This window comes from Streptomyces sp. NPDC059850, from assembly GCF_042731515.1.
Lineage (GTDB): Bacteria > Actinomycetota > Actinomycetes > Streptomycetales > Streptomycetaceae > Streptomyces.
This window is the reverse complement of the sequence record NZ_JBHWJI010000013.1, coordinates 126,554-184,224: the sequence shown is the minus strand read 5'-3', so window position 1 is coordinate 184,224 and position 57,671 is coordinate 126,554. Positions and strand designations below refer to the sequence as shown.

Sequence of the window (57,671 nt, the reverse complement as noted above, 5' to 3'; positions counted from 1 at the left end):
CGCCCGCCACCAGCGCGGCGGGGGCGGTCCGGCCTTCCGGGCCCGCCGCCGTCCACAGGGTCGTGCGGGAGGCGAGCGATACGGCGCGGATCCGGCCGTCGCGGGTAGTGAGGTAGACGGCCCGGTCGTCGGCGGCGAGCAGGGCCCGCGCGTTCGCCCGCGCGGCCTTCCACCGTTCCTTGCCGTCCGCTGCGCGCAACGCCCGTACCCCGCCTCGCGTGTCGGCGGCGAGAACGGTGCCTTCCGTGTCTTCGGTGTCGCCGGAGACCGCGAGGGCGCGTCCGGTCAGCCCGGTGACCTTCGAGGTCCAGCGCGGCTTTCCGTCGCGTACGCCATGGGCGCGCAGTCGGCCGCCCTTAGCCGGGACGACCACGAGGTCATCGACGGGGAGCGGCGCGGGCACGTCCTGATCGGCGCGGTCCAGGGGACCGATGTCGACGGGTCCCCACAGGGGCGAGGGCGCGACACCCTCTTCGTACTTCGCCAGCGGCTTCGCGTCCCACGGATGCGTACCGTCCGCCGCGTCCCCGTCGTCGCGCAGCAGCCACCACGCCCCGGCGCCGCCGCCCGCCGCGAGCACCGTGCCGCCCGCGGCGAGGGCGGTGATCAGCCTGCGCCGGGTGGGGCGGGCGGGCTCGTCGCCGGGCATGGTGGCCATCCGGCGGGCGTCCGCCTCGCGCCGCGCGATGTCCTCCGCGAGCGGTCCGGTACGCCAGATCCGGTGGGCGCCGCGAGGCGGCGCCAGTTGCCCGGCGAGCGCGTCGAGGGCGGGCCGGTCCGCGGCCTCTTTGGCGAGGCAGGGCCCGGCCAGGGCCCGTATGTCCTCCGGGACGGCGCCGAGTTCCGGCTCGCCGTGCACCACCTGGTACTGCACGGCGGCCACGTGCCCGCCCTCGTAGACCGGCCGCCCGCCCGCCGCGTACGCCAGGACCACGCCCAGCGAGAAGACGTCCCCCGCGGGCCCGGTCCGCCGCCCCAGGACCTGTTCGGGCGCGGCGTAGCCGGGGGTGGCGGGCGACTGTCCGGTGGTGGTGAGGGTGAGTCCGTGCTCGGGGCGGGCGATACCGAAGTCGATGATCCTGGGGCCGCGCGAGGTGAGCACGATGTTCGACGGCTTGAGGTCGCGGTGCACAAGACCGGCGCCGTGGATCTCCCGCAGTGTCGTCACGAGCGCCGCGCCCAGCGCCCTGACGGCGGGTTCGCCGAGCGCCCCGTACCGCTCGACGGCCTGGTCGAGCGTGGGCCCCACCAGGAACTCGGTGGCGATCCACGGCCGTCCGCCCTCGGTCTGCGCCGCCAGCACCCGCGCCACCCCGCCGCTGCGCACGGCCTGTGCCGCGTACGCCTCGCGGAGGAAGCGGCGGGCCATCTCCGGATCGTGCGCCAGCTCGGGCCGCAGCACCTTGACGGCCGCGGTCCGGCCCTGCGTGTCCCGCCCGAGGTACACCTGGCCCATTCCGCCCGCCCCGAGCACGCCGGTGAGGCGGTACGGGCCGAGGCGGAGGGGATCGCCGGTGCCGAGGGGGTTCATGAAGCTCCTGAACGGGGGTGGGGATGGTCGATGAGCCGGTGTCCCGCCGCTACTCGTCGAGCGGAAGGGCGCATACGGCGGGGCCGCGCACGACGATGAGCCGTTTGGCCTTGGGGAGGGCCATGATCGTCGGGATGACACTGCCCTTGTCGCCGAAGGGGCTCTGGAAGGTCCAGGCGACCCGGCGCGTCCGCAGGTCGATCGCCGCGATCCACTGGGCGTCGTTCTCCGGCGAGGCATAGAAGTACCTGCCGTTCACGGTGGAGGTGGCGGAGAAGGAGAGGGGCGTCGCGGTGGACTCGTCCTGCTCCCACAGCAGATGGCCGTTCCGTGCGTCCAGGGCGATGAGGCGGTTGTCGCGCTCCGTCGTATAGACGACGTCGTCCTTGAAGACCGGCGGGCCGTAATGCTGGGCCTGCGGGTCGTAGTGGTCGCCGAACTTCCGGCCCTTGCCGAAGCTCCACGTGGTCTTGCCGTCGGAGAGCCGCAGCGCGAGCAGTTCCCGGCTGCCGAGGAACAGGTGGTCCGAGGCGACGGCATGAGTCGTCCCCAGCTCCGAGTGCTTCTGGGGGACCCGCACCGACCAGCGGGTCGCCCCGGTGCGGGCGTCGATCAGGGAGACCGACTCCCCCTGCGTACGGACGTACGACGACCCCACGGGGGTCGCGACCGGATCGAGGTAGGTGTCGGCCGGGGTGGGCATCGGCCGCCGCCATCTCCGCTCGCCGGTACGCGAGTCAATGGCGATCCGTACCCAGCCCTTGCGGGTCTCCCCTTCGAGGACCAGGGAGCGGCCGACCATGGCCACCAGGCGCGTCTGCAGCGGGTCGAGACCGTCCAACTCGGCGAGCGGCGCGCGAAAGCTGCCCGTGGCGGGGTCGACGGGGGCCAGACGGAGCTGGCTGAGGCCACCGTCCAGCGCGAACAGCCGCTCACCGTCCGACAGTACGGTCTTCGCGCCCCCGATCAGCTGACTCTCCGCGCGCCGCTTGCCGGTCCGCGCGTCGATGTGGAGCAGCGCGCTGTCCGAGGCCAGGGCCAGGTCGTCCCCGACCGGGAGCGCGACGGCGTCGCCGGTCACCTCCCCCGCCGTGGCCTTCCACGCCATGCGCGGCGCTCCTCCCGGAGTGCTCCGGGAGCGCTTCTCGCGCGCGGTGCCCGCCGTATCGTCATCGGGGGCGAGCAGGCCCCAGGCGCCCGCCGCGCCGCCCGCGGCGAGCACGCCGCCGCCGATGGTGAGGAGCCTGCGACGGGTGACGCGGGGCCGCCTGGACGCGGACGTCAGGGTGGGGGATTCCTCCTCATCCGGTACGGGCAGCCGGGAGGGCTGGATCTCCCATACGGCCGCACTGCGCTGGGCGATGTCCGCGAGCACGGCGTCCGGGAGGTGGTCCACGATGTCGCCGGTCGCGTCGTGGAGGAGCGCTCCGAGGTCCGCCGTGCCCGGGCGCTGCGCCGGGTCCTTGGCGAGGCACCGCTCCAGTGCCGGGCGCAGCCCGTCCGGCACACCGCTCAGGTCCGGCTCCTCGTACCGGACCCGGTAGAGCAGGTCCGCGGGCTGTCCGCTGCCGAAGGGCGGGCGGCCGGTCGCCGCGAAGACCAGCACCCCGGCGAGGGCGAAGATGTCGCCCGCCGGGGTGTGTTCGCCGCCGACCGCCTGCTCGGGCGACATATGGGCGGGCGTTCCGGCCGTCGCGCCCGTACGGGTCAGCCGGTCGTCGCCCGCCGCCCGGGCGATGCCGAAGTCGATGACCTTGGGGCCGCGGGCGGTCAGCAGGATGTTGGACGGCTTCAGGTCGCGGTGCACGACATCGGACCGGTGCAGCTGCGCGAGCGCGTCGCACAGGGCGGCGCCGAGCGCCCGTACGGCCGGTTCGGGCAGCGCGCCGCAGAGGGCCACCGCCTCGTCGAGCGGCGGGCCGAGGACGTATTCGGTGGCGAGCCAGGGCGTCGGGGCGAGCGGATCGGCGTCGACGACCTGGGCGCCGTACTGTCCACCGATGACGCGGGCCGCGTCGATCTCCAGCCGGAAGCGGGTGCGGAACACCGTCTGCGCGGCGAACTGCCGGTGCATGGTCTTCAGCGCGACCGTACGCCCGCCGGGCGAGCGGCCGAGATACACGGTGCCCATGCCGCCGCTGCCGAGGCGGGCGACGAGGGCGTACGCGCCGAGCCGCCGCGGGTCGTCGTGGGTGAGGGGTTGGGCCATGGGCGAATCAGTCCACCGGCAGTGCGTAGAGGGAACGTCCGTTCATGACCAGGACCATGCCGGGCACACTGCCCGCGAAGCCGTCGAAGCCACCGGCACCCTGGCCACGGCCGACGGGTGCGAAGCGCCAGCGCCTCGATCCGTCGGCAGCGTTCAGCGCCTCGATCTCGGAGGCGTTGACCTGGAACACGGTCCGGCCCGCGTCACTGATCACGTTATAGCTGTAGGGCATCCCGACTCCCGGCTCGAAGGCGGCTTCGCGCCGCCACCGCGGACGACCGGTGCGGGTGTCGACGGCGTAGGTGACGCTGTGCTCGTCGGTGGCGTACAGCATGCGGCCCCGGACGGCGGGTTCGGTGTACAGGTATCCCTTGGCCGTGAACCGCCAGCGCTGTGTGCCGCTGGTGAGGTCGTGGGCGTGCGCGGTTCTGCCGTCACAGGCGATCAGCAGGCCTCCGGGGGCGATACCCCGGTAGGCCTGTGAGCTGGAGGGCACAACGCCCTTGTAGGAGCGCGTCCACAGTTTCCGGCCGTCCCGCTGCCGGAGTGCCACGTACGACCAGGTCTTGGTCCCGGGCAGGCCGTCGGACGACGCGCCGTTGTTCTCGATGATGAGGGCCCCGTCGCGCAGCACCCCGGGGCGTTGGTCCACACCGCCCGAGCCCGCGTCAGGAAGCGGGGTGCGCCACAGTTCCTCACGCTTCCTGGCGTCGTAGGCGATCACCATCGGCTTCTCGCGGTCCGCGTCCCCTCCCCCGGCCTCCGCCGCCATGAACCAAATGGTGTTGCCGCGGGTGGCCAAGGGGCCCTGGAACGCGGGGCGTTTGCTCCCGTCATAGGCGCGCTCGGTCCACACGACTCTTCCGGTGCGCATCGAGATGGCCGCGAACTCGGGCTCGAGCCAGGATTGACTGGCTTTCAGGAAGAGCCCTCCCCCGAGCGGCCTGAGCGCCTGCGCGGACCACATGTTCTCGCGGGTCCAGAGCTTCTTGCCGTCGCGCAGCCGCACCGCCGTTATCGCGCTCGCACTCGTGCTCGCGAACAGCATGAATTCCCCGCCCAAGATCACGGGCGGGGTCTCCTCCTCGATGTCGATGTCGATGTCGCGCCGCCACAGCGGAGCGGGGGCGGTCCCGCGTACGGACAGCGGTGCCGGTCGGGCGGGCCCGTCGTCCGCCACCGCGCGGAACGCGGCCACCCCTCCTGTCCCCAGGACGAGTCCGGCCGCTCCGGCCAGGCCGCCGAGGGTCAGCGAACGCCGGGACGGTCCGTCTTCGTGGTCACGGCCGACGGGCTCCGTCGCGTCCGGCACCGCCTCCGCCGGGTGCCGGGCGGCCTGTTCGGCGAGGGCTGTCGCGATGGGTTGGGGCAGGCCGCCGCCGAAGCCCGCAGGCGTACGGAGCGCCTGGAGCAGGGCGGCGGGCCGGGGCCGGTGTGCGGGGTCGGGAGACAGGCAGGCGATGACCACCGCCCGGAGCCCTTCCGGGAGCGCATCGGCCCGGCCCGGTGTCCGGCCTGTCGCGGCGTAGGCCAGCACCGCGCCGAGCGCGTAGACGTCACCGTGGGGCTGCGGCCGTTCGCCCGCCCGCTGTTCCGGCGGCAGCGCGGCGGGGTCCACGCCGCGCAGTCCCGTGCGCTCGATCCGGTCCAGGGCCGCGGCCCGGACCAGCCCGTAGCCGGTCAGCCGGGGGCCGTCGGCGGTGAGCAGCACCGCGCCGGGCGATATCCCGGCGAACACCAGACCGTTGGCGTGCGCCCCCGCCAGCGTCTCGGCGAGGGCCGCGCCCAGCGCGCGGACGACCGGCTCCGGGAGCGGGCCGCCGTGTGCGGCCAGCGCGGCGGGCAGGGTGAGGGCGGGGAAGCAGTCGTGGGCCACCCAGGGGAGCCGGGCATCGGCTGGAGCGATATCGGCGACGGGCGCCGCCCACCGCCCGGTCATACGGCGCGAGTTCTCGGCCTCCGCCCGGAACCGCACCCGGTAGGCCGGGTCGTCGGCCAGCGCCGGGTGCGGCAGCGTCAGGACGACGGCGCGGCCCGAGCGGTCGTCGCGCGCGAGGCAGCGGCGCGCGTCCTCGGCCGACCCGTCCCCTGGGGTGACGACGCGGTACGGGCCGATCCGCGGCGTACCGTCGTCGGTCGCACCGGCCCAGCCGTCCACGTACGGCACGTACGGCGGTTCCATAGGTCCTTCCCTAGTCCAGCGGCAGCGCGTACACGCTCTTGCGGCCGATCACGACGACCCGGTCATCCGTGACCGCCACCTTGCGGCGTGCCGATTCCGTCCCCTTGCCCGCGTCGCCGCCGGTATCGGCGAAGCGCCACAGCAACGCGCCGTCCTCGGCGTCGAACGCGTCCACTTCCAGGTCCCCGGCGGTCAACACCCGGTGTCCCGCCGGGCTGACGACGGTGTCAGGGGTGCGCGGCGCGGAGATGTCCTTCATCACGAATCCGTAGCCGCGCTGCCAGCGGATCCGGCCGGTGGCCGCGTCGATCGCGTGGAGGGCGTAGCCGCCGTCCGCGGCGTACGCGGTCTTCCCGTGCACATGAGGCAGGCCGAAGTCGGAGCGATGGCCTTTGCCGTCCTTTCCGAGGGCCTCGACGGACCACAGCCCCTTGCCGCCCCGGGCCGCGTCGTACCCCCGCAGGGTGCTGTCGACGGCGGCGATCAGCGTGCGGTCGGCGTCGGTGGTGACCATCCCTTCTGCGCTCACGCCCGGATAAACCCGTTGCCACAGCTTCTTTCCGGCGTCTCGGCTGAAGGCCACGGCCTCCTTGGTCTTCGCCCCCTGGCCGCCACGGTTCATCACCACGAGCGCGCCCTTGAGGAGACGCCCGTCGGTGAAACCGTCCGGCAGGGGGCCGCGCCACATCTCGTCGCGCCGGCCGACGTCGTAGGCGACTACGACGCGGCCGCTCCCCTCCCGCGACGCGGCCGTGAACCACACCGTGGCCCCGTCGACCGCGAGCAGCGTCGCGAAGGGTGTGGACGCGCCCCGCCGGAACTCCTTGGACCGCCACTGGATACGACCGGTGCGCGGCTCCAGCGCCGCGATGCCGTCCCCCGGCACGAACAGCGCGTCCTCGCCGCCCGCCCAGGGCTGCCCCTTCGGCCGGAGTCCGTCCTGCGTCCAGAGCCGCTTACCGGTCCGCAGATCGATCCCCGCGACGGACCGCTCCCCGGTGATGACCGCGACCGCGTCACGCCAGATGAGCGGCGCGTACGCCGGGGCCGCGCCCTCGATGCCGTAACGCCACATGGGCGTGGGCGGCGCGCCCTCCACACGCCGCCGCGAAGGGCGGGCAGCGGCGAGGCGCTGGGCCGGAGTCGGCGGCGCGGGCCGGTCCGGCTCCGTCGCCACCCAGGTGACGCCGCCGCCCAGCGCCAGCCCCGCCGCGCCCCCGGCGGAGCCCACGAGGAGAGCGCGCCGGGAGGGGCGGGTGGTCTTCCGGGCGGCAGTGGTCCCGCCGGGGCCCGGGGTCGCTTGCGCGGTCTCGTCCTGCGTCACGGTGGCGGTCGCGGTCTCGGGCACCGTGGCGGCCTCGGGCACCGCGTCGATCTCCGCCGCCAGTACCGCCGACGACTGCTCGGACAGCGCGATGATCAACCGCCCGGGCAGCCAACCCGGGCCCAGCAGACCCGCGGCCCGGCTGATCCCGGCGTCCAGGGCGGTCGACCCCGGCCCGCCGCCCGGGGCGGGCAGGCCGCCGGAGGCGCCGTCGACGACCGTGGGCAGCGGCCCCGCAGGTGCCCCTGGGGGAGCGCTCGCGGCGGGCAGCGGGGAGCGTACGCCGCGCAGCAGCTCGTCCAGCAGCGTCCGCGCCGTCGGCCGGTCCGCCGGGTCCGGGGCGAGGCACGAGCGGAGCGTGTCCCGCAACTCCTCCGGGAGCGCGTCGGCTTCGGGCCGCGGCCGCCCCGTCGCCGCGTACGCCAGCACCGAGCCCAGCGCGAAGACGTCCCCCAGGGGGCGCGGCCGTCCGCCCGTGAGCTGCTCCGGGGGCAGGGCTTCGGCGTCCAGCCCCGGCAGTCCGGTCCGCGCGGCACCGTCAGGCCCGGCGGCCCGTACCGCGCCGAACCCGGCCAGCCGGGGGCCGTCGCCCGCCAGGAACACCGTGCCCGGCGCTATCCCGGCATGCGTGAACCCCGCCGTGTGCACCTCGTCCAACGCCTCGGCCAGCGCCGCGCCGACCGCCCGTACGGTACGCACCGGCAGCGGTCCGCCGTACGACTCCAGCGCGGCGGGCAGCGGCAGCACCGGGAGGTACGGGGACGCGCTCCACGGCGGCTCCGTACCGCCGCCGGAAGGCGAGCCGTCGCGCGGGGGCGTACTGCCGACCGAATGGCTGCTGACGCCCGGAGGCGTACCGACGGCCGAGATCTCCACGACGGGGACGGTCCACCGGCTCCGCGCGGCACCGGCCAGCAGCCGCGCGTTCTCCGCCTCCGCCCGGAACCGCTCCCGGTACCCGGCGTCGTCCGCCGACGCCACCGGTGGCGCGCTGATGAGGACCGTACGATCGCCACCGGCGCCGCGCGCGATGAAGCACCGCGCCATCGCGGCGGCGTCCCCCGCGCCAGGATCCAACCGCGCGATGAGGTGATACGGACCGATCCGCCACGGGTCGTCCCGGCTCAGCGGCTCCATGCGCGCCTCCCGCCGCCAGCGGGAATGTGCACCACGTCAGCCACCGTTCAGGCTCCGCCCGCGCGGCTTCCGGGAAGGGCGACGGTGACTCCGCCGAACCGGGTCGTGGCGAACGTACTCACGTGCAAGGCCCCCTCGTCGTACCGCTTGCCGCTCGTGTCATGCGCGCGGCAGTCACCCTACCCGGCGGCTTGTGGCGGCCTCCTTCCGGTATGGACCGACCGTGTTCGATTGCCGCCGTGCGCGCCGGTGGATGAGACTGTCCGTCAAGGGCCGTGCGGGTTTGTTCCCGCGGTAATGCGAAGGGATTCTCCACCGATGGCTGACGCCAAGGAAAAGGCCGAGCTGTACGCCCTCGACATCTCCGGTGTCGAGTGGCTCAGCGCGCCGGGCAGCACCACCGAAGAACGCGTGGAGATCGCCTATCTGCCGAACGGGGCCGTGGCCATGCGCAACTCGGCCGACCCCGAGACGGTGCTGCGCTACACGGAAGCGGAGTGGCGCGCCTTTGTGCTCGGCGCGCGGGACGGGGAATTCGACGTGAGCTGAGGAGACGCAGCGCGATGCGTGCCGAGGGGGCGTACACCGGCCGGTGTACGCCCCCTCGGCACGTGCGGCGCCCCTCGGCACGTGCGGCGCCCCTCGGACGCGGTGACGGGGCGTATCGATAGGCTCACAGGATTCGGGGGATGACGTCACCGTGCTATCGACGTGACGTGGAACGAATCTCGCTCTGTCCAGGGAAGCTGAAATAGGGGGACTGACCGCCCGGTGAGCCAGATTGTCGTCAAGCGTCCGCCCCGGGCGCTGCCGCCCGACGTGCCCACGGACGAACTCCAGCTCACCGCGCCGCCGGAGCTGTCGCGCGAGGAGCAAGGCGGTCTGCTGACGCAGTTTCTGCCCCTGCTCGGCATGGGCGGGTCGGTGGTCTACTTCTTCAACTCGGGCGCAGGCCCCTTCATGCGCGTCATGGGCTGGATGATGCTGGCGTCGACCCTCGCCACCGTCGCCGCCCAGATCGTGCGCTTCCGGCGCGGCACCGAGGGCCGGACGGCGGGGGCGCGCCGGGACTACCTGACGTACCTCGCGCACACCCGCCGCGGGGTGCGCCGTACCGCCCGTACCCAGCTCGAAGTGCTGCTGTATCTGCACCCCGCGCCCGACCAGCTCTGGGCGATGGTCGCCGACGGCGGCAGGGTGTGGGAACGCAGGCTCGGCGACGAGGACTTCGGCCAGGTCCGGGTCGGCGTCGGCCCGCAGCAGCTGTCGACGCCGCTGGTGGCCCCGGAGACGGCGCCGGTCGACGAGCTGGAGCCGCTCGCGGCGGGTGCGATGCAGTCGTTCCTGATGCGGCACGGGGCGGTGGAGGGACTGCCGGTGGCGGTGTCGCTGCGCCGCTTCTACCACCTCACGGTGGCCGGGGACGCGCAAACCGCGCAGGGCACGGCGCGCGCCCTCGTGGGCCAGCTCGCCACGTTCCACTCCCCGGAGGACCTGGCCGTGGCCGTCCTGGCGGGCGGCCAGGACGCCGTCGCGCGCTGGGACTGGACGAAGTGGCTGCCGCACACCCAGGTCCCCGGCGCGCTGGACGGGGCGGGCACACGGCGGCTGTTCTGCCGGGACGCGGACGAGCTGGAGGCGCTGCTGTCCGGGAACGGCCCGGACGGCGCCGGGGACTCAGATGGTGCTGGCGGTTCGGACGGGCCGCTCGCCGGGCGGCCCCGGTTCAACCCGGACGGCCCGCCGCTCCTCGGTGCGCGCCATGTGGTCGTCGTCCTGGACGGCGGCACGGTCTCGTCCGACGCGCTGCTGGCGCACGCGGAGGGCATACAGGGCGTCACGGTCATCGAGGTGGTGCCGGGCGAGCTGGACGAGCCGCGCGGCAGCCTGTCGATCGACGTACGCCCCGGACGGCTCCTGCTCCACTCCGCCGCCGGGCTCGTCTACGAGGGCGAGCCGGACACGCTCCCGCTGGAGACGGCGGAGGCACTGGCCCGCCAGCTCGCCCCGCTCCGCGTCGGCGCGGGCGACCAGGACGAACCGCTGCTGTCCGAGCTGGACTTCACCGACCTGCTGGACCTCGGCGACGCGGACTCCGTAGACGTCACCCGGACCTGGCGGCCCCGTACGACGGCCGAGCGGCTGCGGGTACCCATCGGCGCCGGGGAGGACGGCGAGCCGGTGATGCTCGACCTCAAGGAGGCCGCACAGGGCGGCATGGGCCCGCACGGGCTGTGTGTGGGCGCCACCGGTTCGGGCAAGTCGGAGCTGCTGCGCACGCTGGTCCTGGCGCTCACGGTCACCCACTCCTCCGAACACCTCAACCTCGTCCTGGCGGACTTCAAGGGCGGCGCGACCTTCACGGGCATGGCGGAGCTGCCGCACGTCGCGGCGGTCATCACCAACCTCGCGGACGACCTGACGCTCGTGGACCGCATGGAGGACTCCATCCGGGGCGAACTGCGACGCCGCCAGGAGCTGCTGCGCGGCGCGGGCAACTACGCCAACGTCCACGACTACGAGCGCGCGCGGGCCGCGGGCGCCCCGCTGGAGCCGCTGCCCACCCTCCTCCTGATCATCGACGAGTTCAGCGAACTGCTCAGCGCCAAGCCGGACTTCATCGAGATGTTCATCCAGATCGGGCGCATCGGCCGCTCGCTCGGGGTCCATCTGCTGCTGGCCTCCCAGCGCTTGGAGGAGGGGCGGCTGCGCGGCCTGGACACGTACCTGTCGTACCGCATCGGCCTGCGCACCTTCTCCGCCACGGAGTCGCGGGCCGCGCTGGGCGTGGCGGACGCGTACCACCTGCCGACGCTGCCCGGCTCCGGCTACCTGAAGTTCGGTACGGACGAGATGACGCGCTTCAAGGCGGCGTACGTCTCCGGTGCGTACCGCACGTACGACCCGGCGGCGGACGGCCACGACGGCGCGCCCCCGCTCGACCGGCGGCCCGCGCTGTTCACCGCGACGTCCGTTCCGGCCGCGTACGCCTCCCCCGCGCCTTCCCGGGGCGCGGCCCCGCCGGACGCCCTGTCGGACACGGTGCTGGACGTCATCGTGCGGCGGCTGGAGGGGCAGGGCCCGGCCGCGCACGAGGTGTGGCAGCCACCGCTCGACGTATCCCCCGCGCTCGACGAACTGCTCCCGCCGCTGGCCACCTCCCCGGACCGTGGTCTGCACGCGCCGGACTACGCGCGCCCGGGCGACCTGATCGCCCCGGTCGGGCTGGTCGACAAGCCCTTCGAGCAGCGGCGCGAGGACATAGTTGGTCGCGCCGTTGAACCCCACCGGCTCGCACTCGAAGTCCCCTAAGGTCGATCGCTTGATCTTCTCCATTCGCGTCAGGTGATCGTCGGCGAACACTTTGTGCCGGAACTTTGTCACGAAGGCCACGTGCGCATGCATCATGAAAGCGCAGTGCCGTCCAGTTCTGGTCTCCTGCGTCTCTCTCATCGCCCAGGTCCGTATGGTGGCTTTCATGCGGCTTCGGTACAGCTTTCGCCTGTACCCGGATCACGCCCAACGCAGCGCGTTGGCACGGGCGTTCGGGTGCGCCCGCGTGGTGTTCAACGACGCCGTGCGCGCCCGCGAGGACGCCAGAGCGGCCGGAGGCCCGTTCCCCAAAGCCGGGGAGCTGTCCGCGCGCCTGATCACCCAGGCCAAGCAGACTGAGGCCCGCTCCTGGCTGGGTGAGGTCTCCGCAGTGGTGCTCCAGCAGTCCCTGCGCGATGCCGAGACGGCCTACAAGAACTTCTTCGCCTCCCTCAAAGGCGAGCGCAAGGGGCCCAGGCTGGGGGCTCCGAGGTTCAAGTCACGCAAGGATGCCCGGCAGTCGATCCGGTTCACCGCCAACGCCCGCTGGTCGGTCACCGGCAGCGGACGGCTGAGCCTGCCGAAGATCGGGGCCGTCAAGGTGAAGTGGTCGCGCACCCTGCCCGCCACCCCCGCCTCCGTCACCGTGATCAAGGACGCGGCCGGGAGGTACTTCGCTTCCTTCGTCATCGACACCGACCCGGATGCCGACGCTGCCCGGATGCCCGAGAGTGTCCAGACCGTCGGTATCGACCTGGGGCTGACACACTTCGCGATCCTGGATGACGGCACGAAGATCGACTTTCCGCGGTTTCTGCGCCGCGCCGAGAAGAAGCTGAAGAAAGCCCAGCGGGAGCTGTCCCGCAAGCAGAAGGGATCCACCAACCGGGAGAAGGCCCGCCTGAAGGCCGCCCGCGCGCATGCCCACGTCGCCGACGCGCGCCGTGAATTCCACCACCAGCTCTCCACGAAGCTGATCCGCGAGACCCAAGCCATCGCAGTGGAGGACCTGGCGGTGCACGCACTGGCACGCACCGGGCTGGCCAAGAGTGTGCACGACGCGGGCTGGTCACAGTTCGTGGCCATGCTCGTCTACAAGGCCGACCGGTACGGACGCACCCTGATCAAGGTCGGCCGGTTCGTGCCGACCAGTCGAACCTGCTCGTACTGCGGCCACGTGGATGGCCCCAAGCCTCTCCACGTCCGAGAATGGACCTGCCCCGTTTGCGGAGCCCTCCTCGACCGGGACGTCAACTCCGCACGCAACGTGAAAAAGGCCGCCGGACTGGCGGTATCAGCCTGTGGAGCGCCGATAAGACCAGAATCCGTTCTGGCACAGCGCAACGAAGCAGGAAGCCACGGATTCCCTCCCGAAGCCCGTACCGCGTAGCGGCACAGACTTCGGGAGAGAAGGCCAGAATCCTCGGGCTTCAGCCCGAGGAGCAAGTCACTTGCTGACCAGGCCGCGCGCCGTGGCGTAGACGTCCAGGACGGCCAGTGCGAGCGGCGTGATCGCCAGCAGCATGGCGCCTTCCACCAGGTCGCCGAAGCGCCCCCAGAAGGGCGTCACGCTCTTCTTCGGCACGATCAGCGCGATGGCGATGAGCAGCAGGGAGCCGAAGGCGACGGAGGCGGTCAGCCAGACCGTACGGATGTCGAGCGGGCCGCTGTCGCCGCTGAGCAGCTCCGTCACGGCGCTCGCCGGGGGGTTGAGCGCGAGGCCCAGGACGAGCAGGGCGAGCGAGACGATGCCGGACACCAGGACGCACGCGACCTGCCAGGTGTACCGGAAGAGGCGGGCGCGCAGCAGCATGGCGACACCGGCGGCGAGCGCGAGGATCTGGGCCCAGGCGTTGTCGGAGAAGCCGAGCACCGCGGCGGAGCCGACGACGACCGCCGCGCAGCCGCCGACGAGGCCGAGCAGGAGTTCGTGGCCACGCCTGACCTGAGTCGCGATGCGCTCGCTGTCGATCGGGGTGGAGGCGGCCGTGGAGGTGTCCGGGTCGGCGCCACCGAAGTCGTTGCGCGCGGAGTCGCGGGGGGCCACGTAACCGATGGGCAGACGGGCGGCGCGCGCGGACAGGCCGGGCAGGAAGGCGATGGCGGCGATGGCGACGGCCGCGCAGACGGCCGCGGTGCCCGAGGCGTCGGTCTCCGCGAGGATCTGGCAGAAGGTGGCCACCGTGCCGAAGCCCGAGAGCACGACGGCGGCGACGAAGGGCGCGTCACCGGAGGGCATGGCGGCGACCAGCGCGACCGAGACGACCAGTACGGCGACGCAGCCGAGCAGGAATTGCAGCCGCCCGATGCCCTCGCCGCGATCGAGGGCGAGCACCCCGGATCCGCCGATCATGACGTGCGGGAGTGCGGCGAGGCCGAGGGCGATGGCGGAGCCCCGGTCGTCGTACACCCGGGCCCGTACGCCCGCGTAGACCGCGAGCAGCAGGCCGACGGCACCGGCGATGATGCCGGGCAGGCTGTGCATGTCGTGCCGGAGCGGGTCGGCGAACCAGAGCACGAAGCCCATGAAGACCAGCAGCAGCGCCCCGCCGAAGAGGCCGCTGACGCGCAGGTAGGCGGCGTTCCACAGGGTGCGGTCGCCGGAGACCGCGGAGGCGATGGCGTCGGAGACGTCGTCGCGCACCACGGGCGGGAGGGACTGGGCGAAGGGGCGCATGGACAGCACGTCGCCGTCGAGTACGCGCTGGGCCGCGAGGGAGCGGGCGCCGTCCAGGACGGTGCCGTCGCGGCGTACGAAGTGATAGCCGACTGGTGCGCCGGAGGGCTGTGTCTGGCCGGTCAGTCGGAGTATTTCCGGATACAGGTCGGCAAGGGCGATGTCGTCAGGCAAAGCGACATCTATGCGGCTGTCGGGTGCGACGACCGTCACTCGGCAGAAACCGGTCGCTGTGGTCGAACTCACCTGCGGAACCCTCTCATTCCCCGTGTCTCCGCTTCTTTCGCGGACGCGTTCGCGGACGCGATTGTGGCTGCGCGTGCGGAACGTCACCCTACCCGGCGCCGTTTGTCGTTCGTACACGTAGGATCAGCACATTGCCGGGCAGGCGCCGCCATGACGCGCCCTGAAGCGTGGGTGCCGGCCTCGACCGGCCGTCAATCGTTCAGCCCGCACCGGGGGATAGATAGGCCGATGAGCCACATCATCGTGAAACGCCCGCCTCGGGTGACACCGCCCGAGATGTCCGCGGATGAGCTCCGGCTCGAATCCCCTCCTGAATTGCCTCGCGGCGAGCAGGAGGGGATGGCGATGCAATTGCTGCCGATGCTGGGCATGGGCTCGTCGGTGGTCTTCTTCTTCATGCCGAATTCCGCACCGTTCATGAAGATCATGGGCGTGATGATGCTGCTGTCGACGGTCGCGATGGCCATCGCCCAGCTGATCCGGTACCGGAAGGGGGCGCAGGGCGAGGCCATCGAGGGCCGCCGCGACTACCTCAAGTACCTCACCAAGACCCGGCGCCAGGTGCAGCGCACCGCGCGCAAGCAGCGGGACGCGCAGTTCTATCTGCACCCCTCCCCCGAGCAGCTGTGGTCGCTGGTGGCCGAGGGCAGCCGGCTGTGGGAACGGCGCATCACCGACGACGACTTCGTACAGGTGCGGATCGGGCTCGGCCCGCAGGAGCTGTGGACCCCGCTGGTGGCGCCGGAGACGGCCCCGGTGGAGGAGCTGGAACCGCTGTCGGCGGGCGCCATGCAGCAGTTCATGTCGGCCCACCAGACGCTCGAGGGCATGCCGATGGCGGTCAGCCTGCGCGCCTTCTACCACATGACGGTCTCCGGGGAGCCCGGGACGACGCTGGGCACCGCGCGGTCGCTGGTGGCGAGCCTGGCCGCGCTGCACTCGCCGGAGGACCTGGTGATCGCGGTGGTGGCCGCACCGGGCACCACGGAGGAGTGGGACTGGGTCAAGTGGCTGCCGCATACGCAGGCGCCGGGAACGGTGGACGGAGCCGGTACCAAGCGGCTGTTCGGCGACAGCCTGGCCGAGGTCGAGGAGCTGCTGAAGAGCCATCTGGAGGGCCGCTCGCGGTTCAACCGGGAGGGGCAGCCGCTGCTGGACCAGCCGCATGTGGTGGTCATCCTGGACGGCGGTTTCGTACCGCCCGACTCGCTGCTGGCCGCCCAGGAGGGCCTGCAGGGCGTGACGGTGCTGGAGGTCATCCGCGGCGAACTGGACGAGCTGCGCGGCGGGCTGTCGCTCATCGTGCGGCCGGGTCTGCTGCAGGTCGAGTCGCAGTCGGCGGTGTACGAGGGCGTGCCGGACGCGCTGCCGCTGCCCGCGGCCGAGGCGCTGAGCCGGCAGCTCTCCCCGATGCGGGTGTCCAGCGGCGGAGGGGACGACGAGCCGCTGCTGACCAACCTGGAGTTCACCGATCTGCTCGGGCTCGGCGACGCGGCGGCCGTCGACACCGCGGTCACCTGGCGGACCCGCTCGACGGCGGAGCGGCTCCGGGTGCCGATCGGGGTCGGCGAGAGCGGCGCCCCGGTCATGCTCGACCTCAAGGAAGCGGCGCAGGAGGGCATGGGCCCGCACGGGCTGTGCGTCGGAGCCACCGGTTCCGGCAAGTCGGAGCTGCTGCGGACGCTGGTGCTGGGCCTGGCGGTCACGCATTCGTCCGAGACGCTCAACTTCGTGCTCGCCGACTTCAAGGGCGGCGCGACCTTCTCCGGCATGGCCGAGCTGCCGCACGTCGCGGCGGTCATCACCAACCTCGCGGACGATCTGACGCTGGTCGACCGCATGCGCGACTCGATCACCGGTGAGCTGCAGCGCCGCCAGGAGCTGCTGCGCTCCGCGGGCAACTACGCCAACATGCACGACTACGAGAAGGCGCGCGCGGCCGGCAGTCCGCTGGAGCCGCTGGCCTCCCTCGTGCTGGTCATCGACGAGTTCAGCGAGCTACTGACGGCCAAGCCCGACTTCATCGACATGTTCATCCAGATCGGCCGCATCGGCCGGTCCCTGGGTGTGCACCTGCTGCTGGCCTCGCAGCGGCTGGAGGAGGGGCGGCTGCGCGGTCTGGACACGTATCTGTCGTACCGCGTCGGTCTGCGGACGTTCTCCGCGGCGGAGTCCCGTACGGCCCTGGGCGTACCGGACGCGTACCACCTGCCGTCCGTGCCCGGTTCCGGCTATCTCAAGTTCGGCACCGAGGAGATGGTCCGCTTCAAGGCGGCGTACGTGTCCGGGGTCTACCGGTCCACGACGACGACCATCGCGGGCAGCGGACCGCTGCCGACCGACCGCCGGCCGGTGCTGTTCACCGCCTCCCCGGTACCGGTCCGGTTCGCCGAGCCGGACCCGGAATACACGTACGCCCCGGAGGGCGACCGCACCGACGACGCGCTCGCGGACACGGTGCTGGACGTCATCGTGCGCGGTCTGGAGGGACGCGGCCCGGCGGCGCACCAGGTGTGGCTGCCGCCGCTCACCGACGCCTCTCCGCTGGACCAGCTGGTGCCGCAGCTGGCCGTCTCCTCCGAACGCGGGCTGCACGCGAGCGGCTACGCCCGCAGCGGCGGTCTGTGCGTGCCGCTCGGCATGGTCGACAAGCCGATCGAGCAGCGCCGGGAGATCCTGTACCACGACTTCTCGGGCGCGCAGGGCCACATGCTGGTCATCGGCGGTCCGCGCTCCGGAAAGTCGACCCTGCTGCGCACCCTGATGGGTGCCTTCGCCCTCACCCACACGCCACACGAGGTGCAGATCTACGGCCTGGACTTCGGCGGCGGCGGCATGGTCGCGGTGCAGGGGCTGCCGCACGTCGGCGGCGTCGCCTCGCGGCTGGACCCGGAGAAGATCCGCCGGACGATCGCCGAGGTGACCGGCGTGCTGAACCGGCGCGAGGAGTTCTTCCGGGACAACAGCATCGACTCGATCGGCACCTACCGGCAGATGCGCGCCGCCGGGCAGCTGCCGGGCGAGGCCTGGGGCGACATCTTCCTGGTCATCGACGGCTGGCAGTCCTTCAAGACGGACTACGAGATGCTCGAACCGGTCGTCGCCGACATCGCCACCCGCGGTCTCGGTCTCGGTGTGCACCTGGTCGTCTCCGTCACCCGCTACATGGAGATGCGAGCGGCGCTCAAGGACCAGCTGCTCGCCCGGCTGGAGCTGCGGCTCGGCGACCCGATGGACTCCGAGCTGAACCGCAAGATCGCCGCCAATGTGCCGGTGGGCAACCCCGGCCGCGGCCTCACCCCCGACAAGCTGCACTTCCTCAGCAGCCTGCCGCGCATCGACGGCATCACCGGCGGCGCCGAAGACCTGTCGGAGGCGACGTCCGAGTTCGTCAAGGCGTCGGTGGACAACTGGCCGGGCCCGCACGCACCGCAGGTGCGCATGCTGCCCCGGACGCTGTCGGTACGGGAGATCCCGGGCGGGCACGAACAACCGCAGCGGGGCGTCGCGATCGGCATCGACGAGATCAACCTCGCACCGGTCTTCGTCGACTTCGACAGCGACCCCTTCTTCGCCATCTACGGCGAGACGGAGTCCGGGAAGACGGCGCTGCTGCGCCTGCTCATCAAGCAGATCACCGAGCGGTACACCCCGGAAGAGGCGCTCATCGTCGTCGGCGACTACCGGCGCAGCCTGCTGGAGGTCGCGCCGCAGTCCCATCTGGTCGGCTACGGCACGACGCAGGACGCGTTCGAGAAGTACATCGCCGACATGAGCACCCTCATCGGCCAGCGCATCCCGGGGACGGACGTCACCCCGCAGCAGCTGCGCAACCGCAGCTGGTGGTCGGGGCCGCGGGCCTTCATCGTGGTGGACGACTACGACCTGGTCGCCACGTCGTCCGGGAACCCGATGTCCGAGCTGGTGGACAACCTGCCCTACGCGCGGGACGCGGGCGTCAACATCATCGTCGCGCGGACGACGGCGGGTGCCGGGCGGTCCTCGTACGAGCCGTTCATGCAGCGGTTCAAGGAGCTGGGCGCGCAGGGCGTCGTGCTGTCGGGTGCGCCCGGTGAGGGCGAGCTGCTGGGGCAGGTCAAGGCGCGGCCGCTGCCACCGGGACGGGGCGTGTTCGTCTCGCGGCGCGGCGGGGCGTCGCTGATCCAGACGGCGTGGCTGCCGGAGGCGGACGGCTGAAGTCCGATACAGCGGTAGGGGCTCGTCGATGATTCGACGAGCCCCTACCGCTGTGCGGTGGTGGTCAGCGGCTGTCGCGCTGCTGCCGCCGTTTCGTGAACACCTCGCCGATCGCCGGGCACGCCACGACCAGCACGCAGAGGATCACCCCCACCGGCTTGGACGGTACGACCGTCCAGTCGGTGAGGACCGGCATCAGCAGCCACAGCAACGCCAGTACGGCGATGCTCACTCCGGCGATACGAGGTCCGTACACAGGTTTCACCCCAAAAGTGGTCCGGTCAGGCGGTGCCGATGGGCCAGTGGCCGTTCGGGAACGCGCTGTTGTCGCCGGCCTGACCCTTCATCTCGGCGAGGGTCTTGGCCTGGTCGCCGAGCACGGTCACCAGAGCGACCGAGGCGGTGGTGAGAAGCACCCACCCGGCGGTTCCTTCCCCGATGGCGGCGATCGCGGCGGGGATCAGACCGACGCCGGTCGCACCGGCGGCGGCCGCGGCGCCCAGGGCGGGGATGAACTGCACCAGGAAGAGGCCGATGGCTCCGTAGAACGCGAGTCCCGCGGCGGCGGCGACGAGGAGGCTGGAGGCGACCGAGTCGGCGCTGGTGCTCACCTGGCCGGCGGCGGTGGACTGGGTCCAGATGGCCCCCGTATAGGCGTCGGCTCCTTCGCCCTTCCACTCCTTCGGGGCCTGGAGGTTGCCCTTCGCCGTGGTGGAGGAGGCGGTGCTCGCCTTGCCGCGGACACTCGTGCCCTGCCAGTCGAGGGAGTCCAGGAAGAGCATCACCGGGGCGATGACGCCCTTGAGGAATTCGCCGATCTTCTCAAGGACCCAGTTGACGAATTCGACGAGCTTGTTCGCCGCGGCGATGACCGGCTTCGCCACCGCATCGGGTATATACCATTTATCCGCGAAGCCGTTGACTCCGTCGACCATCTTGTCCAGCAGCTCACCGGCCTTCTTCAACTTCTCATTGATCTTGTCGATGAGGTCGTCGAACGCCGATTGACTGAATGCCATTGCTCTCCCCGTTCCCCGAGCACCGTTCGGTACTAGTAGGCTTCTTCCACAGACTTCTTGGTGTCGGCTTCGTGGTTGTCGTACGCCTTCGCGTTCTTGACCAAGGCGTCGGCGATGTCCGTCATCCGCGTATCTCCCTCGGCGCAACGGGCCGAGAGGTGATCGATGACGTCCTGATAGGCGCCGACGAATATCTGATACATGCCGTACTCGAGCCGGCTGGGCCGCATGCCCTTGATCGTGGTGCCGACGTCACCGATCGCCTTGGCCTGCTTGTCCCACATGCCGGCCTCGGACCGAATGGCGTCCGTGATGACCTTGAGACGGTCCTTCGCCATAGCGCCTCAGTTCCTTTCCGAACCAGTGAGCAGCAGCGGAGCGTCAGCGCAGCCGCTGCGTGTCGTTGAGTATGGCCAGGAACTCGTTCATGAGGCCCTGTGGGTTCAGGTCCGCGATCTGGGCCGCGGCGAGGCTCTGGACGTCCTCCAGCTTGGCCCGGGCATGGCTCAGCGCCTCGTTGAGCGCCTGGCTCAACCGGATGGACGACTGCTGGGCGGCCCACTGCGGATCCACGTCGCAGGAGACCAGGGAGTGTGCGGTGAGGCCGATGACGACCCGGCGGGCGGCCGCCTCTCCCGTGACCTCGGGGGCCCGGAAGGAGTCCGCGTCCAGCCCGTCCAGGGCGTCGAGCCCGGACAGGGTGTCCTCGACCACGTCCTCCATGGGCCTCGGACGGACCGGGTCCCGGTCCTGCCGGGGTGCCACCGGAGGCGCGGCGGACCCGGCTCCCGAGCCGGGGACCTGGAGCATGCCGTCGAGTTCCGCGGCGCGCTCCTCCCAGCCCGACTGCTCGAGGGTGCGCGACCAGCCGTCCATCTGCTCGCTCATGGCGGAGCCGTACGCGTCGACGACGGCCGGGCCGAGGTTCTCGGCAGGCTGCCGACGCTGCCAGTCGGACGCGACCCTGATGGACTCGGGCAGCCGGTCGGGCCCCAGCGTCACGCTGACGGCGCCTTGGGCGTCCTCGCCCGTGGCGTGCTGCGGAACCTTGTCCTGCATATCCGTCATGAGCTGCTGGAGTTTCTCCGCATATTGCTGGAACTCCTGCATTCCTCGAAAGATCTCGTCAGTCACGCTTCCCCCTATCTGACCGTTTACGAGGCGTTTGCAGAGCGCGTGGCTCAAACGTGTCGTGCACGCTAGCACGCCTACGGTTCAGGGAACTCGCCCGTGCCGAATTCAGCACGCTGCCGCATTATTTGAGGAACAGTCAGAATCGCTGAGTGCCACGGCGGCGGAGGAAGACGAAGATCCCACCGCCGACGACGACCACGGCACCGGCCGCACCCAGGATCCAGGGCATCGCGCTGCCGCCGTCCTTGGTGTCTTCGGCAGCGTTGGAGGCCTCGGCACCGCCGCCCTTCGGGGCGGAGGAGGGGGCGTCTCCGCCCTTGGAAGGGGCGGGGGAATCGGGCTTCTTGGCGGCCACGAGGGGATTGACGTCGGCCGGTCCCGGGTCGCCCTTGTTCTCCAGGACGTTGTAGCGCGGGCGGATCGTGCCGTAGCCGACGTAGCGGCTGGGAAGCTTGCCCTCGGGTTTACCGGCGGTCTCGATCATGACCCGGAGTACCTGGTTTCCGGTCCACTTGGGGTGTTTGGCCCAGATGAGGGCGGCGGCGCCGGAGGTGATGGCGGTGGCCTGGCTGGTGCCCCCGCTACGGCAGTACCCGGGCTTTTCGATGCAATTGATCGGAATGTCCTGCCCCGGTGTAGCCAGCGCTACTTGAGACCCAAAATTCGAGAACTTCACATGCGTCGAACTCTTGTCGACAGCGCCGACGCCGGCCACGCCGTCGCTGGCCGCTGGGTAGGTGAGGTCGTTCGAGGTGTCTCCGTCATTCCCCGACCCCGCCAGCAGCAACTTGCCGCGCCCGATCGCGTAGTCGACCGCCTTCTGGAGCTCCTGTGGCTCGTTCTTTTCGAGCGAGTAGTCCTGGAAGGCGAGAGACATGTTGATGATCTGTGCATCGCTGTCGGCCGCGTAACGAATGGCCTTGACTAGGGCCGGAACGCTGCTACGTGCGACCTGCTTGCTGGTGCCGAAAACAGTGAGCGGCAGAATGCGCGCATCGGGGGCGAGTCCCTTAACGCCCTGACCTCCGACTCCGTTTCCGGCGATGAGCGCCGCCATGGCCGTGCCGTGTCCATCCAGATCGGTACGGGCGTCCTTACCGGGCTCGACGAAGTTTTTCCCCGGCAGAACCCTCCCCCGAAGTTCCGGTGTGGAGGCGTTGACCCCGCTGTCGAGCACCGCGACGGTCACACCTTCGCCGGAGCTGACCTTCCACATACTGTCCGCCTGCATGGCGTCCAGATACCACTGGCGCTCCCGCACGCCCTCCGCCAGCGCGGAGGGCGCGACGAGCCCCATGATGACGAGCAAGGGCGCCAGCAGCGCGAGGACTGCCGATACCCGACTCCGGACCTGAGTGAGCGTTTCTTTCATCGTGCCTGTACGTCCTGTGCTCGTCATCAAAGGCTTGGGGGGCTGGCCGGTCTTACTCGATCACGGGAGGCACGTTCCGGCGTTCTCCGCCGGTCCATGTCTCCTCGTCCTCGGTCAGGTAGTCGGGGGTCTCTCCGCCGTCCCGCTTCTTGGACCGGCGCGGATCGTTCGTCGACGGCACACCGGACACTCCGGCGGAGCCCCGGACGAGACCGCTTCCTCCCTGGGTGAACTCCCCATTGACCCTGAGTTCGCTCGCGGAACGCGCCACCCTGCCCGGGCGGGGCGAAGACACCGAGCCGCGGGACGGGACGCCCGTGACGGGCCGTCCGCCCACGACACCCTGCCCCGTGGTCGTCGGCATTCCTGTGCGGCCGGTGGCGGTGGTGCGGGCCTGCTCGCCCCCGATGACCGGGCCGCGGGCGGTCCGGGCATCGCCGGTCGCCGGTGTCTGCCGGGGAGGCATACCGCCGACGACGTCCCTGCCCGTGCGCGCGGGGTCGGTAGGCCGGGCGTTGATGGACTCGAGCCCCTTGCCGCCTCCCAGCCTGGGTCCGCCCGACCGCCCGACCGGACTCACGGGCGGACCGGACCTACCCGTCCCCGGAGAGGGGGAGATGGGCGGAGTAATCGGCAGGCCCGTGATCTCGCGGCCGGGGCCTTGCTGGCCGGTGGGCGTGGGCGAGGGCACGGTGGGAGCCGGTGAGGGATCCGTACGCGGCAGTTCCTTCACACCGTCGATGTTGGTGTGGGTCGCGTCCGGAGTGGTGACGTGGCCTCCGCCTCCCGGAGCATTGGCATGCCCCGGGGAGAACGTCGAGTCCTGGACGGCATGCTGGACGCTGGGCGCCCCACCCGCCGCCGAGGAAACAGTGCCCGCGGAGCCCGCAGAGCCGCCGGAGGAACCGTAACTCTGCTCCCAATCACCCACGCTGTGAGGCATCACCGAAGCCGGCAGCGGCTTGAAGACCGGCTCGTCGTTCTCCCGCAAGGTGTTCATCGCACCTGCGGACGTCTGGTAGTAGGACGCCAGCTTCAGCATCTGCTTGAGCACGGCGGGCTGCTGCTCCTTCAGCGCGTCAACCTTCTCGAGGCGCTCCTTTTCCTTGTCCTGATCCGCGTAGCACACATCAATGCCCTCCGGACGCTTCGGCACGGCCTTCTTGACCTCGCTCAGCGCCTGGCCCGAGGATTCCATCGCGCTGCCAACTTCGCCGACATATTTCGCGAGCTTCAGCGCCTGCTTGGCGAAGTCGTCGCCCCACTCGCGGAAGGCATCGCCGCCCTCGCCGTCCCAGGTAACTCGGCCGACGCGCCTCTTGAGCTCGTCGCCAATCGCCTCGAGCTCGTCCTTCGCGCCCGTCAAAGCGTTGCCCTTACGGATGATCTCTTGCTCATCCGTGTTGGCGATCATGAGGAGCATCTCCTCACAGGACGCATCGTCGAAGGTGTCGATGACATGGCACTGTTCATCCGTCTTCTTTGTGGACTCGCCCATGCCCTACTCCCCCGTTCCCGATCACAAGCCGCCGCCCTGCTTACCATCGCCGGTCTCAACACCGCTGCCGGGCTTCTCGTGGCCCATGTGGCCGTGCTTCTCCTGGTACTGCTCGTAGTACTTACTAGTGCGCGCCTGAATCGCCTTCAAGCGCTGCGCCTGCTCGTGGTCCATCTCCTGGTAGTCGCCGTCGGCCGCGCTGACCGTGATACCTAGCGCCTCCAACTGCTCGCCCAGGGTGCGGGAGAGCAGTGCCAGGCGCCCGTGCACCTTGTCGTAGGCATTGGCAATCGCCGTCGCCTGCTCGAATGTGCCATAGGCAGTGGGCTTCACCGATTGTTCGCCCAGCTTGCCGTGCGCGGCGGTCGACTTGTCCAGTTCTGTCAGAAGTCTGTCGACGCGCTTCTTGAACTCCTGCAGGGATTCGCTGGGCGCGTCGAGTTTCGGCGACGAAGGAGACTTAGCAGAGCTCCCCCCGTCCGGTGCCGACTCAGCCATGTAACACCTCCTCCGAGTACCGGTACCGAAATGCGGCAGTCGTAGGTGCGGGACACGTGGCCGTGGCCACAATGTCCCGCACCCACGACGCGACCGCGGTGTGTGTGCCGCGTCTCTTAGCCCTGGGCGAAGCGCTGGCCCTGACGGTGGTCATTGGCCTTGTAGCCCTCCGTCGCCTCCAGCAGCTTCTTCGAGATGGTGAGAAGCGTGGTGTGCAGGTGGTCCACGCGCGTGTTCCACTCGTGCTGACGCTCGTTGAACGCGCGCTGCGCCTCACCGGTCCACGACTCGGAGACGGTCTTGCACTGCCGCATGATGGTGTCGAGGTCGGTCTTGAGCTTGTCGGCCTCGCTCCTGACCGTGTTCGAGGCTCCTACGACAACTTCGTACGTGATTTCCATCGAGATCTAACTCCTGATGCGAAGCGGATGGGTCGAGAAGGATCAAGAAGCGTGGAAGGAGCCCAGGATGCCGCTCTGGCCACCGGCGCCGCCGCCACCAACGCTGTTGATGTTCTTGAGCTGATCCATCTCTTCCTGGTCGAAGCCGTCCCGGCTCGCCTTCACCAGCTCACGAGTGAAGCTCAGCAGCTGGTTGACCCGGCGGACGTCGTTGTTGACCTCCGTCTGGAGGTTGTTGTACGCGCCGGCCGCGATGCCCTTCCAGTGCCCTTCGATGTTGTCGATCACACCGTTGAGCTTGCCGATCCGCTCGGTCAGCTGGCCCTCCATCCAGTCGATGGCGCTTTCCAGCGTCTTGAAATCATGGCCTTCTACGCGGAGCTTTTCCGCCATGGCACACCTTCCCCCATGAATCGGATGTCACGGGGCGTCCCTTCGACTGCCGCCCCGCGTACATCGGATCGAAGTTGTCAAGGCACCACTCTAGCCACCGTCCCCGTGTGCATGACCATCGCCCGCCGGGTTGTTACAGGGATGGAACGAGTGGAACGGATGGGGAACGTGGGGCTCACGTTTCGCGTCGGCGGCGCCAATCGCGGAGGACGATCGCGCCGCCCGCCGTGATGGCCACGACGACCACGCCCGCGCCCAGGGCGTAGGTGGCCAGGCGCACGCTGCGCTCGTGCGGGGTCTCGCCCAGGATGAGCTTGCCCGGCTCGGGTTTCGGGATGTTCTTGGCCGCGCTGTTGTCGACGGTGGGCCGCTGGATCTTCTGGTCGTCGTCCGTGAGGGCCTTGACCGGGTCGATCACGCCCCAGCCGACGTAGCGGTCACGGCCGTTGACCCCGCGCTCGGCGGTCTGCTCGATCTGGGCGACGACTTCCTGCTGCGTCCAGTCGGGGTGCTTGGCGCGGACGAGGGCAGCGACACCGGCCACGTACGGGGCGGCGAAGCTGGTGCCGTTGTCGACGCACTGGCCGCCCTTGGGGACGGTGGAGACCATTTCCACGCCCGGCGCCGCGACCCCGACGAAGTCGCCGCTCTGCGAGAAGTACGCGCGTTCGTTGTTGCGGTCGGAGGCGGCGACGGCGAGGACTCCCGGGTAGGAGGCCGGGTAGGTGCGCTTGGACTTGCCGTCCGCGCCGTCGTTCCCGGCGGAGGCGACCACGACCACGTCCCTCTTGATCGCGTCGGCGACGGCCAGCTGCAGGTCGGTCTGCGAGCGGGCGCCCTTGGTGTCCTGGGAGATGTTGATGACGCGCGCGCCCTCGTCCACCGCCTTACGGATGGCCCGCGCCATCATCTGCGGGGTGCCCTTGCCCTCGGCGTTGTTCTGCTTGAGCGGGATGATCTTCGCGTCCGGGGCCAGGCCGACGAAACCGGTGCCCGTACGGGGCCGCGCCGCGATGATGCCCGCGACCTTGGTGCCGTGCCCGACCTCGTCGTACGTGGGGCTCTCCGCCCGCTTGCGGTCGGCGCCGGTGACATCCTTCGGCACGGCCAGGTAGTTCGCGCCGCTCGACGCGTCGACCGCCGTCTTCAGCTGGATGTTGGTGTTGTCCACGCCGGTGTCGATGACGGCGACCTTGACCGGTTCGCCGTCCTTGTCCTTGCCCTTGGTCTCCTCCCACAGGCGGTCCATCACCAACCGCTGCAGCGACCAGGGCGTTCCCTTGATCTGCTCCTTCATCGGGAACGTGCACTGGCCGTTGCCGTCGAGGGACGTGGCCGCGGCGGCGACGGGCTGCGCCGCGCCCGTCGCCCCGGTGAGGCACGCCAGTACGGTCGCGGACGACAGCGCGGCCGCCCGCCTCAGGTGTCGGCTTCCCATGGTCACGAACCCTGCGGCTGGCGGGCGCTGTTGAGGTCGAGCCGGGGTCCGATCGGCAGGAACTGCGACCAGTTCTGCGGCACCGGCACCGGCTTCGCGTCGGGGTAACCCAGCCGGGTCTGCGCCTCGTTGGCCGCACGCTGCCCGCCGGTCACGGCCTTCTGCCCGTCGGCGGCGCCGCCGCCGATCTTGGACTTGCCCGCGGTGCTGTCGCTGTTGGACTGCACCTGGTAGCGCAGCCCGGTGTCGGTGACGAGGAAGGTCTGACCGGTGTTCGTCGACCGCCCCTGGTACTGCCGGTAGAGCAGCCCGGTGCCGGGGGTGACGTACGCGCTGGAGCCACCGTCCACGACGGGCGCGGGGTAGTCCGTGCCTGCCCAGGTCTCCAGCGTGGGCGTGCCGTTGCCGCCGACCTTGGTGAGCACGTTGCAGACGGTGTCCCTGGCCGCGGAACCGGCCGCCCTTTCGGCGGAGTTGACCTGGCGCGGGGCTGCGGAGGGCCAGGCGGTGTCGTCCGCGAAGTTCTCGGAGTCGGACACGAAGTCCTGCGCGTTGACCTTCATCGGCTTGCCGAGCTGGTTGAGGCTGGACAGCTGCTCGCTGTTGAGCAGCAGGTTGGCGGCGAAGCCGGAAACCGGCTGCACCTTGCCCCGCAGCACCACGTAGTGCTGGATACCGCCGCCCGTCTGCGCCTGCAGCACGGTCCCCACGCGGTTGGCGTCATCCGGCAGGGAGTCGACCCCGGCCGAGGCGCCCGGCTGTCCCGGCACGGTGGGGAACTCCACGGGCGCGCCGTCCTTCAGCGTGTCCAGCCAGTCGTCCGTGACCTTCTGCGGCTTGGCGCCCTGCTTGAAGAGGGTCCGCAGCAGCAGGTCGTACTGGGGCGCGGACATGCTCTGCTCGCCCTTCGGACCGCCCAGGAGGTACTTCCTGCCGGACGGGTCCACCAGGTAGCGGCCCTTGCTCCCCTCGACGTACATGGCCTGGCTGCCGCGCAGCCGCTGCGCGCCCTGGACCTTCGACGCCTCGCGGTCGGCGAAGAGGAAGAGCGCCTTCTGCGTGGACTTGTCCTGGCCGCCGCCGGGCTGCTCGCAGACCACCCAGCGCTTCTGCTTGGCGGCCTCGTCGCCCGTCGGCATACGGTCCGGTGCGTACGGAATTCCGATCGTCGGGCCCCGCGGTATGTCCCCGTTGTCGAGCTGCGAGTCCTTCACCCGGACGATCCCCGACTTGCCGGATTCGAGAAGGAGTTTCGCGGAGGCCAGGTTGAGGACGGGGTGCAGCTGCTTCTTTCCGCCCGTCGACAGAATGACGTAGCGCGACGTGGATTCGTTGCCGACGATGATGTGGGCCGCGGTGTCGTCCCAGCCCTGGGGCGCCGTCGGCTTGATCATCCCCCAGGCCCCGAACCCCGCCAGGATCAGCGCCCCCACGATGACTCCGGGCAGAATGGCGCGCACCGGACGCGGAGCGCCGTCGTCCATGACGGTGGGCGATGGCTGCACAAATGAGGCAACCATTCGTTTCTTCGCAAAGGTGTAGGCGCTGAGCTCATCCCGCCGCGATGCCATGTCTTAGCCCGCTTCTCCCCGTGTTGTTCTTGCGCAGTGTTGTTCTCGCGCACGTGCCTGCGCTTGGTAGCCACAGGGGAGATTACTCACCCGCTCGGCCCAACTGATACCCGCGCCACCCTCACGCGGCCTTTCCGATACCGTAATCACACAATCGACCAGGACGAGACCAGGACAAGGGGCGGCCTCCCTGATGAGCTCTGCCACCCACGCGCGCACCGCCGCACCGCGCCAGCCCTCGCGCACTGGGAGCTTCGGCCCCGTACGGCTGCACCAACTCGTGCTGGTGGAGGTGGCCGCCGCGGTCCTCGTCGTCGCCTGGACCGTCGACTCGCTGCTGCTCGTGCCCGCCGGGGTGATCGCCCTGGTGCTCGTGCTGATCGCGGTGCTGCGGCGCCGGCAGCAGCCGTTCACCGACTGGCTCGTCTCCATCAGCGCGCTGCGGGCCCGCCAGCGGCTTGCCAAGGAGCCCGTCCCGGCCGGTGTCGACCCGTCGCTCGCCCCGGCCGTCGAATGCGATCCCGCGCTGCGGACGTACGCGTACCTCTCCCGGGACCGGCGCGAGATCGGCATGATCGGCGACGGCACGTTCATCACGGCGATCCTCCAGGTGCAGTCGCACGACACCCCGTTGCGGCCGATGCGGGACAAGCGGCCGCTCCCGCTCGCGCTGCTGCACGACGCGCTGGAGGTGGACGGCATCCGGCTGGAGTCCGTCCAGGTCGTCCAGCACGCCCAGCCCGCGCCCGCGCCGCATCTGCCGGAGCAGGCGGCCGCGGCGCGCAGTTACGCACCGCTCCAGGAGCAGGCCGGGGCACCCGCCGTCCGGCTGACCTGGGTGGCACTCAAGCTCCACCCCGAACTGTGCCCGGAGGCCATCGAGGCGCGCGGCGGCGGTCTGGAGGGCGCTCAGCGCTGTCTGCTGCGCTCCGTCGACCAGCTGGCCAGCCGCCTCACCGGGGCCGGGTTCACCGCCAGGCCGCTGGCCGAGGGCGAACTGGCGACGGCCGTCGCCACCTCGGCATGCGTCAACCCGAACGCCACGACCCAGGCGGGGCGCGCGAACACACCGGCGCGCCGGACCGCGGAGACCTCGCGCGCCTGGCGCTGCGACGACCGCTGGCACACCACCTACTGGGTGGGCCGGTGGCCGCAGGTGGGCACGGGAGCCGTGCCGCTGCCCCAGCTGGTGGCGCTGCTGACCTCCATGCCCGCCCTCGCGAGCACCTTCAGCCTGACGCTCACCCAGGGCGAGGGCGGCCGGAACACCTCGACGGTCAACGGACATATCCGCGTCACGGGCCGCAATGACACCGATCTGGTCACCGCCCGCAAGGCGCTGGAGCGCGCGGCGCGCGGGGTGCGGGTCGGCCTCGTACGTCTCGATCGCGAGCAGTTGCCCGGCGTGCTCGCCACGCTTCCGCTGGGAGGTACTCGCTGATGGCCATGGCCACTTCCAACCCGACCACCCCTTCCCCCGACGCCCCCGCCGCGCCGGGCGCACCGCGCAGGACGCGCCCCGGCTTCGGGCTCATCGGGCCCCGCCGCGGACGCCAGACGCTCACCGCGGACCAGCTCGACGCGCTCGCCCTGCCGGTCGGTGACGACGGCGTCATCATCGGCGTGGACGGCCAGAACCAGCCCGCCGTGCTCGGCTTCAACCGGCCCGAGCCGTTCGACGTGGTGCTCGTCGGGGGGCTGTGGACCGCGCAGGTGCTGGCCTTCCGGGCGGCGGCCACCGGCGCCCGGGTCGCCATCGAGACCGGACGGCCGCATCTGTGGGCCAACCTGGTGCAGGTGGCGGGCGGCGGGCAGCAGTGCATGACCGTTTTCGACGTGGGCCGGGTCCCGCCCCAGGGGCCCTCGGTGGGCAGCCCGGTGCTGGTCATCCGGGACTGCGGCATGCGCCCGCCGCGCGGCCGGGTCTCCGCCCTGCCGTGGCAGTCGGTGCTGACCCTGCTGCCGTATCTGAGCCCGGTCGCGCCCCGGCTCCTGGAACACGCGGGGCTGGTCGGGATCCAGCGGGTCTCGCCCGACGAGGCGGAGGAGATCGGAAGGATCATGACGCTCCCCCGCCCCGATGTCACGGCGCTGTCAACCCTCCCCGACTGGGTCACCCTGTGGTGCACCCGCGAGGCCCGGCAGGCCGTGACGCTACAGGCGACTGACGCCGAGACGGGACTGCTCGGATCTCCGCGCCGGGTCGACTAGTCCCCGCTTGGGGCGATTCGGGGTGGTTCCGTACTGATCATCTCTCGGTACGGCGAAGACACGTGACCTATCGGACGCTTGCGAGCGGCGGGACGGGCCTGCCGCCCGGGTGCGTCTCGTGATTAGGCTTGGTGTGCGCACGGTGATGAACCTGATCAGGTGTCCCCGGCGCCACAAAAGGGGAAAGCCGAACGGTCGGACGACAGTAGCGATCGGCAACAGATCGGCCTCGCCATGAATTTCAAGGGTGTTCGACCACACCAGGAGGCATTGTGAGCAGCGATCGGGACGAGATCCGCACGGGCGGAACCACACCCGGCGATGATCGGTCCGACGCCGAGACCGAGCACACGGGCGAGTTCACCATCGACTACACGCCACCTGCCTGGTACACGCAGAACGCTTCGCCGTCGGCACCCGCCGCGGGGACCGGGGCGGACACGGGGGCCGGGACCGCGACGCCTCCGCCGCCGCCACCGCCACCGCCGGTCGGCAACCCGGTGGCCGTGCCCGGGCCGCCGGAGGCGGACGGCTACCCGGGGGCGTGGACACCTCCGCCCGCGGCGCCTCCCGCCGAGCCCGCGCCGGTGGATGCCTCCGTGCACCAGGCCGCGCCGGACGGACCCTCCGAGGACGCGGGCGACGCGGAGCCGGGGGCCAGGACACGGGACGGCGAGCCTGATGGAACACCCTCTTTGTCCGGCTTCGCCGTAAATCCGGCCGCTGCGGCCCCGGCTGACGGTGAGCCGGAAGCCGAGCGGGTCGAGCAGCACGCGGCCGACCTTCCCGACGCCGCCGAGGACGAGGACGACGACTACGCGCTGGCGCCCGCCGCGCCGCCGCAGGTCGCCGCCGCCGACGCCGATGCCGCCGACAGTGACGGCGGCCAGAGCGATGGCGCCGTGGCGAGCGGTTCCACGGTGCGGTTCTCCACCGCCTCGATGCGGCGCGAGATCGCCGAGCGGAAGGAGGCCGCCGAGGCGGAATCCGGCGAGGCCGCCGGGTCGCAGGACGCGGCCGCCGACTCCCCGGCACCGCCGGAGACGGGCAACGGCTGGACGCCGCCCGCCGCTCCGCAGTCCGGGCTGCCGCCGCTGCCGCCGGACTTCCAGCCCGCCGCGCCGGAGTCGGGCGGCACGGGTGGCGGCCCGGCACCGGTCCCCGAGCAGCGTACGGGCGGACCCGGCCCGGCCGGTGGTCCACTGCCGCCGCAGGCCGGCCCCTGGGCGCCGCCGCAGGCGACGGGTCCGCAGGGGCAGCCCGCCCCCGGTCCGGCCGCCGGTGCGCCGGGCCCGCAGCCGCAGCCCCCGGCGCCGAACCCGGCCACCCCGCAGGGGGGTTACCCGCAGGGCGGCCCCGCCGCGCCGGGCCCGCAGGGGCAACAGGGTCCGCAAGGCCCGCAGGGGCCCCAGGGTCCGCAGAGCGCGCCGCAGGGGCCGCAGACTCCGCCGCCCCCGCAGGTCCCCCAGGCCCCGCAGTACGGCTATCCGCACCCCGGCGCGCCCGGGCAGCCTCCGGCGCCCACGCAGGACGGATACGGCTATCCGCGTCCCGACGCGGGGCAGCCGTACCCCGGCCCCCAGCAGGGCCAGGGGCCGTACCCGCCGCCCGCGCCGCAGCCGCAGCAGCACCAGCCGCCCCAGCAGCAACAGCACCAGCAGCCGCAGCAACCCCAGCAGCCGCAGGACGGCTACGGCTACCCGCGTCCCGACGCCGCCGCCGCGGCCGACCCCCGTGCCAGCGGCTGGCCCGTCGCCGGGCCCGACCAGCGGCAGCAGCGCCCGAGCGCCGGACAGGGCAACGCGGGCGCCCCGCTCGGGTACACGGCGGCGGTCGAGCTGTCCTCGGACCGGCTCATCCGCGGCAAGCAGAAGCCCAAGAAGAACAACCCCGCCGGTTCCCGGTTCAAGCTCGGCGGCAAGAAGGAAGAGGCCGAGCGGCAGCGCAAGCTGGAGCTGATCCGTACGCCGGTGCTCTCGTGCTACCGGATCGCGGTGATCAGCCTGAAGGGCGGCGTCGGCAAGACCACGACGACCACCGCGCTCGGCTCGACCCTGGCCACCGAGCGCCAGGACAAGGTCATCGCGATCGACGCCAACCCCGACGCGGGCACGCTCGGCCGCCGGGTGCGGCGCGAGACCGGCGCGACCATCCGCGACCTGGTCACCGCGATCCCGTACCTCAACAGCTACATGGACATCCGGCGGTTCACCTCGCAGGCGGCCTCCGGTCTCGAGATCCTCGCCAACGACGTGGACCCGGCGGTCTCGACGACGTTCAACGACGACGACTACCGCCGCGTCATCGACATCCTGGGCAAGCAGTACCCGATCATCCTCACCGACTCGGGCACCGGTCTGCTCTACAGCGCGATGCGCGGGGTGCTCGACCTCGCGGACCAGCTGATCATCATCTCCACCCCGTCCGTGGACGGGGCGAGCAGCGCGAGCACCACGCTCGACTGGCTGTCCGCGCACGGCTACGCCGACCTCGTCCAGCGCTCCATCACGGTCATCTCGGGGGTCCGCGAGACCGGCAAGATGATCAAGGTCGAGGACATCGTGTCGCACTTCGAGACCCGCTGCCGCGGGGTCGTCGTCGTGCCGTTCGACGAGCATCTGTCAGCAGGCGCCGAGGTGGACCTCGACATGATGCGCCCGAAGACCCGGGAGGCGTACTTCAACCTCTCCGCCATGGTCGCCGAGGACTTCTCGCGCGCGCAGCAGGCGCAGGGCCTGTGGACGGCCGGGGAGGGCGTCCAGCCGCCGCAGATGGCCCCGCCGCTGCCCGGCCAGGGCCAGCAGCCCTACCCGGGGGCGTACGCGCCTCAGCAACCGCAGCAGGGCCAGCAGCCGCCGCCGTACGGGTACGGCTATCCGCAGCACGGACAGCCGCCGCAGCAGCCGGGCTACCCCCAGCCGGGCCAGCCCGGTCAGCCCGGACCGCAGCAGGGCTGGCACCCGCCGCAGCAGCCGAACCAGGCCCAGCAGCAGCCCCAGCCCGGCCAGCCCTGGCAGCAGGGACAGCCACAGCAAGGGCAGCAGCAGCCGCCTCCGCCTCAGCAGCAGGGGCAGCCGTGGCAGCACCAGCCGCCGCCCCCGCCGCCCCAGCAGTAGCCGTACAAAAGGCGATCGCCCCGTCGGACCGGATAATCCACCGGTCCGGCGGGGCGATCGCCTTTGTGTGTCTGTGTACGAAGGGGCGTCAGCGGTGGCTGTCGTGCTCCTCCACCAGCTCGCTCGCCCGCTTCACATCGGCCGCGATCCGCTCCAGCAGCGCCTCGATCGAGTCGAACTTCTCCTGGCCGCGCAGGAACGCGAGGAAGTCCACCTCGACATGGAGCCCGTACAGATCCAGACCGACCCGGTCGATCGCGTACGCCTCGACGGTCCGCTCGGTCCCGTCGAACTGCGGGTTGGTGCCGACCGAGATGGCCGCGGGCATCGCCTCGCCCTCGGCCGTCAGCCAGCCCGCGTAGACCCCGTCGGCCGGGATCGCGGTGTGCGGCAGGGTCTCCAGATTGGCCGTGGGGAAGCCCAGTTCGCGGCCGCGCTGGGCGCCGCGCACCACGACGCCCTCGACGCGGTGCGGCCGCCCCAGGACCTCCATGGCGCCCGCGACGTCCCCCTCGGCGACCAGCCTGCGCACCAGGGTGGACGAGAACGGCTCGCCGCCGCCCGCCGCGCCGCGCTCGTACAGGTCGATCACCTCGACCTCGTAGTCGTAGGTGGTGCCCAGCTCGCGCAGCGAGTCCACGTTCCCGGCGGCGCGGTGGCCGAACCGGAAGTTGGGGCCCTCCACCACGACCCGCGCGTGGAGCTTGTCGACCAGCACCTTCGCCACGAAGTCCGCGGGGGTGAGCCGCGAGAACTCCTGGGTGAACGGAAGGATCAGCACCGCGTCCACGCCCAGCTCCGCCATCAGCTCCGCACGCCGCTGGTGCGGGGCGAGCAGCGGCGGATGGCTGCCGGGCCGCACGACCTCACTCGGGTGCGGGTCGAAGGTGACCACGACCGCCGGTACGCCCAGCTCCCGCGCGCGGGTCACCGCGCGGCCGATGATCAGCTGATGCCCGCGGTGCACTCCGTCGTAGGAACCGATCGTGACGACGCTGCGCCCCCAGTCCTCGGGGATGTCCTCCAAGCCACGCCAGCGCTGCACTATGCCCGCTCCTCGCCCGAACCTTTGACTGCCGACTTATCGCTTTCGCAGATCTAAGACTGCCATGCCGCCGGTCCCCGCCGTGCACCGGAGGCCGGTCGGCGGGGATCCACGGAACCCTCAGACGAAGACGGCGAGGCTCTTGGCCCGGCCCTTCGACTCCTCCACCAGGGCCAGGAACCGCCCGTCCGGTCCGAAGACCGCCACCGGGCCCGCCGCGCCGCCCTCGCGGGGCGGCATGTCGATCCGTACGCCGTTGCCCAGCAGCCGGGCCTGGTGATCGTCGACGTCCCAGCGCGGGAAGGCGGCGGCCGCGGCCTCGGCGATGGGCATGATCTGGAGGGACTCCTCCAGCTGCTCCAGGGTCCGCGCGGCGTCCAGCCCGTACGGGCCGACCCGGGTGCGGCGCAGCGCCGTCAGATGGCCGCCGGTGCCCAGCCCGGCGCCGAGGTCGCGGGCCAGGGCGCGGATGTACGTACCCGAGGAGCACACGACCGTGACGTCGAGGTCGAGCACCGGGGTGCCGTCCTCGGCCTTCGCCTCGCGGCCCCCGCGCTGGACGAACGACGAGACGGTGACCGGCCGGGCCGGGATCTCGAACTCCTCGCCCTCCCGGGCCCGGGTGTACGACCGCTTGCCGTCGATCTTGATGGCGCTGACCTTGGACGGCACCTGCTGGATGTCCCCGGTCAGCTCGCCGATCCCGGTCCGCACGGCGTCGAGCGCGGTCCCGGCGGCCCCGTCCGAGGAGGTGATCTCCCCCTCGGCGTCGTCGGTGACCGTGGTCTGGCCGAGCCGGATCGTGGCCGTGTACTCCTTCTCGGTCAGCGCCAGATGGCCGAGCAGCCGGGTCGCCTTCTCGACGCCGATCACGAGCACGCCCGTGGCCATCGGGTCCAGCGTCCCGGCGTGCCCGACCCGGCGCGTACCGGCGAAGCGGCGCATCTTCGCGACGACGTCGTGCGAGGTGAACCCGGCCGGTTTGTCGACGATCACCAGGCCGTCCGGCGCACCGGACGCGGCCCTTCCCTTGCGTGTCATGCGTCCGCGGCGCCCTTGCCGTCGGAAGGAGACTCGTCGGCGTCCGCGGCCTCTGCCGCCTCCGCCTCGTCGTCCTCACCCGGCTTGCGGTACGGATCGGCTTCCCCGGCGTACGTGGCGCCCGAGGACGCCTCCCGGACCTCCGCGTCGGCCGCCTTGGCCTTGGCGAGCAGGTCGTCGATCGTACGGGCGTTGTCCGGCAGCGCGTCCGGTACGAACGTCAGGGTCGGGGTGAACCGCACCCCGGTCTGCCGGCCGACCTCCGACCGCAGCACGCCCTTGGCGCTCTCCAGGGCGGCGGCCGAGGCCGCGCGCTCCTCGTCGTCGCCGTAGACCGTGTAGAAGACGGTCGCCTCCCGCAGATCACCGGTGATCCGGGTGTCGGTGATGGTCACATAGCCGAGCCGCGGGTCCTTGATCCGCCGCTGCAGCGTCTCCGCGACCACGACCCGGATGCGGTCCGCCAGCTTGCGTGCCCGCGCGGTGTCGGTCATGCGTCTTCTTCTCTCTTCTTCGCTTCAGGTCTTCGCTTCGGTCACTCGTCGTCGCCACCGTGGAGCCGCCGTCGTACCGACAGCAGTTCCACCTCCGGCCGCGCCGCGACCAGCCGCTCACAGCGGTCGAGGACTTCCGCCAGGTGGCCCGTGTCCCCCGAGACCACCGCGAGGCCGATCTCGGCCCTGCGGTAGAGGTCCTGGTCGCCGACCTCCGCCACGCTCACCGCGTACTTGCGGTGCAGCTCGGCGACGATCGGGCGGACGACGGAGCGCTTCTCCTTCAACGACCGTACGTCGCCGAGGAGCAGGTCAAAGGACAACGTCCCTACATACATGCGGTCCGGGTCAAGCCACCCGTGGGGCCTTCGAGGTTCGGGCTTCTCGAACCGTACACGCAAGGGCCGGGGCCGATCGACGGAAATTCTCCGCCGACCGGCCCCGGATGAGAGGCAGCGCGTCAGCCGCGCGGCTTCTCGCGCATCTCGTACGTCGCGATGACGTCGTCGATCTTGATGTCGTTGTAGCTGCCGAGGTTGATACCGCCCTCGAAGCCTTCGCGAATCTCGGTGACGTCGTCCTTGAAGCGGCGCAGGCCCTCGATGTTGAGGCTCTCCGCGATGACCTTGCCGTCGCGGACGAGGCGGGCCTTGGTGTTCCGCTTGACCTCGCCGGAGCGGATGAGCACACCCGCGATGTTGCCCAGCTTGGACGAGCGGAAGACCTCGCGGATCTCCGCCGTGCCCAGCTCGACCTCTTCGTACTCCGGCTTGAGCATGCCCTTGAGGGCCGCCTCGATCTCCTCGATCACCTGGTAGATGACCGAGTAGTAGCGGACGTCCACGCCCTCACGCTCGGCCATCTGCGTGGCACGCCCATCGGCGCGCACGTTGAAGCCGATGACGATGGCGTCGGAGCCGGTCGCCAGGTCGATGTCGGTCTCGGTGACCGCACCCACACCGCGGTGCAGGACGCGCAGGTCGACCTCTTCGCCGACGTCGAGCTGGAGCAGGGAGGACTCGAGGGCCTCCACCGAACCGGACGCGTCGCCCTTGATGATGAGGTTGAGCTGCTGGACCTGACCGGCCTTGAGCACCTTGTCCAGGTCTTCCAGGGAGACCCGGCGGGTGCGCTTGGCGAAGGCGGCGTTGCGCTCACGCGCGGCGCGCTTCTCGGCGATCTGACGGGCGGTGCGGTCCTCGTCGACGACGAGGAAGTTGTCGCCCGCGCCCGGCACGTTGGTCAGACCGAGCACCAGGACCGGGGTCGAGGGACCCGCCTCCTGGAGCTGGTTGCCGTTGTCGTCGAGCATCGCCCGGACGCGTCCGTACGCGTCGCCGACGACCATCGTCTCGCCGACCTTCAGGGTGCCGCGCTGGACCAGCACGGTGGCCACGGCGCCACGGCCGCGGTCGAGGTGGGCCTCGATCGCGATGCCCTGCGCGTCCTGCTCCGCGTTGGCGCGCAGGTCGAGCGAGGCGTCCGCGGTGAGGACCACGGCCTCGAGCAGCTGGTCGATGTTCAGACCCTGGCGGGCGGAGATGTCGACGAACATGGTGTCGCCGCCGTACTCCTCGGCCACCAGGCCGTACTCGGTCAGCTGACCGCGCACCTTGGTCGGGTCCGCGCCCTCGACGTCGATCTTGTTGACCGCGACCACGATCGGCACGTCGGCCGCCTTGGCGTGGTTCAGCGCCTCGATCGTCTGGGGCATCACACCGTCGTTGGCCGCCACCACGAGGATCGCGATGTCGGTCGACTTCGCACCACGGGCACGCATGGCGGTGAACGCCTCGTGACCCGGGGTGTCGATGAAGGTGATCCGGCGCTCTTCCTCGTTGACCTCGGTCGAGACCTGGTAGGCACCGATGTGCTGGGTGATGCCACCGGCCTCGCCCGCGACCACGTTGGTCTTGCGGATCGCGTCCAGCAGTCGCGTCTTACCGTGGTCGACGTGACCCATGACGGTCACCACCGGCGGACGCGCGACGAGCATCTCCTCGCCGCCCTCGTTCTCGCCGAACTCGATGTCGAAGGACTCGAGAAGCTCGCGGTCCTCCTCCTCCGGGCTGACGATCTCGACGTTGTAGTTCATCTCGTCGGCGAGGAGCTGCAGCGTCTCGTCGGCGACGGACTGCGTCGCGGTGACCATCTCGCCGAGGTTGAGCATCACGGCGACGAGCGACGCCGGGTTGGCGTTGATCTTCTCCGCGAAGTCGGTGAGCGAGGCACCACGCGACAGCCGGACCGTCTGGCCGTTGCCGCGCGGCAGCATCACGCCGCCGACCGACGGGGCCTGCATGGCCTCGTACTCCTGGCGCCTCTGCCGCTTCGACTTACGGCCACGACGCGCCGGACCGCCGGGACGGCCGAACGCACCCTGCGTGCCACCACGGCCACCGGGACCACCCGGACGACCGCCGAAGCCCGGACGGCCACCGCCGCCACCGGGACGACCGGCGAAACCGCCGCCGCCACCCGGACGACCGGCACCGCCGCCGCCACCGGGACGACCGGCGAAACCGCCGCCGCCACCGGGACGACCGCCGCCGCCACCACCGGGACGACCGGCACCGCCGGGGCCGCGACCGCCGCCGCCACCGGGGCCCGGACGCGGACCCGCGGCCGGACGCTGGGGCATCATGCCCGGGTTCGGACGGGGACCGCCGGCACCGCCGCCGGGACGGGGACCGCCCGCACCCTGGCCGCCCTGCGGACGGGGCATCGAGCCCGGAGTGGGACGGGGACCGCCGGGCCCCTGGCCGCGACCGGCACCGGGGCCGCCCTGGCCGCCGCCCTGCGGACGCGGACCGGCACCGCCCTGGCCGCCGGGGCCCGGACGGGCGCCGCCGCCGGGACGGGGCGCCTGCGGGCGCGCCATGCCGGTGGAGCCGCCGGAGGTGAAGGGGTTGTTACCCGGACGCGGACCGGACGGACGACCGCCGCCACCGGGACGCGGACCACCGCGCTCCTGACCCGGACGCGGGGCGCCGGAACGGCCACCCTGGCCGCCCTGACCACCCTGGCCCTGGCCACCCTGCCCCTGACCGCCCTGGCCACCGGGGCCGGGACGGGCGCCGGGGCGCGGACCGGGCGTGGCGCCCGGCTTGGCCGGGGCACCCGGGCCCGGCTTGGCCGGGGAGGGCTTGGGGCCGGGGGTGGCCGGCGGGGCGGTGAACTCGGGCTGCGCCGGAGCCGCGGGCTGCGCCGGACCCGGCTTGGGGCCGGCCGCCGGCTTGGGGCCGGGCGTCGGGCGCGGGCCCGGAGTGGGTGCCGCGGACGGCGTGCTGCGCGGGCCCTCGGCGGCGGCCGGCTTGGGGCCGGGCGTCGGGGGCTTGGGGGCAGCGGGACGGGCCGCCGACGCCGGACCGGGCGTCGGGGGCTTGGGCGTCGCCTTGCGCGGCGCCGAGGGCTTGCCAGGACCACGGCCGGAGCCGTTTCCACCCTGGAAAGCGTCAGTCAACTTGCGGACCACCGGCGCCTCGATCGTCGAGGACGCCGAACGTACGAACTCACCGAGTTCTTGGAGCTTGGCCATGACGACCTTGCTCTCAACGCCGAACTCCTTGGCGAGTTCGTATACCCGGACCTTAGCCACTTCGCTCCTTTTAGGTCCGGGTTACCGCCGGACCGTCGCTACTTCATGGGCGTACTCATCGCGTACTCATCGAGTGCTCATCGCAATCTCGACCTACTTCCGACTCGCGAGGTACCTGACCGCACGGTTGTTCCCGTGCCGTTCTTCCAGCTTCTTACGAGGGTGACTGGTCACCCTGGTGCTCGACATAACGGCGCAGTGCCGTGGTGTCGAACGCCCCCGGTCCCCTGAAGGCCCGGGGAAAGGCCCGGCGGCGGACCGCCAGGTCGAAACAGACCCGTGTGGGGTGCACATAAGCTCCCCGACCGGGCAGCGTACCGCGCGGATCGGGGGCGCAAACGCCCTCGACCGCCACGATGCGCAGCAGATCGCTCTTGGCCGCCCGCTCCCGGCATCCCACACAGGTTCTCTCAGGGCAGGCACGGGCACGCGTGCGGCCAGACACTGCTTAAGTCTACCTCCCTGCGGCGACCTCACCCCTTGGGGGGAGTGATCGAACCGTCACACGATTTCGGCCGGATCCCGGATGCCCGCGGCTTGAATCAGCCTTGATCGACTCCGCTCAGGCCTGCTCGGCGGGCTGCTCCGCGGACTGATCGGTGTCCGGCCGGATGTCGATACGCCAGCCCGTGAGCCGGGCCGCGAGCCGGGCGTTCTGCCCTTCCTTGCCGATCGCCAGTGACAGCTGGTAATCGGGCACGGTGACCCGGGCGGACCGGGCCGCCAGGTCCACGACCTCGACCTTGCTCACCCGGGCGGGCGACAGGGCGTTGGCCACCAGCTCGGCGGGGTCGTCCGACCAGTCGACGATGTCGATCTTCTCGCCGTGCAGCTCGGCCATCACGCTGCGTACCCGGCCGCCCATCGGGCCGATGCAGGCGCCCTTGGCGTTCAGACCCGAACGGGTGGACCGGACGGCGATCTTGGTGCGGTGACCCGCCTCACGGGCGATCGCCGCGATCTCCACCGAGCCGTCCGCGATCTCCGGGACCTCGAGTGCGAAGAGCTTCTTCACCAAATTGGGATGCGTGCGCGAAAGGGTCACGGACGGGCCGCGCACGCCCTTGACCACTCGTACGACGTAGGTACGCAGCCGGGTGCCGTGCGCGTAGTCCTCGCCGGGCACCTGCTCCTGCACCGGCAGGATCGCCTCCAGGCGGCCGATGTCCACCAGGATGTTCTTCGGGTCCTTGCCCTGCTGGACGACGCCCGCGACGACATCGCCCTCGCGCCCCGCGTACTCGCCGAAGGTGATCTCCTCCTCGGCGTCCCGCAGCCGCTGCAGGATGACCTGCTTGGCGGTCATGGCGGCGATCCGGCCGAAGCCACTGGGGGTGTCGTCGAACTCGCGGGGCTCCTCGCCCTCCGCGAGGTCGTCCGCGTCCTCCTGGGCCCATACCGTCACATGGCCGCTGTCGCGGGCCAGCTCCACGCGGGCCCGGCGGCGGCTTCCCTCGGTGCGGTGGTAAGCGATGAGGAGAGCCGACTCGATCGCCTCGACCAGCAGGTCGAACGAGATCTCCTTCTCCCGCACCAGACCCCGCAGGGCACTCATGTCGATGTCCACGGCTACGCCTCCTCCTTGCTCTCGTCGCCCTCGGGCTTGCGGTTGAACTCGATCTCCACTCGTGCCTTGGAGATCTCCTTGAAGGCCAGCCGCCTGGCGGTGGGCTTGCGCCCCTTCACGCCGGGGACTTCCAGATCCAGCCCCTCGTCATCCACCGAGATGATCCGGGCGATCAGCTCGCCGCCCTCCACCAGCTGCGCCCGCATCAGCCGGCCGGTGGCCCGCTGGTAGTGGCGCTGCTCGGTCAGGGGGCGCTCGGCGCCGGGTGAGGTGACCTCCAGGACGTACGGGGTCTGCCCCATCGCTTCCGCGTCGTCGAGCGTCTGCGAGATCTCGCGGCTCAGCTCCGCACACGTATCCAGCTGCACGCCGTCGTCGGAGTCCACCACGATGCGAAGGACGCGCCGCTTCCCGGCCGGTGTCACCTCGACCTCTTCCAGATCCAGGTCTCGTGCGCTGACGAGCGGTTCCAGCAGTCCGCGCAGCCTTTCGCTCTGGGTCGTGCTCATCCGGGTGACTCCTCGGCCGCGTGTGCTGTTGTGGGAAGGTCGCGTGTCAGCTCAAAGCCTATCTGTTCCGGCGGCGGGCTGACGATTCGGTGGCCGCTGCCCGGCATTCCGGCCTCGCGCGGGTACGCTCGCCTGCTGTGATCACTAACGGCGGCCGGGAGCTGCCGCAGCCCGGAAAGAGGAACGTGCCGATCACGAATCCACCACCGCGCCCCACGCCCCCGTCCCTCCCCGGGGCCGCCCCGCAGGCCGCGGCCCCGCGGCGGCGAAGTCTGCTGCTGGCCGGGGGTTCGGCGGGGGCCGCCGCGCTGCTGGTCGGCTGCTCCGGAGACTCGGACGACGGACCCCGGTCCTCCGGTTCCGCGGCCGCCGCGGCGCTGCGCGCCCGGGGCGTGCGGGATTCGGCCGCGCTCCTCGCGCGCTACGACGCGACCATCGACGCCCATACCGGGCTCGCGGAGCGGCTGCGTCCGCTGCGGGCGGAGACGGCGGCGCACGTCGCCGCGTTCGGATCCAAGGACCCCTCCACGTCCGCCTCCGCGACCGCGTCCCGTTCACCGGCGGCGGGCGGGCGGCGGCTGCCCGCGGTGCCCGGGGACGAGAAGAAGGCCCTCAGCGCCCTCGCCCAGGCCGAGCGGCACACCGCCGACACCCGCACCACGGCGCTCGCCGGCGCGCCGCCCGAACTGGCCCGGCTGCTGGCCTCCGTAGCGGCCTGCGGCGCCGCCCATGTGTACCTCCTGACCCAGGGCGACCCGGACTCATGACGGTCCCCGTCGGTCCCCTCCCGTTCAGCCCCCACCGCGCGGAAGGAGCACCCGGATGAACCGGGCCGCGACGCTCAAGGCCACGCAGGCCGCGCTCGCCGCCGAGCACGCCGCCGTGTACGGATACGGCGTCGTCGGCGGCCGGGTCGGCGACGACCGTCTCGCCGAGGCGCGCGAGGGGTACGCCGCGCACCGTGCCCGCCGCGACGACCTCGTGCGCACCGTGCGCGACATGGGCGGCACGCCGCAGAGCGCGGCGCCCGCGTACGCGCTGCCGTTCGCGGTGCCCGACTCGGCGGCCGCGGTCCGGCTCGCGGCCGAGCTGGAGAACCGGGTGGCCGCCGTCTACGCCGACCTCGTACGGACCTCCGACGGCCCGCTGCGGCGGCAGGCGGCGGGCGCGCTGCGTGAGGCGGCGGTCCGGTCGGTGCGCTGGCGGGGCGGCGGCGTAGCCTTCCCTGGGCTCACCGAGCGCGCCGCGCCGGCCGCCCCGTCCGCGTCGGCGAGCGGAGCCGCCGACGGGGTCTGACAGTGATGTGCGTTGGGTGACGGTGACAGGGGGCAGCTCGGGAATGGCAGCGGCAGAAGAGTCCGGTGACATGGCCGGTGACATGGCCTCCCTCCAGGTGCCGAAGCGGCTGCTGGACGTCGTGGGCGACGATCCGGCCGGGCCCGTACGGAGCTGGCTGGCCGCCCTGCCGCAGCTGGCCGCGCGGCGGCTGCGGGAGTGGGAACTGACCCCCGAGCGGGTGGTCACCCCCGGCGGCCGCGGCGGCCTGGTCGTGCTCGTACGGCAGGCGGACGGCACCCCGGCGGCGCTCAAGCTCCCCGTACCCGGCCCCGCCGCCGCTTCCGAGGCGGCCGCGCTCGCCCACTGGAACGGCTGGGGCGCGGCCCGGCTCCTGCGCACCGGGCAGGAGGACGGCGCGCTGCTGATCGAGCGGCTGCAGTCCGCCGTGTCGCTGCGCTCGCTGCCCGAGGCGAAGGCGCTGCTGGAGGCGGCGGGCACGGTGCGGCGGCTGTGGGTGCCGCCGCCGGACGCGGGATTCGACGCGGTCGGCTCGGTCGAGCGGCGCACCGGCGAGGCCGCCGAGGTGCTGCCGATCCTCGCCTCGGGCGGCTGGGCGGCCGACGTACGCCCGCTGGCCGACGAGGCCCTGGAACTGCGGTCCGGGCTGACCGCCGAGCCGCCCGAACGGCTGCTGCTGCACGGCGACTTCCGGCAGGGCAAGGTGCTGGCCGGGGAGCGGACGCCCTGGCTCGCGGTGGGCCCGGCGCCGGTGGTCGGGGAGCGCGCGTACGACCTGGCGCGGCTGGTCCTGGACCGCTGCGAGGACCTGGCCGCGGGCCCCGGCCCGGCCGCGGCCGCCCGCCGCCGGGTCGCCAAGCTGGCGGACTCGCTGGACGTGGACCGGGACCGGCTGCGGGGCTGGGCCCTCTTCCGCGCCGTGGAGACGGGCCTGCGCCACGGGGCGGCGGGTGACCGGCGGCGGGCCGAGCTGCTGCTGGAGTTCGCGGGCTGGCTGTAGCCCCCACCCCGCCCCTTCCCGAAACAGGGGCTCCGCCCCTGACCCCGTGCGGCCGGGGTGCCCACGGAGGCCCGCACGGCCAAGCAGCCCCGACGGCCTGCGCCCCGGGCCCCCGCCGTGTTAGTTGCGCCCGGGCCGCGCGGGCACGCGGCCGCCCCGGGGGCCGGCAGCCTGCTCGTCCCGAATGCGCTGAGCCCCGGTCCGCGCTGGATCCGCCCCAGGCGCCGCGCCGGGCCCGGGGCCTCCGGCCCGCCTCGCCCGAACACCGTTTGGGAGGGCTCAATTGTCCCGCCCGGGAGCAGCACCGGGCGCCCCAGGCCCCGCTAGAGGCTTGGCCCGGCTGCCCCTGGCCTGGGCACGGGCTCGGGCCCTCGGCACGAGGTGGGGACAGCCCCGAACCGGGGCCAGGGCAGAGCCCCCGCCTCGGGCCAAGCCCCCAGCCCGGCGGACGCGGGCTTCGCTCCGGCCGCGGCGCAGCCCAGTCCGAGGTGGAGCGCCGAGGCCCGCCTCGGGTCGGACCTCCGGCCGGGAGCCAGGTCGGCCACCCCGGCGGAGCACGAGGCACCCCGCCTCCGCAGACTGCGGCGAAGCGTCCGGCGCGCGGTGGGGGGCTGCGGGCGCCCGGTCGGGGCGGAGGCAGGGCCGTCCCCGCCGGGGCGGCCCGAAGCCCCCGGACCGGTTTGGGGCGGGGGCTTCGGGGCGTGGCTGGCGGTGCGGGGCCCGGGGCTCGGGCACCGGTTCGGGAAGGGGCGGGGTGGGGAAAGGCCCCGACGGGTCAGGGGGTGAGGCGGGAGATCGCTTCGGCGATCGGGAGTTCCTCGCGGTCGCCGGTGCGGCGGTCCTTCAGCTCCACCACGCCGTCCTTCGCGCCGCGGCCGACGACCAGGATGGTCGGGACGCCGATCAGTTCCGCGTCGGTGAACTTCACGCCCGGGGAGACGCTGGTGCGGTCGTCCACCATGACGCGGACGCCCGCCGTGCCCAGCTTCTCGGCGATGTCCAGGGCCAGCTCGGTCTGGAGGGCCTTGCCCGCGGCGACGATGTGGACGTCGGCCGGGGCCACCTCGCGGGGCCAGCAGAGGCCGGAGTCGTCGAAGGTCTGCTCGGCGAGGGCGGCGACCACGCGGGAGACGCCGATGCCGTACGAGCCCATCGTGACCCGCACCGGCTTGCCGTTCTGGCCGAGCACGTCGAGCTGGAAGGTGTCGGCGTACTTGCGGCCGAGCTGGAAGATGTGGCCGATCTCGATGGCCCGGTCGAGTGCGATGCCCGCGCCGCACTGGGGGCAGGGGTCGCCCGGCTCGACGACGACCACGTCGAGGTAGTCGTCGACCTCGAAGTCGCGGCCGCAGACGACGTTGCGGGCGTGGGTGTCCGGCTTGTTGGCGCCGGTCACCCAGGCGGTGCCGGGGGCGACCCGGGGGTCGGCGATGTAGCGGAAGGACTTGCCCGCCAGGCCCTGCGGGCCGACGTAGCCGCGGACCAGGTCGGGGCGGTCCTCGAAGTCCTCGGCGGTGACCAGCTCGACCACGGCCGGGGCCAGGTGCTCGCCCAGCTTGCCGAGGTCGACCTCGCGGTCGCCGGGGACGCCCACCGCGGTGATCTCGCCGTCGACCTTGACCAGGAGGTTCTTCAGGGTCGCGGAGGCCGGGACGCCCAGGTGCTCGGCGAGGGTCTCGATGGTGGGGGTGTCGGGGGTGTCCAGCTCCTCGACCGGCCCGTGCTCGGCGCCCTCGACGGCCGGGACGGTGGTCGTGACGGCCTCCGTGTTGGCCGCGTAGTCGCAGTTCGGGCAGTCCACGAAGGTGTCCTCACCGGCTGCCGCGGGGGCCAGGAACTCCTCGGAGGCGGATCCGCCCATCGCGCCGGAGACGGCCGAGACGATGCGGTAGTCGAGGCCCAGGCGCTCGAAGATCCGCTGGTACGCCTCGCGGTGCAGCCGGTAGGACTCGGCCAGGCCCTCGTCGCTGGTGTCGAAGGAGTACGAGTCCTTCATCTGGAACTCGCGGCCGCGCAGCACGCCCGAGCGCGGCCGGGCCTCGTCCCGGTACTTGGTCTGGATCTGGTAGAGCATCACCGGCAGGTCCTTGTAGGACGTGCACTGGTCCTTGACCGTCTGGGTGAAGATCTCCTCGTGGGTGGGGCCGAGGAGGTAGTCGCCGCCCTTGCGGTCCTTGAGCCGGAACAGCAGGTCGCCGTACTCCTCCCAGCGGCCGCTCGCCTCGTACGGCTCCTTGGGCAGCAGCGCGGGCAGCAGCACCTCCTGGGCGCCGATCGCGTCCATCTCCTCGCGGACGATCCGGGAGACGTTCTCCAGGACCTTCTTGCCGACCGGCAGCCAGGTCCAGATGCCCGCGGAGGCGCGGCGGACATAACCGGCCCGGACGAGCAGCTTGTGGCTGGCGGTCTCGGCGTCGGCCGGGTCTTCGCGCAGCGTCTTCAGCATCAAGGTGGACATGCGCTGGACGTGGGCGGCGTTGGCCATGGGGCTTCTCCTGCGTACGAGATGGATGTCAGGAGGTTAGCCGCCCGGGGACGCAACCCGGAAATGCGCTATCCGCGAGAGCTACCGCCGCAGCGGCAGGGGTGCGCCCATCACGGCGTACGGGCTCGGCGCGCTCGGGAAGAGCACCGGGCGGGCCAGGTCCTGGTAGCCCAGCGAACGGTAGAGGCAGCGGGCCGGGCTGTCGGTGTCGATGGCGGAGAGGATCGAGCGCGGCTGCACGGCCCCGTCGGTGATGGCGGTGATCAGGCGGCGGCCGATGCCCCGGTTCTGGTAGCCGGGGTGGACGTGCAGCTCGGTGATGACGAAGGCGTCGTCCAGCCAGTCCTCGTGCCCGGCGGCGCGCAGATAGGGCTGGACGATGGTGGACCACCAGTGGGTGCGGTCGTTGGGCATGCCGTAGACGAAGCCCACGAGCCGCCCTTCCGGGGTGGTCGCGCCGAGGGCGCGGGCGCCGGGGCTGGTGAGGTGGCGCAGCACGATGTGGCGCCGTACGCCGATCTCCTCGTCCGACAGCCCGAAGGCCACGGCCTGTACGGCCAGCGCGTCGTCCACGCGTGCGGCGAGGTCGAGCGGGCCGACGACGACACCTCGGGGGTCCGGGGGGTGTTCCCCGGGCATCTCCAGCATGGGCGGCACCCTACTGGCCAGCTCCGGCGATCAGAACAGCACACTCATGAACGCGCCGACCTCCTGGAAGCCGACCCGGCGGTACGCGGCGCGGGCCGCGGTGTTGTAGTCGTTGACGTAGAGACTCGCGACGGGCGCGATCTCGTTGAGCGCGTAGCCGAGCACGGCGGCCATGCCGGTCTCGGAGAGCCCGCGGCCGCGGTGTTCGGGGGCGACCCAGACGCCCTGGATCTGGCAGGCGTGCGGGGTGGCGGCGCCGATCTCGGCCTTGAAGACGACGCGGCCGTTCTCTATGCGGGCGAAGGAGCGCCCGGCGGCGACGAGTTCGGCGACCCGGGCCTGGTAGAGGAGTCCGCCGTCGCCCGCGAGCGGGGAGACGCCGACCTCCTCGGTGAACATCGCCACGCACGCGGGCATGATCACGTCCATCTCGTCCCTGCGGACCCGGCGCACCCGGGGGTCGGGCGGGACATCGGCGGACATCGAGGTGGTGACCATGAGCGGCTGGCGGGACCGGACCTCGCGGGCCGGGCCCCAGTTGGGCTCCAGCAGGGACCACAGCTCGGCCGTGGTGTCGGCGGGGCCGACGATCGAGGAGCAGCGCCGCCCGGACCGGCGGGCGCGCTCCGCGAAGCCGCGCACGGCCTCGGGGGTGGCGCAGATGGGGACCAGGTTGGCGCCCGCGTAGCAGAGCGACTCGAGCCGTCCGCCGCTGTACCAGCCCCACATCTCGCCGCCCAGCCGCCACGGGTCCAGCCCGGCGGCCTGGACGCGGGCGGCGACGAAGGCGTTGGAGACGGGATCGCGGTTGAGCACCGCGAGGGCCGAGTCGAGCTCCTGGGGCTCGAGCACCCTGGTGGTGGACGTCGTCAGCACGTGTCGGATTGCCTCACCGGTTGCGGGCCTGCGGGCCGGAGCGGACGTCGATTCCCCGCACCCTACCCCGCAGGCCCGGCGGACCATCTAGCGCCGTTGTCCGGCGGCCCCGAGGGGGCTTGCTCAGCCGCTGACCGAGACCTCGGGCTCGCCGGAGGCGATGCCGTCCTTCTCCATCTGCTCGGCGATCTTCATGGCCTCGTCGATCAGGGTCTCCACGATCTTCGACTCCGGCACGGTCTTGATGACCTCGCCCTTGACGAAGATCTGCCCCTTGCCGTTGCCGGACGCCACCCCGAGGTCGGCGTCGCGCGCCTCGCCCGGGCCGTTGACGACGCAGCCCATCACGGCGACGCGCAGCGGGACCTCCATGCCGTCCAGCCCGGCCGTGACCTCGTCGGCCAGCTTGTAGACGTCCACCTGGGCCCGCCCGCAGGACGGACACGAGACGATCTCCAGCCGCCGCTGGCGCAGGTTCAGCGACTCCAGGATCTGGATGCCGACCTTGACCTCCTCCGCGGGCGGCGCGGACAGGGAGACCCGGATGGTGTCCCCGATGCCCTCGCTCAGCAGCGCGCCGAAGGCCACCGACGACTTGATGGTGCCCTGGAACGCGGGCCCGGCCTCGGTGACGCCGAGGTGCAGCGGGTAGTCGCACTGGGCGGCCAGCTGGCGGTAGGCGTTGACCATGACGACGGGGTCGTTGTGCTTCACCGAGATCTTGATGTCCCGGAAGCCGTGCTCCTCGAACAGTGAGCACTCCCACAGCGCCGACTCCACCAGCGCCTCGGGCGTGGCCTTGCCGTACTTCTCCAGCAGCCGCTTGTCCAGCGATCCCGCGTTGACGCCGATGCGGATCGGCGTGCCCGCGTCCGAGGCCGCCTTCGCGATCTCCTTGACCTTGTCGTCGAACTGCCGGATGTTCCCCGGGTTCACCCGCACGGCCGCGCACCCGGCATCGATCGCGGCGAACACGTACTTCGGCTGGAAGTGGATGTCCGCGATGACCGGGATCTGCGACTTCCTGGCGATCACCGGAAGCGCCTCGGCGTCGTCCTGCGACGGGCAGGCCACCCGCACGATCTGGCAGCCCGAGGCCGTCAGCTCCGCGATCTGCTGGAGCGTCGCCCCGATGTCCGCGGTCACCGTCGTCGTCATCGACTGCACCGAGATCGGCGCGTCGCCGCCCACGGCGACCGCCCCGACCTGGATCTTCCGGCTGACCCGGCGGTCGGCGAGCTTGGTCGGTACGGACGGCATTCCGAGTGAGATCGCAGTCATCTGGTTCGTAGCCCCAAGAAGGTGTTTGAGTGGCCCGAGATCGGCGGGCTCCGGCTCCGAGATTACGGCACCGGGTGGCGCCCCAGCACACTCCGGGCCCGAAGTCCACCCAAAGGCGAACTTCGGGACAGGTCACATCATCACGAAATTCGTACGGGATTCACTACGTCGGCCACCAGAACGAGCAGCGTGAAGCAGATGAAGATACCGGCGATCACATAGGCGACCGGCATCATCTTGGCCACGTCGAACGGTCCGGGGTCGGGCCGCCGGATGAGCCGCGCGAACCGCCGCCGCAGGGACTCCCACACCGCGCCCGCGACATGGCCGCCGTCCAGCGGCAGCAGCGGCAGCATGTTGAACAGGAACAGCGAGAGGTTGAACCCGGCGACCAGGAAGAGCATCGTCGCGATGCGCTGCGAGGGCGGGATGTCGAGGTTGGCGACCTCGCCGCCGACCCGGGCGGCGCCGACGACGCCCATCGGGGAGTCCGCCTTGCGGGGGGCGTCCCCGAAGGCCGCGTTCCACAGGTCGGGCACCTTGGAGGGCAGCGCGACCAGGGACTGGACGCCGTCCTCGACCATGGTGCCCATGCGGTCCACGGACTGGCCGAAGGACTGCTTCACCACGCCGTTGGCCGGGGTGAAGCCGAGGAATCCGGCGCTCACGTACTGGCCCTCGACATAGCCGCCGTTCCCGTCGGACTTGGCGACCTTGTTGGTGATGAGGTCGGCGTTCAGGGTCTTGCGCGCGCCGTCCCGCTCGACGGTGATCGTCGCGGGTCCGGTGGTCCTGCGGATGTCCTGCTGGAGGTCGCCCCAGTCGGAGACGCGGTGGCCGTTGAAGGCGACGATCTTGTCCCGGGGCTGGAGCCCCGCGGCCTTGGCCGGGGAGTCCTTGGCGCCCTTGGGGCACTTGTCGGTCGCGGAGGAGGCCGGGACCACACACGCGGAGACGGTGCCGACGCTGGTGGTCTGGGTGTTCACGCCGAAGCTCATCATCACGCCAACGAAGATCACGACCGCCATGATCAGGTTCATGAACGGCCCGGCGAACATCACGATCACGCGCTTCCACGGGGCCCGCGTGTAGAACATCCGGGTCTCGTCGCCGGGCTGCAGCTCCTCGTACGCGGCCGACCGGGCGTCCTCGATCATGCCGCGCCACGGCGAGGTGGAGCGCTGGGCGATCTTGCCGTCGTCGCCGGGCGGGAACATCCCGATCATGCGGATGAAGCCGCCGAACGGGATCGCCTTGATGCCGTACTCGGTCTCCCCCCGCTTGCGGGAGAAGATGGTCGGCCCGAAGCCGACCATGTACTGCGGGACCCGGATGCCGAAGAACTTGGCCGTGGAGAGATGGCCCAGCTCGTGCCAGGCGATCGAGATCCCGAGGCCCACGGCGAATACGACTATGCCGAGGACCGTCATCAGTGTCGTCATGCGTGACCCTCCGGGGTCGCCTTCGCCGCGCGGGCGGCCAGTTCACGGGCGCGGGCACGGGCCCACGTCTCGGCTTCGAGGACGTCCGCGACGGTGAGCTGAGTTCCCGCGGAGGGGACGCCGTGCTCGGCTACCACTTCCGCGACCGTATCGACAATTCCGTTGAAGGGCAGCTTCCGGCCGAGGAACGCGTCCACGCACTCCTCGTTCGCCGCGTTGAAGACGGCAGGGGCGGTGCCGCCGAGGCCGCCGACGTGCCGGGCGAGGCCGACCGAGGGGAACGCCTCGGTGTCCAGCGGGAAGAACTCCCAGGTGTGGGCCCTGGTCCAGTCGCAGCCGGGGGCGGCGTCCGGCACCCGCTCGGGCCAGCCGAGACCGAGCGCGATCGCCATCCGCATATCGGGCGGGCTCGCCTGGGCGAGCGTCGACCCATCGGTGAATTCAACCATCGAGTGGATATACGACTGAGGGTGGACGACCACCTCAATCCGCTCGAAGGGAATGTCGAACAGCAGATGGGCCTCGATGACCTCAAGACCCTTGTTGACGAGGGTCGAGGAGTTGATCGTGACGACCGGGCCCATGTCCCAGGTGGGGTGGGCCAGCGCCTGGTCCGGGGTGACCTCGGCCAGCTCCCGCTTCGTACGGCCGCGGAACGGGCCGCCGGACGCGGTGACGACCAGCTTGCGGACCTCCTGGCGGCCGCCGCCCAGCAGGGCCTGGAAGAGGGCGGAGTGCTCGGAGTCGACGGGCACGATCTGGCCCGGCTTGGCGACCGCCTTGACGAGCGGCCCGCCCACGATGAGGGACTCCTTGTTGGCCAGCGCCAGCACCCGGCCCGCCTCCAGGGCAGCCAGGGTGGGCGCGAGGCCGATGGAGCCGGTGATGCCGTTGAGCACGGTGTGGCACTCGGAGCGGGCGACCTCGGTGGCCGCGTCGGGCCCGGCCAGGACCTCCGGGAGCGGCTCGCCCGCGCCGTACCGCGCGGCCAGCGCCGCGCGCACCTCGGGCACCGCGTCCTCGCGGGCGACGGCGACGGTGGCCGCCTTCAGCTGGTGGGCCTGCTCGGCGAGCAGCCCGGCCCGCCCTCCGGCGGCGGACAGGGCGGTCACCCGGAAGCGGTCCGGGTTGCGCAGGATCACATCGATGGCCTGGGTGCCGATCGATCCGGTGGAGCCCAGGATCACGATGTCGCGGGGGCCACCGGGGTCGGCGGGGGCTGCCGGGGGGCGCAGATGCGGGTCAGCCAGGGAATCCGTCATCTGCCCATTGTTGCCCGTACCGCCGGTCGCGGATGACCGGGTCCCGGAGGACCGGTGCACCCCCTAGCCCGCCGGCGGCGGTCCCCGGCGGGCCACTTCGCCGGGTCAGCTGATGGGGCGGTGGACGTTGTCCCTGGTCGACGGGCCGGGGGTGGCATCGGCGATCCACGGTCCTTCGCCGCTGGGGTCGAGGACGCCCGCCTCCAGCCACTCGTACGAGCCGGAGAGCACCCCGGAGACCACCTTGCGGTCGAGGTCGTCGGTGTTGGTCCACAGCCGTCCGAAGAGTTCGTCGGCGCGGATCCGGGCCTGTCGGCAGAAGACGTCGGCCAGCTGGTACGCCTCGGTGCCGTGCTCGCCGCGGCTGCGCAGCATCTCGGCGCGTACGCAGGCGGCGCTCATCGCGAACAGCTCCGCGCCGATGTCCACGATCCGGCTGAGGAAGCCCTGTTTGGTCTCCATCCGGCCCTGCCAGCGGGACATGGCGTAGAACGTCGACCGGGCGAGCTTGCGCGCCGAGCGCTCGACGTAGCGCAGATGCGGGGACAGGTCCCGGTGGCCCGGAGGGGCGAACTCGGCGTACGCGCGCGGGAGATGGCCGGGTCCTGTGACCAGGCCCGGCAGCCAGCGGGCGTAGAACCCGCCCGCCCTGGCGGCCGCCCTGCCCTTGTCGGACAGGGTCTTGTCCGGGTCGATGAGGTCGCCCGCCACCGACAGATGGGCGTCGACGGCCTCCCGTGCGATCAGCAGGTGCATGATCTCGGTGGAGCCCTCGAAGATCCGGTTGATGCGCATGTCGCGGAGCATCTGCTCGGCGGGGACGGCCCGTTCGCCGCGGGCGGCGAGCGAGGCCGCGGTCTCGAAGCCGCGGCCGCCGCGGATCTGGACCAGTTCGTCGGCCATCAGCCAGGCCATCTCGCTGCCGTAGAGCTTGGCGAGCGCCGCCTCGATGCGGATGTCGTTGCGGTCCTCGTCGGCCATCTGGGAGGCGAGGTCGATGACCGCCTCCAGGGCGAAGGTGGTCGCCGCGATGAAGGAGACCTTGGCGCCGACGGCCTCGTGCCGGGCGATCGGCTTGCCCCACTGCTCACGGGCCGCGGACCATTCGCGGGCGATCTTCAGACTCCACTTCCCGGCGCCCGCGCACATCGCGGGCAGCGAGAGCCGCCCGGTGTTGAGCGTGGTCAGCGCGATCTTGAGACCGGCGCCCTCGGGGCCGATGCGGTTGGCCGCGGGGACCCGGACCCGGTGGAGGCGGGTCACCCCGTTCTCGATGCCGCGCAGTCCCATGAACGCGTTGCGGTTCTCGACGGTGACGCCCTCGGCGGCCGTCTCGACGATGAAGGCGCTGATCCCGCCCTTGTGGCCGTCGGACTTCGGCACCCGGGCCATCACGACGAGGAGGTCGGCGACCACCCCGTTGGTGGTCCACAGCTTGACGCCGTCCAGGAGGTAGTCGTCCCCGTCGGGGACCGCGGTGGTGGCGAGCCGGGCCGGGTCGGAGCCCACGTCGGGCTCGGTGAGCAGGAACGCCGAGATGTCGGTGCGGGCGCAGCGCGGCAGGAAGCGGTCCTTCTGGTCCTGGGTGCCGAACAGCTTGACCGGCTGCGGCACGCCGATGGACTGGTGGGCGGAGAGCAGCGCGCCGATGGCGGGGCTGACGGATCCGGCCAGCGCGAGGGCCTTGTTGTAGTAGACCTGGGTGAGGCCCACGCCGCCGTACTTGGTGTCGATCTTCATGCCGAGCGCGCCGAGTTCCTTGAGGCCGTTGATGGTCTCGTCGGGAATCTTCGACTCGCGCTCGATGCGGGCGGGGTCGATCCGGGTCTCGCAGAACTCGCGGAGCTTGGCGAGGAACGCCTCGCCGCGGCGGACGTCGTCCGGTGCGGGGGCGGGGTGGGGATGGATCAGATCGAGGCGGAAGCGGCCGAGGAACAGCTCCTTGGCGAAGCTCGGCTTGTGCCATACCTGTTCGCGTGCGGCCTCGGCGACCTGGCGCGCCTCACGCTCGGACACCGGCCTGACGGATGATGCGGTCATCGGTGCTCCCTTGCCGCAAATGACGATCTCGTGACATTACCGGCACGTACCGCTGTTCAGTGTGCCTCCGGCGGGCCGGGTCGGCAAAGCGGTCGGTACGGATTCGTCTCTGTTGAAGCGCTTCGACACCCTCTGGACAGCGGTCCCTGGGAGGCTTACTGTCTGCATCGAAGCGCTTCACTACCCCTCCCGCCGGACGGAGTCCCCCGCATGGTCACTCTCGCCGAGGTCGCCCGCCACGCCGGGGTCTCCGCCAGCACGGTGAGCTACGTCCTCAGCGGCAAGCGCTCGATCTCGGCGCCCACCCGGGAGCGCGTCGAGCGGTCGATCAAGGAGCTGGGCTACCACCCGAACGCCGGGGCCCGCGCCCTCGCCAGCAGCCGTTCCAACATCATCGCGCTGATGGTGCCGCTGCGGACCGATATCTACGTACCGGTGATGATGGAGGTCGCCATCGCGGTCGCCACCACCGCCCGCGCCCACGGGTACGACGTGCTGCTGCTCACCGGCGAGGAGGGCCCCGCGGCGGTGCGCCGGGTCACCGGCAGCGGGCTCGCGGACGCCATGATCCTGATGGACATCGAGCTGGAGGACGAGCGGCTGCCGCTGCTGCACGCGGCTCGCCAGCCCACCGTGCTGATCGGGCTGCCCGCCGACACCATCGGCCTGACCTGCGTCGACCTCGACTTCGCCGCCACCGGCGCACTGTGCGCGGAGCATCTGGCCGCCCTCGGCCACCGGGAGATCGCCGTGATCGGCGAGGCGGCGGCCGTCTACGAGCGGCACACCGGGTTCGCCGAGCGGACCCTGGACGGGCTGCGCGCGTCCGCCCGCGAGCTGGGGCTGCGGCTGCTGCACCGGCCGTGCGAGGGCAGCTACGAGTCCATGGACGGCACCCTGTCCCGGATCTTCGACGAGCGCCCCGGCACCACCGGCTTCATCGTCCAGAACGAGGCCGCCATCGATCCGCTGCTGAGCCTGCTGCGGCGGCAGGGGCGGGCGGTCCCCGAGGACGTCTCGGTGGTCGCCATCTGCCCCGACCAGGTGGCCACCAGCGCGTCCGTGCGGCTCACCTCGGTCGCCATCCCCGCGCAGGAGATGGGGCGGCGGGCCGTCGAACTGGTGGTGGCGAAGCTGCAGGGCGACGCCTCCGAGCAGGTGGCGCTGCTGCCGCCGGAGCTGACCGTACGGGCCAGCTCCGGCCCGGCCCCCGCCTGACGCCGCGCCCCGTAACGCCGCGACCCGTACGACCCCTCACCGCCGCACCCCCGAGGAGCGCATCCGTGAACCCGTCGCCGCCTTCGCCCGCCTCTCCTTCTGCCTCTACCGCCTCGACCGCCTCGTCTTCGCTCGCCGAGACCTCCCCCACCGTCGGCACCTTCGCCGAGCGCGGCGGCGCCCTGGAGTGGAGCGGGCGCCAGGAGACCGTACGGCTCGAACCGTGGGGCCCCGACGCGATCCGGGTGCGCGCCCGGCTCGGCGGGCCGGTGCTCGACGGGCTGCCCGGCGCCCTCCAGGACGATCCCCAGCCCTCCGCCGCGACCGTCAAGGTGGCCGACGGGCACGCCTCGCTGACCAACGGCGCGCTCACCGCCGAGATCGCCGCCGACGGCATGATCCGCTTCGTACGGACCGGGGACGGCACGGAGCTGCTGGCCGAGGAGCGCGCCCACTTCTGGTGGCCCGGCCCACGGCTGCGCACCGCCACCGGCAACGGCTACCACCGCTTGGAGCAGCGCTTCCGCGCGTACGAGGGCGAGAAGCTGTACGGGCTGGGGCAGCACCAGCACGGGCTGCTCGACCAGAAGGGCGCCGTCGTCGACCTCGTCCAGCGCAACTCCGAGGTGACCATCCCGGTCCTCACCTCCAGCCGGGGCTACACGCTGCTGTGGAACAACCCGGCGATCGGGCGGGTCGAGCTGGGCGCGACCGGCACCCGCTGGGTCGCCGACAGCGCCCGCCAGATCGACTACTGGATCACCGCAGGGGACCCGGCCACCACCCAGCGCCGCTACACCGAGGTCACCGGCCGCGCCCCCATGCTGCCCGAGTGGGCGGCCGGGTTCTGGCAGTGCAAGCTGCGCTACCGCACTCAGGAGGAGCTGCTGTCCGTCGCCCGCGAGCACCGGCGGCGCGGGCTGCCGATGTCCGTCATCGTGTGCGACTTCTTCCACTGGACGCATCTGGGCGACTGGACGTTCGACCCGGTGGCCTGGCCCGATCCGGCCGCGATGGTGCGGGAGCTGGACGAACTCGGCATCAGGCTGATGGTGTCGGTATGGCCGTCGGTCTCGCCGCTGAGCGAGAACCACGCCACCATGGAGCAGCGCGGCTTCCTGATCGGCACCGAGTACGGCCCGATCGCGCACGCCGACTGGCCCGACCGGCGGGAGGGCGAGCCGGTCCAGGTCGCCTTCTACGACGCCACCCACCCGCAGGCGCGGGAGTTCGTGTGGTCCCGGGTGCGGCAGAACTATCTGGAGCCGTACGGGATCCGCGCCTTCTGGCTGGACGCCTGCGAGCCCGAGCTGAAGCCCGGCTTCTCCGCGAACCTGCGCTACCACGCGGGGCCGGGCCTTGAGGTCGGCAACCTCTACCCGCGCGAGAACGCCCGCGCGCTGTACGACGGGATGCGGGCGGCGGGCGAGGAGGACGTCGTCACCCTCATCCGCTCGGCCTGGGCGGGCAGCCAGCGCTACGGGGCCGTCCTGTGGTCCGGCGACATCGGCACCGACTTCGCGACCCTGCGCCGCCAGATCGCCGCCGGGCTCAATGTGGCGCTGTCCGGCATCCCGTGGTGGAACACCGACATCGGCGGCTTCCACGGCGGCGACCCGGACGACCCGGCCTACCGCGAGGTGCTGATCCGCTGGTTCCAGTTCGGCGCGCTGTCCCCGGTGATGCGGCTGCACGGCTACCGCGCCCCGGGGCTGCCGCTCGGCCCGAACATGACCGGCGGCCCGAACGAGGTGTGGTCGTACGGCGAGGAGGCCGAAGCGATCCTGGCCGCGTATCTGCGGCTGCGCGAGCGGCTGAAGCCGTATCTGCTGGAGCAGATGCGCACCGCCCACGAGGAGGGCCTGCCGCCGCTGCGCCCGCTGTTCCTGGAGTTCCCCGGTGACCCGGCCGCCTGGGACATCGCCGACTCCTACCTGCTGGGCCCGGACCTGCTGGTCGCCCCGGTCCTGGAGCCGGGCGGGGACGCGCGGACGGCGTACCTCCCGGCGGGCGCGCGCTGGACGGACGCCTGGACGGGCGAGGCGTACGAGGGCGGCCGGACGGTGACCGTCCCCGCTCCCCTGGACCGCATCCCGCTGTTCCTGCGGGACGGCGCCCGGCTTCCGGTGCGGGACTGACCAACCCACCGGAGTGCGTACCGCCGCCGCCATGGGGGGCGGTGGCGGTACGCGGGGCGTCAGCTGGCGCTGACGCCGAAGCTGTTGGTACGGAAGTCCAGGCCACCGGCCGACGAGGTGATCTCGTAGCCGAACTGGACGTCGCCGATGGTCACATCGCCGAACCAGCCCTTGGTGTTCTTGATCCAGTTCACGATGGGCTTGATGTCCACGGTGCCGGAGCTGGAGTTGGAGCTGCGGATGAAGGAGAAGACCTCATTGGCGC

The 57,671-nt window shown here is 71.7% G+C and carries 43 protein-coding genes and 1 pseudogene (2 of these 44 running past the window's edge); 12 read left to right on the top strand and 32 right to left on the bottom strand.

The genetic code is table 11. From position 1 onward, the window contains the following. The 4 genes in view from ACFV9T_RS13695 to ACFV9T_RS13680 are tightly spaced (at most 49 nt apart) and all read right to left on the bottom strand, a layout consistent with a single transcriptional unit that may run on beyond the window. Nucleotides 1-1,531, bottom strand: the 5' portion of a protein-coding gene (locus ACFV9T_RS13695; protein ID WP_385439576.1) for a PQQ-binding-like beta-propeller repeat protein. Its footprint begins 545 nt before the window's first position; only the first 1,531 of its 2,076 coding nucleotides appear in the window; its start codon is at nucleotides 1,529-1,531; its stop codon lies off the left edge, out of view. A gap of 49 nt (nucleotides 1,532-1,580) precedes the next feature. After that, a complete protein-coding gene (locus ACFV9T_RS13690; protein WP_385439574.1) occupies nucleotides 1,581-3,740 on the bottom strand; it encodes a PQQ-binding-like beta-propeller repeat protein in 2,160 nt (719 codons plus the stop codon). Between the two features lie 7 nt (nucleotides 3,741-3,747). Then, complete coding sequence (locus tag ACFV9T_RS13685) at nucleotides 3,748-5,922, bottom strand: PQQ-binding-like beta-propeller repeat protein (RefSeq protein ID WP_385439572.1); 2,175 nt, start codon at nucleotides 5,920-5,922, stop codon at nucleotides 3,748-3,750. Nucleotides 5,923-5,932: 10 nt separating this feature from the next. After that, nucleotides 5,933-8,383 carry a PQQ-binding-like beta-propeller repeat protein gene (locus tag ACFV9T_RS13680; protein ID WP_385439569.1) on the bottom strand — a complete coding sequence of 817 codons (2,451 nt, stop codon included), beginning with the start codon at nucleotides 8,381-8,383 and terminating at the stop codon, nucleotides 5,933-5,935. Nucleotides 8,384-8,701: 318 nt separating this feature from the next. Between ACFV9T_RS13680 and ACFV9T_RS13675 the strand changes: the two genes are divergently transcribed. From ACFV9T_RS13675 to ACFV9T_RS13665, 3 genes and pseudogenes are all read left to right on the top strand, one after another. Further along, nucleotides 8,702-8,932 carry a DUF397 domain-containing protein gene (locus tag ACFV9T_RS13675; protein ID WP_123099433.1) on the top strand — a complete coding sequence of 77 codons (231 nt, stop codon included), beginning with the start codon at nucleotides 8,702-8,704 and terminating at the stop codon, nucleotides 8,930-8,932. 222 nt (nucleotides 8,933-9,154) lie between these two features. Further along, a pseudogene (gene eccCa, locus ACFV9T_RS13670) lies at nucleotides 9,155-11,641 on the top strand (type VII secretion protein EccCa); the annotation flags it as partial. A gap of 220 nt (nucleotides 11,642-11,861) precedes the next feature. Beyond that, entirely contained in the window at nucleotides 11,862-13,085 is a 1,224-nt protein-coding gene (locus ACFV9T_RS13665; protein WP_385439568.1) for an RNA-guided endonuclease InsQ/TnpB family protein, read from the top strand. Nucleotides 13,086-13,142: 57 nt separating this feature from the next. On the opposite strand, the gene eccD is transcribed toward ACFV9T_RS13665, so the two are convergent. Next, nucleotides 13,143-14,618: a type VII secretion integral membrane protein EccD gene (gene eccD, locus ACFV9T_RS13660; protein ID WP_385439566.1), complete on the bottom strand. Its 1,476-nt coding sequence runs from the start codon at nucleotides 14,616-14,618 to the stop codon at nucleotides 13,143-13,145. A gap of 228 nt (nucleotides 14,619-14,846) precedes the next feature. Between eccD and eccCa (ACFV9T_RS13655) the strand changes: the two genes are divergently transcribed. Beyond that, nucleotides 14,847-18,815 (top strand): type VII secretion protein EccCa, encoded by a 3,969-nt coding sequence (gene eccCa, locus ACFV9T_RS13655; protein ID WP_385439564.1) that lies wholly within the window; start codon nucleotides 14,847-14,849, stop codon nucleotides 18,813-18,815. A gap of 64 nt (nucleotides 18,816-18,879) precedes the next feature. Here the strand turns inward: eccCa (ACFV9T_RS13655) and ACFV9T_RS13650 are convergent, their stop codons facing one another. From ACFV9T_RS13650 to eccB, 11 genes are all read right to left on the bottom strand, one after another. Further along, nucleotides 18,880-19,047 (bottom strand): hypothetical protein, encoded by a 168-nt coding sequence (locus ACFV9T_RS13650; RefSeq protein WP_385439562.1) that lies wholly within the window; start codon nucleotides 19,045-19,047, stop codon nucleotides 18,880-18,882. Nucleotides 19,048-19,096: 49 nt separating this feature from the next. Then, entirely contained in the window at nucleotides 19,097-19,834 is a 738-nt protein-coding gene (locus ACFV9T_RS13645; protein WP_385439560.1) for a hypothetical protein, read from the bottom strand. A 32-nt stretch (nucleotides 19,835-19,866) separates the two neighbouring features. After that, complete coding sequence (locus ACFV9T_RS13640; protein WP_385439558.1) at nucleotides 19,867-20,172, bottom strand: type VII secretion target; 306 nt, start codon at nucleotides 20,170-20,172, stop codon at nucleotides 19,867-19,869. 43 nt (nucleotides 20,173-20,215) lie between these two features. Further along, the gene (locus ACFV9T_RS13635) at nucleotides 20,216-20,968 is read right to left on the bottom strand and encodes a hypothetical protein (RefSeq protein WP_385439555.1); all 753 of its coding nucleotides are present in this window, start codon (nucleotides 20,966-20,968) and stop codon (nucleotides 20,216-20,218) included. Between the two features lie 136 nt (nucleotides 20,969-21,104). Beyond that, complete coding sequence (gene mycP, locus ACFV9T_RS13630; RefSeq protein WP_385439552.1) at nucleotides 21,105-22,340, bottom strand: type VII secretion-associated serine protease mycosin; 1,236 nt, start codon at nucleotides 22,338-22,340, stop codon at nucleotides 21,105-21,107. 52 nt (nucleotides 22,341-22,392) lie between these two features. After that, the gene (locus ACFV9T_RS13625) at nucleotides 22,393-23,838 is read right to left on the bottom strand and encodes a WXG100 family type VII secretion target (RefSeq protein WP_385439550.1); all 1,446 of its coding nucleotides are present in this window, start codon (nucleotides 23,836-23,838) and stop codon (nucleotides 22,393-22,395) included. 21 nt (nucleotides 23,839-23,859) lie between these two features. Then, on the bottom strand, nucleotides 23,860-24,336 hold the full coding sequence (locus ACFV9T_RS13620; RefSeq protein WP_385439549.1) for a hypothetical protein: 477 nt from the start codon (nucleotides 24,334-24,336) through the stop codon (nucleotides 23,860-23,862). Between the two features lie 116 nt (nucleotides 24,337-24,452). Further along, nucleotides 24,453-24,737, bottom strand: a complete 285-nt coding sequence (locus ACFV9T_RS13615) for a WXG100 family type VII secretion target (RefSeq protein WP_385439547.1) — start codon at nucleotides 24,735-24,737, stop codon at nucleotides 24,453-24,455. Between the two features lie 42 nt (nucleotides 24,738-24,779). Beyond that, the gene (locus ACFV9T_RS13610) at nucleotides 24,780-25,130 is read right to left on the bottom strand and encodes a WXG100 family type VII secretion target (protein ID WP_385439545.1); all 351 of its coding nucleotides are present in this window, start codon (nucleotides 25,128-25,130) and stop codon (nucleotides 24,780-24,782) included. A 175-nt stretch (nucleotides 25,131-25,305) separates the two neighbouring features. Then, a complete protein-coding gene (gene mycP / locus ACFV9T_RS13605) occupies nucleotides 25,306-26,568 on the bottom strand; it encodes a type VII secretion-associated serine protease mycosin (protein ID WP_385439544.1) in 1,263 nt (420 codons plus the stop codon). Nucleotides 26,569-26,570: 2 nt separating this feature from the next. After that, nucleotides 26,571-28,139 (bottom strand): type VII secretion protein EccB, encoded by a 1,569-nt coding sequence (gene eccB, locus ACFV9T_RS13600; RefSeq protein ID WP_385439542.1) that lies wholly within the window; start codon nucleotides 28,137-28,139, stop codon nucleotides 26,571-26,573. 193 nt (nucleotides 28,140-28,332) lie between these two features. On the opposite strand from eccB, the gene eccE reads away from it, so the two are divergent. From eccE to ACFV9T_RS13585, 3 genes are all read left to right on the top strand, one after another. Next, nucleotides 28,333-29,580 carry a type VII secretion protein EccE gene (eccE, locus tag ACFV9T_RS13595; RefSeq protein ID WP_385439541.1) on the top strand — a complete coding sequence of 416 codons (1,248 nt, stop codon included), beginning with the start codon at nucleotides 28,333-28,335 and terminating at the stop codon, nucleotides 29,578-29,580. After that, a complete protein-coding gene (locus ACFV9T_RS13590) occupies nucleotides 29,580-30,350 on the top strand; it encodes a hypothetical protein (RefSeq protein WP_385439539.1) in 771 nt (256 codons plus the stop codon). The genes eccE and ACFV9T_RS13590 overlap by 1 nt, the downstream gene beginning before the upstream one ends. A gap of 272 nt (nucleotides 30,351-30,622) precedes the next feature. After that, on the top strand, nucleotides 30,623-33,466 hold the full coding sequence (locus ACFV9T_RS13585; protein ID WP_385439538.1) for an SCO5717 family growth-regulating ATPase: 2,844 nt from the start codon (nucleotides 30,623-30,625) through the stop codon (nucleotides 33,464-33,466). Between the two features lie 88 nt (nucleotides 33,467-33,554). On the opposite strand, the gene ACFV9T_RS13580 is transcribed toward ACFV9T_RS13585, so the two are convergent. The 8 genes from ACFV9T_RS13580 to rimP form a co-directional block, all read right to left on the bottom strand. Then, complete coding sequence (locus ACFV9T_RS13580; protein ID WP_385439536.1) at nucleotides 33,555-34,511, bottom strand: bifunctional riboflavin kinase/FAD synthetase; 957 nt, start codon at nucleotides 34,509-34,511, stop codon at nucleotides 33,555-33,557. Nucleotides 34,512-34,631: 120 nt separating this feature from the next. After that, nucleotides 34,632-35,552 carry a tRNA pseudouridine(55) synthase TruB gene (gene truB / locus ACFV9T_RS13575; RefSeq protein ID WP_385439534.1) on the bottom strand — a complete coding sequence of 307 codons (921 nt, stop codon included), beginning with the start codon at nucleotides 35,550-35,552 and terminating at the stop codon, nucleotides 34,632-34,634. After that, nucleotides 35,549-36,046, bottom strand: coding sequence for a 30S ribosome-binding factor RbfA (gene rbfA, locus ACFV9T_RS13570; RefSeq protein ID WP_385439531.1), 498 nt, complete (start codon nucleotides 36,044-36,046; stop codon nucleotides 35,549-35,551). Before rbfA ends, truB begins: the two co-directional genes overlap by 4 nt. Before the next feature lie 41 nt (nucleotides 36,047-36,087). Then, entirely contained in the window at nucleotides 36,088-36,384 is a 297-nt protein-coding gene (locus tag ACFV9T_RS13565) for a DUF503 domain-containing protein (protein ID WP_385439529.1), read from the bottom strand. Between the two features lie 122 nt (nucleotides 36,385-36,506). Then, nucleotides 36,507-39,644: a translation initiation factor IF-2 gene (gene infB / locus ACFV9T_RS13560; protein ID WP_385439528.1), complete on the bottom strand. Its 3,138-nt coding sequence runs from the start codon at nucleotides 39,642-39,644 to the stop codon at nucleotides 36,507-36,509. 154 nt (nucleotides 39,645-39,798) lie between these two features. Then, a complete protein-coding gene (locus tag ACFV9T_RS13555) occupies nucleotides 39,799-40,089 on the bottom strand; it encodes a YlxR family protein (RefSeq protein WP_385439526.1) in 291 nt (96 codons plus the stop codon). Between the two features lie 117 nt (nucleotides 40,090-40,206). Then, nucleotides 40,207-41,211, bottom strand: a complete 1,005-nt coding sequence (gene nusA / locus ACFV9T_RS13550; protein WP_385439524.1) for a transcription termination factor NusA — start codon at nucleotides 41,209-41,211, stop codon at nucleotides 40,207-40,209. Between the two features lie 2 nt (nucleotides 41,212-41,213). Beyond that, nucleotides 41,214-41,720, bottom strand: a complete 507-nt coding sequence (gene rimP / locus ACFV9T_RS13545; protein WP_385439523.1) for a ribosome maturation factor RimP — start codon at nucleotides 41,718-41,720, stop codon at nucleotides 41,214-41,216. Nucleotides 41,721-41,905: 185 nt separating this feature from the next. On the opposite strand from rimP, the gene ACFV9T_RS13540 reads away from it, so the two are divergent. From ACFV9T_RS13540 to ACFV9T_RS13530, 3 genes are read left to right on the top strand one after another with little or no spacing between them, the layout of a single operon-like run. Then, nucleotides 41,906-42,487 carry a hypothetical protein gene (locus ACFV9T_RS13540; protein ID WP_385439521.1) on the top strand — a complete coding sequence of 194 codons (582 nt, stop codon included), beginning with the start codon at nucleotides 41,906-41,908 and terminating at the stop codon, nucleotides 42,485-42,487. Nucleotides 42,488-42,542: 55 nt separating this feature from the next. Continuing rightward, nucleotides 42,543-43,016 carry a ferritin-like domain-containing protein gene (locus tag ACFV9T_RS13535; RefSeq protein WP_385439520.1) on the top strand — a complete coding sequence of 158 codons (474 nt, stop codon included), beginning with the start codon at nucleotides 42,543-42,545 and terminating at the stop codon, nucleotides 43,014-43,016. A 43-nt stretch (nucleotides 43,017-43,059) separates the two neighbouring features. Next, complete coding sequence (locus ACFV9T_RS13530) at nucleotides 43,060-44,016, top strand: aminoglycoside phosphotransferase family protein (protein ID WP_385439519.1); 957 nt, start codon at nucleotides 43,060-43,062, stop codon at nucleotides 44,014-44,016. A 775-nt stretch (nucleotides 44,017-44,791) separates the two neighbouring features. Here ACFV9T_RS13530 and ACFV9T_RS13525 read toward each other — a convergent pair. From ACFV9T_RS13525 to ACFV9T_RS13495, 7 genes are all read right to left on the bottom strand, one after another. Continuing rightward, nucleotides 44,792-46,501: a proline--tRNA ligase gene (locus ACFV9T_RS13525; RefSeq protein ID WP_385439518.1), complete on the bottom strand. Its 1,710-nt coding sequence runs from the start codon at nucleotides 46,499-46,501 to the stop codon at nucleotides 44,792-44,794. 81 nt (nucleotides 46,502-46,582) lie between these two features. Next, nucleotides 46,583-47,149 carry a GNAT family N-acetyltransferase gene (locus tag ACFV9T_RS13520; RefSeq protein WP_385439516.1) on the bottom strand — a complete coding sequence of 189 codons (567 nt, stop codon included), beginning with the start codon at nucleotides 47,147-47,149 and terminating at the stop codon, nucleotides 46,583-46,585. 30 nt (nucleotides 47,150-47,179) lie between these two features. Continuing rightward, nucleotides 47,180-48,025, bottom strand: coding sequence for a GNAT family N-acetyltransferase (locus ACFV9T_RS13515; protein ID WP_385439514.1), 846 nt, complete (start codon nucleotides 48,023-48,025; stop codon nucleotides 47,180-47,182). Between the two features lie 123 nt (nucleotides 48,026-48,148). After that, nucleotides 48,149-49,306: a flavodoxin-dependent (E)-4-hydroxy-3-methylbut-2-enyl-diphosphate synthase gene (ispG, locus tag ACFV9T_RS13510; RefSeq protein WP_385439512.1), complete on the bottom strand. Its 1,158-nt coding sequence runs from the start codon at nucleotides 49,304-49,306 to the stop codon at nucleotides 48,149-48,151. A 140-nt stretch (nucleotides 49,307-49,446) separates the two neighbouring features. Next, on the bottom strand, nucleotides 49,447-50,748 hold the full coding sequence (locus ACFV9T_RS13505; RefSeq protein ID WP_385439510.1) for a M50 family metallopeptidase: 1,302 nt from the start codon (nucleotides 50,746-50,748) through the stop codon (nucleotides 49,447-49,449). Beyond that, nucleotides 50,745-52,010, bottom strand: a complete 1,266-nt coding sequence (gene dxr, locus ACFV9T_RS13500; RefSeq protein ID WP_385439508.1) for a 1-deoxy-D-xylulose-5-phosphate reductoisomerase — start codon at nucleotides 52,008-52,010, stop codon at nucleotides 50,745-50,747. Before dxr ends, ACFV9T_RS13505 begins: the two co-directional genes overlap by 4 nt. A gap of 105 nt (nucleotides 52,011-52,115) precedes the next feature. Further along, entirely contained in the window at nucleotides 52,116-54,050 is a 1,935-nt protein-coding gene (locus ACFV9T_RS13495) for an acyl-CoA dehydrogenase family protein (protein ID WP_385439505.1), read from the bottom strand. A gap of 210 nt (nucleotides 54,051-54,260) precedes the next feature. On the opposite strand from ACFV9T_RS13495, the gene ACFV9T_RS13490 reads away from it, so the two are divergent. Next, nucleotides 54,261-55,268: a LacI family DNA-binding transcriptional regulator gene (locus ACFV9T_RS13490; RefSeq protein ID WP_385439503.1), complete on the top strand. Its 1,008-nt coding sequence runs from the start codon at nucleotides 54,261-54,263 to the stop codon at nucleotides 55,266-55,268. A 65-nt stretch (nucleotides 55,269-55,333) separates the two neighbouring features. Beyond that, nucleotides 55,334-57,406, top strand: coding sequence for a TIM-barrel domain-containing protein (locus ACFV9T_RS13485; protein WP_385439500.1), 2,073 nt, complete (start codon nucleotides 55,334-55,336; stop codon nucleotides 57,404-57,406). Nucleotides 57,407-57,465: 59 nt separating this feature from the next. Here the strand turns inward: ACFV9T_RS13485 and ACFV9T_RS13480 are convergent, their stop codons facing one another. Next, nucleotides 57,466-57,671, bottom strand: partial view of a hypothetical protein gene (locus tag ACFV9T_RS13480; RefSeq protein ID WP_385439499.1) — the 3' portion only. The gene runs 523 nt beyond the window's last position; only the last 206 of its 729 coding nucleotides appear in the window; the start codon falls outside the window, past its right edge; its stop codon occupies nucleotides 57,466-57,468.

Bases quoted from the DNA above. Each gene is read 5' to 3' on its own strand.
- ACFV9T_RS13690 (WP_385439574.1), bottom strand. From the start codon at position 3,740: ATGGCCCAACCCCTCACCCACGACGACCCGCGGCGGCTCGGCGCGTAC.
- ACFV9T_RS13685 (WP_385439572.1), bottom strand. From the start codon at position 5,922: ATGGAACCGCCGTACGTGCCGTACGTGGACGGCTGGGCCGGTGCGACC.
- ACFV9T_RS13680 (WP_385439569.1), bottom strand. From the start codon at position 8,383: ATGGAGCCGCTGAGCCGGGACGACCCGTGGCGGATCGGTCCGTATCAC.
- ACFV9T_RS13675 (WP_123099433.1), top strand. From the start codon at position 8,702: ATGGCTGACGCCAAGGAAAAGGCCGAGCTGTACGCCCTCGACATCTCC.
- ACFV9T_RS13665 (WP_385439568.1), top strand. From the start codon at position 11,862: ATGCGGCTTCGGTACAGCTTTCGCCTGTACCCGGATCACGCCCAACGC.
- eccCa (WP_385439564.1), top strand. From the start codon at position 14,847: ATGAGCCACATCATCGTGAAACGCCCGCCTCGGGTGACACCGCCCGAG.
- ACFV9T_RS13645 (WP_385439560.1), bottom strand. From the start codon at position 19,834: ATGGCATTCAGTCAATCGGCGTTCGACGACCTCATCGACAAGATCAAT.
- ACFV9T_RS13640 (WP_385439558.1), bottom strand. From the start codon at position 20,172: ATGGCGAAGGACCGTCTCAAGGTCATCACGGACGCCATTCGGTCCGAG.
- mycP (WP_385439552.1), bottom strand. From the start codon at position 22,340: ATGAAAGAAACGCTCACTCAGGTCCGGAGTCGGGTATCGGCAGTCCTC.
- ACFV9T_RS13625 (WP_385439550.1), bottom strand. From the start codon at position 23,838: ATGGGCGAGTCCACAAAGAAGACGGATGAACAGTGCCATGTCATCGAC.
- ACFV9T_RS13620 (WP_385439549.1), bottom strand. From the start codon at position 24,336: ATGGCTGAGTCGGCACCGGACGGGGGGAGCTCTGCTAAGTCTCCTTCG.
- ACFV9T_RS13615 (WP_385439547.1), bottom strand. From the start codon at position 24,737: ATGGAAATCACGTACGAAGTTGTCGTAGGAGCCTCGAACACGGTCAGG.
- ACFV9T_RS13610 (WP_385439545.1), bottom strand. From the start codon at position 25,130: ATGGCGGAAAAGCTCCGCGTAGAAGGCCATGATTTCAAGACGCTGGAA.
- mycP (WP_385439544.1), bottom strand. From the start codon at position 26,568: ATGGGAAGCCGACACCTGAGGCGGGCGGCCGCGCTGTCGTCCGCGACC.
- eccB (WP_385439542.1), bottom strand. From the start codon at position 28,139: ATGGCATCGCGGCGGGATGAGCTCAGCGCCTACACCTTTGCGAAGAAA.
- eccE (WP_385439541.1), top strand. From the start codon at position 28,333: ATGAGCTCTGCCACCCACGCGCGCACCGCCGCACCGCGCCAGCCCTCG.
- ACFV9T_RS13590 (WP_385439539.1), top strand. From the start codon at position 29,580: ATGGCCATGGCCACTTCCAACCCGACCACCCCTTCCCCCGACGCCCCC.
- truB (WP_385439534.1), bottom strand. From the start codon at position 35,552: ATGACACGCAAGGGAAGGGCCGCGTCCGGTGCGCCGGACGGCCTGGTG.
- rbfA (WP_385439531.1), bottom strand. From the start codon at position 36,046: ATGACCGACACCGCGCGGGCACGCAAGCTGGCGGACCGCATCCGGGTC.
- ACFV9T_RS13565 (WP_385439529.1), bottom strand. From the start codon at position 36,384: ATGTATGTAGGGACGTTGTCCTTTGACCTGCTCCTCGGCGACGTACGG.
- rimP (WP_385439523.1), bottom strand. From the start codon at position 41,720: ATGAGCACGACCCAGAGCGAAAGGCTGCGCGGACTGCTGGAACCGCTC.
- ACFV9T_RS13535 (WP_385439520.1), top strand. From the start codon at position 42,543: ATGAACCGGGCCGCGACGCTCAAGGCCACGCAGGCCGCGCTCGCCGCC.
- ACFV9T_RS13530 (WP_385439519.1), top strand. From the start codon at position 43,060: ATGGCAGCGGCAGAAGAGTCCGGTGACATGGCCGGTGACATGGCCTCC.
- ACFV9T_RS13525 (WP_385439518.1), bottom strand. From the start codon at position 46,501: ATGGCCAACGCCGCCCACGTCCAGCGCATGTCCACCTTGATGCTGAAG.
- ACFV9T_RS13520 (WP_385439516.1), bottom strand. From the start codon at position 47,149: ATGCTGGAGATGCCCGGGGAACACCCCCCGGACCCCCGAGGTGTCGTC.
- ispG (WP_385439512.1), bottom strand. From the start codon at position 49,306: ATGACTGCGATCTCACTCGGAATGCCGTCCGTACCGACCAAGCTCGCC.
- ACFV9T_RS13505 (WP_385439510.1), bottom strand. From the start codon at position 50,748: ATGACGACACTGATGACGGTCCTCGGCATAGTCGTATTCGCCGTGGGC.
- dxr (WP_385439508.1), bottom strand. From the start codon at position 52,010: ATGACGGATTCCCTGGCTGACCCGCATCTGCGCCCCCCGGCAGCCCCC.
- ACFV9T_RS13495 (WP_385439505.1), bottom strand. From the start codon at position 54,050: ATGACCGCATCATCCGTCAGGCCGGTGTCCGAGCGTGAGGCGCGCCAG.
- ACFV9T_RS13490 (WP_385439503.1), top strand. From the start codon at position 54,261: ATGGTCACTCTCGCCGAGGTCGCCCGCCACGCCGGGGTCTCCGCCAGC.